This window comes from Deltaproteobacteria bacterium, from assembly GCA_016180855.1.
Lineage (GTDB): Bacteria > UBA10199 > UBA10199 > JACPAL01 > JACPAL01 > JACPAL01.
The window spans coordinates 1-55,343 of the sequence record JACPAL010000006.1 but is presented as its reverse complement, the minus strand read 5'-3'; the positions used below and the strand labels follow the sequence as shown (position 1 = coordinate 55,343).

The window sequence follows — 55,343 nt, the reverse complement described above, 5'->3', positions numbered from 1 at the left end:
CTCACCCGTCATCGGATCAAAACTGATCGCCGGATCGAGCTCGGCATCGGTGCGTGAGAGGACGACCGGATTACCATCAGGATCAGGAGCGGTCGTTACGCCAAACGAGAGTGTCTCACCAACAAGCAGATCGTAGGAGCGGACCGAGGGAGAGATAAAGGTCGGTGCTCTGTTGGTGGTCGCAACACACTGACCTGTCGACTCGTCGCAATCCTCGTTGTCCTCACAGTCTGCCTGCGAGGCGCACGTCCCTCCTCCGTCACAGAGTCCTGTGGCGGGATCACAACTCTGACCACCGGTACAATCGGTGTCGTCATCGCAGACCCCTCCTCCCGTGCAGGAGCCTCCCACACAGATCTCTCCCACCGCCACATTACAATCGGCGTTCGTCGTGCATGGATCCGTCGTCCGGTCGGTACAGACCCCCGAGAGGCAGATCTGGGTGTCACTGCAATCATCATTGCTCATACAGGCCCCGTCAGGTCTTATGCAGAGTCCGTCGTTTGTGTCGCAAAGCTCACCGGCAGGGCAGGGGAGCTCGGGGCAACGCTCTGTAGAACCGCGTACTATAAAGGTGGCGATTGGGGCGATGCTCGGGTCATCAAAAAAGGTGGTCTGATAGGGCGGGGAGACGGTTGTGATATCCAGAATAATTTCAAGGCCCAGATCGGTTTGTGGGAGCGTCGATGCGAGGAGTGTGCTGTAGACCCCGGAGCTCCGATGGGGGACAATAAAACTAATTGATCCCCCACCGCTGATCGGAAGTGGAGAAGGGGCAAGACCGACTGGGTCATCGGTGACGGTGAAGTCACCCGTCAGTGCGGTGCCATCACGCCGCCCGATCAGAAGGGTGACGGTGACCCCTGTCAGGACAGGATTATTATCTCGGTCAACAACCGTCAGGCGGATCCGCGTCTCCTGCCCGACTCGCTCTATCGTTACATCTCGAACAAAATGGGAGAGTCCTGCCAGTACAAGATCGCCATAGACGGCGTCTTGACCACTCACGCTTCCGTCGCGGTTGAGATCACCATGGTCATTCCAGATCTCATCTGATGGATTGTCGATAATCGATCGATCGAGGAGTCCATTTCGGACCCAGACGACATCGGCTGCGGTATAAACACCATCTCCATTGGCATCCCCTGGAGGACCACCATGTGGATCGATGAATCCGTTTCCCGCCTCCATGAGGCATGGGGTGGTAGCGTTCCCAAAGTCGGGGGTTCCGTCACCGTTGGTATCCGGGCAATGGGCCGGAGCAGGAATTGGACTGGCGGGAAGACCGGTATCATTTGAGACACTCCGGATTCGTCCTGCAATCGGGCCGAAACCGGATTTTCCGGAACGGGCCTTAAATCGAATAACGGCTAATTCCAGATTAGATCCATTGATAGCGCTTGGTTGTGCCCAGCTTCCACCAAGCGTTATAACGCCATTAACATTATCAATACTGGGGGGTGACATCGCCGGGGCGTCATCGCCTCGCGATGCGCTCAGGGCCTCAAAAAGGGTTGGCGGGAAGCGAACCTCAAAACTGTAACCGCCGATCAGCCGTCCGCCGCTGTTGTAGCGGACCGGGAGATCAAACTCTTCGTTAGGTCTTCGATCAGGGAACGGAACTACCGTCTCCCCACCGAGATCACCGTCAAAGGCTCGTGGTGTGAGGTTGATGGCGAGGTCGATCCCCTGCGAGGCTGGTGTGCCTTCGAAGAGATCAGATGGGTCGAAGGTTGTTTCAATATCAATCGTCGGATTAACGCGTGGCCTTAATCGGTACAGCCCGTTTGCGTCAGCAGTCACTTCAGCCGTCGTTGCATTCAGGGTACCGAAAAGGGAGGTGAACCCAGGTTCGCCAGTACGCGGATGGGAGATGTTCTGTGTCTCAAGCGTGACAAGTCCCGGATTGGTGATCGGATTTAGTGAGGCAGGACCCGAGAGTGGGGACTGTGTGCCGTCACTAAAGGTGGCGATTGTCGCAAGGCGCGTTACTGCCGCGCCTCGATTTCCGGAGAGATCGGCCCGTTCATTCCAGGTGCCGTCGCCAGGATCAGCGGCCGCCGAGATGACGCGACTCAGGTTGCTGCTCTCCTCTCCGCTGATCTGAAGGCGGTTGATGTCGACGCGAGTTGTGCTGATTTGCATCTCTTCTACCGTGTCTGCATTGAGACCAAAGCGGGCCCGGATCGGAATATTGAAGTCTCCGGAGCTCCTTACACGCAGACGACCAAGCGGTCTGGAGCCATCGATCGATTCAACCACACCTGGATTCTCCAGAACGGTTATCTCCACCTCATTCCCAATCCGGCTCGTGATATCGGTGGAGAGGCCGTCGGTAAAAATTGCCCGTACCTGGAGTTGGGCCTCCTGGTGGACTGAACTGTTTTCGATCAGCTGCAGGTTTCTTTCGAGGACCCTGCTGCCAACCGGATAGACCGCATAGCTCTCAACATCGGGGTTATCGAGGCCAACGACCTCAACATTCAACGTTGCCGTGAGTCCCGGATAGCGTGAAGAGGTAGCGGTGATACGGGAGGTGCCTGCGACGGTTGTTCCGCTGACCGTATTTTCCATCGGATTCCATGTGATCGTCGGTGGGTCGGTTGGTGAATCGGCGGCAACCACTGTAATGGTGGTTCCCGGATCGTCTGTAAGATCCTCACGATTGGCACCTCCATCATAGGAGATCTCAAAACTTAATTGGCAGGTCGGGTCGATCTGTTCAGGATGGAATTGTGTGATCAAATCTGTTTCGGTAGCCGATGCGAGCTTGATCGACTCACTCTCCGAATCACAGGTAAGGGTCAACCCATCCGGTGTCCCGACTTCTGAAAGGATCAGGCCCCTGCCGGTCAGGACTGTTTCACCCGTTGCTTGATTGATAAGAGAGGCGGCGAGGATTTCTGATCCGTTTTGTACCGCCCTGAACCGGCCGGTTGTCGGTCCGGTCACCGGATCGGCCCATGAAACGGCACCACTCCCTGTTTCAAGCGCATACCGTGTTTCAACATCATTTTCGTCTCTATTATAGGTGCTGAAGTTGAAGACGTTTCCGTCGGGGAAATCCACGAACGCATCGGGGCTGCACTGCTGACCAAACCGGTCGAGGACCCGTGTGACAAAAGCGGTCCCTCTCGTTGTTCCGGTGAAAGGACTGACGGAGATAGGGTTCAGCACGGGGAGATCGATGCTGCAGGGGACAACGACATGAACATCCGCCGTCGGGACGTTGACGAGTGAGACCGTCTCATCCGAGACGGTGACCGCTGTACTCCCTAAAACAGTTCCCGTGGAGCTTCGTGCCTCGATCGTACTCGATCCGGCCTCTCTCCCAAGGACGAACATCCGGTCTCGTGTGGCAGGATGGCCGACGACCTCCACGGCGCCACCGGACTCATTCCAGGTCACATCGTTGGAGATATCGATCTCAAAGCTCAAACCTCCTGCTCCCTCACTCATCGTAGTACGGGCGAACAGTTCGGCCTCCTGGTACGTTGCCTCCAGTTCGGCGATCCGACGGAGTGGATTGGTCGGTCCAACGACAGTGACTGTGCCCGGCACAAAATTTCTGACATCGAACGAAGACGATTGGCCGTTCACGGTAGCGGTGAGTATCGCCCGTCCGCCGCTTCCGCCGGAACGGATCGTCCGGTCTGGCGTTGCATCGGCGATCGATGCGTCACTGCTCGAGAAGGCAAGTCCTGTTGAGGCGAGGGCTGGTAGCCCCTGGAGCGGAACGGCATAGACCATCGCCTCCGTAGTGGCGGAGGCGCCGCCGATCGATTCGAGTGAGAAGAGGGTCGGTGACTCGGCGTAGGCGTAGACCGCCTGGGTGTCGTTTGCGACAATGTCGATTGTGCCGCCCCCTTCCGAATTTCCGCCGGCGCTACGGACATTGACGGTGGAAGGGCCGGGGATGTCACGGCTTGCGGTATCGACAATATCCTCCTTGGTGATTGTGACCCCACCACCACTTACGGCGGCTGTTGCCCTGAATCGAATGTTGGCAACGTGCAGCGCTGTTCCGGAAGGACCGATGCCGGCGGTGGCGAGTGCCGGTGATTGCACGGTCAAGGTTCGTGTCGCCCCTGCACCGCTCACGAAGCTCGACTGGTTTGAAGGAAAATTATTGAAGAGGGAACCGTCGGGGCCCGGTGACAATTGGACAAACTCAAGCGAATCGTTCGGATAGGTGATCCGGAACTGGTAGTAGGCGAGCGGGCGGCCGTTGGTGTTGATCTTGAGGGGAATAAGAAAATCACGTCCCTCAATCATCCTTCCTGCGGGAAGCTCCAGTCCCGCCTGTCCCGATTCGAGTGTCAGGGGGGCCGCAGCGGTGCCCGGCGTGACATTGATTGTCTGGCCAATGGTGATCGTTGGTGTTGTCTCCGCACTGATGAGGATTGGAGTAGAAGAGCCGATTGCATCCGAGAGATCGATTGTTGCCTGATAGAGTCCCTCTCTGCCGGAGACCCGTGTGCCGGCGATCCGATTGCCGTTGTCGGAGCGGATAAAGGAGACTGACAGGTTATTGACGGGTCGTCCCAACTGATCGGAGGCGAAGAGGTAGGCGGTGACCTGTCTCAAGTTAAACCCATCATTATTATAGTCGACGGTCCAGTCTCGCGGGACGATCAACTGCCCATCGCGTGGAGCAACGCCGGTGATTTCAAAAAAACGGTCTGCGGAGGTATCGTTTGTTTGCCACTGGGAATCGACCCGCGCAGAGGCGCCGACTGAAGGGGAGGGGATAACGAGGTTGATGAGATTAGACTGATAGCTGAAGTCGTTTAGGCTAAAATCGACCATGTCGGACGGAATTCCCGGAGATGTGGCACCGAAAAGGACGGTGGCCCCTTCAACGAGGGTATCCGCATCACAAAGGTTTCCTGTCCCATCCCCATCATTGTCTGCCTGATCCGGGTTGAAGAGGTTAGGGCAGTTATCGTTTTGGTCAAAAATGCCATCCCCATCCGCGTCATTATCGGTAATGGGACACATCGTCGGATCACAGGGATCGCCGAGCCCATCCTGATCACAATCGGCCTGGTCTTCGCTTGCAACCATGGGGCAGTTGTCGCAGGCATCTCCCCTCGAATCCCGGTCTTCATTCATCTGGTCGGTGTTTCGAACAGTGACACAATTATCGCGATCGTCCGCGATGGAGTCCCGATCCTGATCAATGAGTAGCCCTACTTCACAAAGATCAGTCGCTGGATTCAAAAAAGCTCCCTTGGAACAGGTCGCCTCTTCGCAGACAAGATCAACATCGCAACACTGGTTTCTTTCGGGGAGATAACGTGTTCCACTGGGGCATCCCGGTTGGAGGGGGAATTCGCATTGATCACTCTCCGGGTTGAGCGAGGTCCCTTCGGGGCAAGTGGGTGGCTCACAACGGTTGCGGACATCACAACACTCGTTTTTATCGGCATTATAAGTAAAACCTTCCTTGCAGGGAGGTGTGATCGGCTCTTCACAGACATCTCCCACACCATCCCCATCGTCATCTGCCTGATCGGAATTTGGAACGTTGGGGCAGTTATCATCCTGGTCAAGAACTCCATCCCGGTCCCGGTCGAGGGGGGCGAGGCAGATTCCCTGTTCGATCAGGGCGTTAGGATCAGTTGCAATGGCAGGGTTGATAACGACTATACTCTTGACGAATGTCGAGTCAGGATTGAGGGAGGTCCCTTCCGGGCAGACAACCTCTGCCGGTGTCGGAGGTTCCGGTTCCTGCTTTTTTTTCTTGAAGAACGGACAACCGCATCCGCCGCCGCCTCCTCCGATCGAACCGACCGGTTTTTGCTCCTGGGCGACAACGGTCAGAAAGGTACCAAAGAGGAACAAGAGGCAAAGCTGAAGAAGCGCCCTTTTCATTGGTATTCGTCTCAACCCGGCTGGTGGTGCAAATTTTGTGCCGACATAGGCAGTCTTTCAGTCAAACAAGATACTGATATTGAAAGTGAAAAAAATAACAACCCCCCAAATTTATTCTCAAAATGATAGAAGTTATCAAATTGAGAATCAGATTGATCGGACCTTGCCCCTTGCCGGGAGAATGATCTTTTCGCAGGCGTGCAGGATCATCTCCGGTTCGGGAAGGCGTCCCTTCCCTTCAGTGCCACAGGCGAGGGGACCTTCTGACGGATCAAGTATCTGGTAACCGATCTTTTTCAGCTTGGTGACATTCTCCTGCGTGACAGGATGATTCCACATGTTTACGTTCATGGAGGGGACGAGGAGAACGGGGGCCTTGGTCGCACACAAGACCGTTGTAACAATGTCATCACAGATTCCATGGGCTGCCTTGGCAAGGAGATCAGCCGTTGCGGGTGCAATGAGAAGCAGATCCGCCAGATTTGCCAGCGCGATATGCCCGATCTCCTGTTCCTCGGTGAGGCTGAACAGTTCCGTATGAACCGGACGGCCGGAGAGTGCCTGAAATGTGAGCGGTGTAACAAACTGCTGGGCCGCCCGTGTCATCATGACATGGACCTCCGCCTCCTGTTCGACAAGACGGCGGACGAGATCACAAACCTTGTAGGCGGCGATGCCACCCGTGACCCCGAGAACAATTCTCTTGCCGTTCAGTCCCATAGCGGCGAAGATCTACCCCGTTTTTCGAGCAGGGGTCAAACGGATTAAATCTTTAGGGGGATATGTCTCTTCAGCCTCAAGAAAAGGTCGCTCTTCTTAAGCTGGCACGAGCTGCGCTTCAATCCTTTCTCTCCACGGGAAGTTTTTTCCCTCGTGAGATTCCGGGATCGGTCTTTCGTGAGAAGAGGGGGGCGTTTGTCACTTTGGAGACGGAGCAGGGTCATCTCCGGGGATGTATCGGTCATCTCGAGGCTGATCGACCGCTTGATCAAGTGGTTCAGGAGATGGCGCTCCAGGCGGCCATTTCCGATCCCCGATTTCCTGCCGTGACATCCGATGAACTGCCGCATCTTAAAATTGAGATCTCCGTGCTCTCCCCTTTTCGTCAGATTTCGGACTTGTCAGAGATTGTGGTAGGGGAGCATGGTCTACTTGTTGTGGAAGGTTCGCGGCGCGGCCTTCTGCTCCCGCAGGTCGCTGTTCGTGAGGGGTGGAATGCCGAGACGTTTTTGTCTCATACCTGCCGGAAGGCCGGTCTTCCGGAGTCGGCCTCACAATCACCCGACTTGAAGATTTACGTTTTTTCGGCGGAGATTTTTAGTGAAGAGGGAGAAGGGATTTTAAGCCGGTGATCGAGAGGTTACAAAAACATCTCCTGTTTATCGGTGTGACGGCCCTCTATGTTCCGGGGTACATGGGGGTCAACTGGATCTCGTCGAGGCGCTCGGACCTTCATCAAATGGTTCTTCCGTTTGAGAGGGAGATCCCTTTTATTCCGGAATTTATCTGGGCCTATCTCCTCATTTATGTCTTTGTGACACTTCCGTATCTCCTCGTCGATGACCTGGTTTTTTTCAGGAAGGTGGTGAAGGCGTTTTTGATCTGCATCGTCGTCCACTTCGCTTTTTTTCTGATCTACCCGGTCGAGTATGTTCTGCGTCCTGCGGTTGATTACGAGTGGGGTGGTATCTATAAGTTGATTACCTTTTATTACTGGGTCGATCTTCCCTACAACTGTTTCCCCTCGATGCATATTTCGAACGCCTTCATGGTTGCCTACATGCTTCGCGAATACCGCCCCGTCCTGGGAAAGATCCTGTTCCCGGGTGCTGTTCTTGTGGCAATCTCCGTTGTGCTCGTGAAACAACATTATATTGCCGATGTGGTGAGTGGCTATGTTGTCGGTTGGGGGATTTACTGGTTGGTTTTTAAGGCGGCCCGTTTCACAAATGAAAGGGGTCGGTTACGGTCTTAAGTTGCGGAATTCCTCCGTTTGGGATAAGGGAGGCTCATGAATCCCGCTGCGTGGGGAAGAGATCTTCGTGGTTTTTTTAAAGAGGGGATCTGGGCGGTCGATTTAAAGGCTCTCCCCTCGTTCAAGCAGTTTTTCTATCGTCCCTTAAAGATAGGGGCGATCGTCTACTACGGGTATCAGAGAAACAACCTCCCGATCCGTGCGACGGCACTCGCCTACACGATCCTGCTTTCGCTCGTTCCATTTCTGGCGGTCTCTTTTTCCCTCTTCAAGGCGTTTGGCGGTCTTGAAAATGCGATGGAGCCGGTCCAGAATCTCATCCTCTCCAACTTAAGTACCGGTGCTGGAACCACCGTCGTGGAGCACTTAAACCAGTTCATTGAAAATTACCGGAGCGGAACGGTTGGTGTGATCGGGTTTTTCTTGCTGATTCTCTCCCTGGTCTCTCTTCTCTCCTCTATTGAGAAGGCGTTTAACGATATCTGGGGGATCTCCAAGTCGAGGACCTTTATCCGACGGTTTACTACCTACTGGACGCTCATCACGATCGGTCCCATTTTACTCGGACTTTCTCTGACCATGACAGGGGCGTTGCAGAGTAATCAGTTGATAACCCAGGTCCTCTCTTTGAGCGGCTACCAGCAATTTTTCATCTCGAAAATCCCGTGGCTTGTGACGTGGGGGCTTTTTACCGTTCTCTATCTCGTGATGCCGAATACGCAGGTTCGGTTTGGCTCGGCCCTGGTGGGCGGGATTGTCGGGGGATCGTTTTGGGAGGTTGCCAAGTGGGGATATGCCCTGTACGCCTCCAAGGTGGTCACCTACAGCGCGGTCTATGGGTCATTGGGGATCATTCCGATATTCCTTGTCTGGATTTATTACACCTGGCTCGTTGTGTTGATCGGAGCCCAGATTACCTATGCCAATCAGAATATTTATACCTTTAAGCCGGCTCATAACTGAAAGAGCTGAAAATGGGGGTGAAAAAGGGGTTGCAAGGGGAGGGCGTTTGATCTAGCCTGCCCCCACATTTTCGGAAAGTACCGGAAGTGGGCCTGACGCCCACTTTTTTATTTTCAGGGATGGCTCATGAGACCGGATTTAAAGAAGGCACAGGCAATCATTGAGCCAATTGTTCGTGGGCTTGGCTGTGATCTCGTTGAGCTCCGGTTTTTGAGTGAAGCGGGACGGGCTGTTTTGAGGGTTTCCGTTGATCGCGAAGGGGGAATCAGCCTGGGCGAATGCCAGCAGATTTCACGCGAGATTGAGACGCCGCTTGAGGTTGAGGAGGTCCTGCCGGGTCATTATTATCTGGAGGTCTCAAGTCCCGGATTGGATCGTCCCCTCGTGAAGGAGGAGGATTATCTGAAGTTTGCCGGCCGGAAGGCAGCTCTTAGGACGGGACCTTCCATTGAGGGTCGGAGAAACTTCAAGGGAATTCTCCAGGGGATTGAGCAGGGAGTGATACGGATGCAGATTGACGGACAGGAATATCGGATCCCTTTCAATACCGTTGAGAGGGGACATCTTGTTTTTGAAGGCAAGTAAGAAGGAGGAGGAGAGCGATGTTGCAGGATCTAAACAGAGTTATTGAACATGTGAGTAAGGAAAAGTCTATTCCGAAGGAGCAGGTTATTCAGGCACTGGAGGCGGCCATGCTCATGGCGGCCCGAAAAAAATACGGGCACGAACGGGAGATTGAGGCCCGCTATAATGAGGAGATAGGCGAGGTGGAGCTGTTCCAGTTCAGGACGGTTGCCGATCCTGTTGAAACGGAGTTGACCCAGGTTTCGCTTGAAGAGGCTAAAAAACTCGATCCGGATGCCCAGATGGGGGATTCTATCGGGGAAAAACTCGACAACCGCTTTTTGGGGCGTATCGCGGCACAGACGGCAAAACAGGTGATCGTCCAGAAGGTCCGGGATGCGGAGCGGGATATTATTTTCAACGAATATAAAGACCGGGTGGGTGAGATTATCACAGGGATGGTTCGTCGCGTGGAGAAGAACACGCTTATTGTTGATGTGGGACGGGCCGAGGCAATCGTTCCCCCGCGGGAACAGGTCCGAACGGAAATTTTCAAGCCGGGAGACCGTATTCAGGCCTATTTTCTTTCTATTGAAAAGACACACTACGGTCCCCAGTTGATTCTATCGAGGCGCGATCGCCGGTTCATGGTCAAGCTCTTTGAGATGGAGGTTCCGGAGATCACAGCGAAGATTGTGGAGATCAAGAATGCCGCCCGTGAAGCGGGGGCGCGTTCAAAGATCGCCGTTTATTCGCGTGACTCGGACGTCGATCCGGTAGGGGCTTGTGTTGGAATGAAGGGGTCGCGCGTCCAGAGTGTTGTGCAGGAATTGCGCGGAGAGAAAATCGATATTGTTGCCTGGGATAACGATCCGGCCCGGTTTGTCTGTAACGCGATTGCTCCGGCAGAGGTCTCACGCGTCATTATCAATGAGAAGGACCACAGTATGGAGATCGTCGTACCGGACGACCAGTTGTCCCTTGCCATTGGCAAGAAAGGGCAGAATGTTCGTCTTGCGGCGGAGCTGACCGGCTGGAGTATCGATATTTACAGTGAATCAAAACTGGAAGAGATGGCCAAGAAGGCGAAGAAAAACCTGGTCGACACCTTGCAGGTTGAAGAATCGACCGCCACCATTTTATACAGTCAGGCCTACCGTTCTCCTGAAGAGATTGCAGAGGCCTCCTTGGAAGAGCTTCGTAAGGTGCCCGGCTTGGCAGGTCAGATTGAAGGGATTCATAAGGCGGCTCAGAAGTATGTTCGTGAAAATCGGGAGGGGAGCGATCTTCGGGGAGAGGAAAAATCTCTTAATTCCGTCAAGGGGATCGGAGCGAAGACGATGGAGCTCCTGAAGGCGGCCGGGTTCACTCACCCCTCCCAGATTGTTCAATGTACACCGGAGGTGCTTTCGGAAAAGACAGGCATTCCTCAGGCCAAGGCAGTGCAGCTGATTGAAAATTCGAGGGCTTGTCTTGAGGGGGCGGACAATTCATCTGAAATTAAGGAGAACCAGGCCGAGGCGACCTCCTAGTCCTTCGATTCATAAATTCGGTGACGAATTTATTTACTCAGGACTAGTGCTGAGCGAGTAATTTTGTTGATTTTTTTGGCTTTGTACATACGTCATAGTAATTACGAGTCGAAGTACTAAGGGAACTATGGAAGTTAAAACGAGCATTGAAGAAAAAAGGGTCAAATCAACGATTATCCGTCGGAGGACTGTTCAGCCCCCAGCGGCCCCCATCCCTTCTCCTCAAGCTTTGGCCCCGGAGTCTCTTGCCCCCGAAGAAACACCTCTGCCGGTAGAAACCGTTTCTTCGGATCCACAGGTCTTAAGTGAAACATCGACAGCCGGCCTGGAGAAACCTGTTTTGCCTGTGGAGAAAGAGGCGGATGATTTTGCGACACCTGCCAGAAAGGCTACACGCAAGAAGACTCGTGATGAGCTGGACATGGAAATGATCGAAAGGGTGGGAGGGCTTAAGAAGGCTGCCGTCATACTGACAGAGGCGCCTGAAAAACTGGAAAGGGTCTACCGGCCCGACAAGGGATCCAAAAAACGGAGACTTGTTGCCAAGCGGGATTTTAAAAAGACGGAAATCACGGTCGCCAAGGCGAGTAAAAAGGTGATCCGGATCGAAAATACGATTGTCGTAGGGGAACTGGCCCACCGGATGAGCGTTAAGGGGGCTGAGGTGGTCAGAAAATTGATGGGACTCGGGATGGTTACCTCGATGAATCAGACGATTGATTTTGACACCGCTGTTCTGGTTGCACACGACTTTGGATACGAAGTGGAGAATGTTGCCTTTGAAGAGGCAGCTGTCCTGACGGAAACGGCCGTGAAAAATTTAAAATTAAGGGCCCCCGTTGTAACGATTATGGGGCATGTCGATCATGGGAAGACGAGTCTTCTCGATGCAATCCGTCGAACCAACGTTGCTGGGGGAGAGGCCGGGGGAATCACGCAGCATATCGGGGCCTACGAGGTTGAGCTTCCCAAGGGGAAGATTACCTTTCTGGATACCCCCGGTCATGAGGCGTTTACGGCCATTCGTGCGCGAGGAGCCAAGGCGACCGATCTCGTCATCCTCGTTGTAGCGGCCGATGATGGTGTGATGCCGCAGACGGTTGAGGCGATCCATCATGCCAAGGCGGCCAAGGTTCCGATTTTGGTTGCGATCAACAAGATTGACAAGCCCGGAGCCGATCCGGCGAGGGTGGAACGTCAATTGATGGAGCATGGTCTTGTCTCGGAAAAATTGGGAGGGGACACCATCTTCATTCCGGTTTCTGCCAAGGAGAAGCGTGGTCTCGAAGAGCTTTTGGAAATGATCCTCCTGCAGTCTGAGGTTTTGGAGCTCAAGGCCGATTCCGAAATGAAGGCGAAAGGGGTTGTTATTGAATCGAAATTGGATAAAGGGCGAGGCCCCGTCGCGACTTTGCTCGTTCAGCAGGGGACCCTGAGGGCCGGTGATGCCGTCGTTGCAGGCGTTGCTTGGGGCCGGGTCCGTGCGATGGCGGATCATCGCGGTCAGCCGATGCGGGAGGCACTTCCCTCGATGCCGGTAGAAATTTTGGGGCTTTCACAAGTTCCACAGGCGGGGGATTCTTTTGATGCAGTCTCTTCCGAGGAAGACGCCCGGCTTGTTGCTGAACATCGGTTGGAACGGGAAAGAAAAGTAAAGGCAGTTGTTCGGCCTAACCTGGAGACTTTTTTTGCTGAGGCCCAAAAGGGACCGTCCATTCCCGAACTGAAGGTGATTGTGAAGGCGGATGTTCATGGTTCCGCGGAGGCCCTTCGGGATTCGCTTGCAAAGCTTTCGGGTGAAAAGGTGAAGGTCTCCGTGGTTCATTGGGGTGTTGGGGCGTTAACGGAGAGCGATGTTATGTTGGGCGTTACTTCTCATGCGATCCTCCTGGGATTTAACGTCCGGCCGGATGCGCGTGGTCGCGAAGTGGCTGAAAAGGAGCATGTTGAGATTCGCACCTACTCCATCATCTACGAGGCATTGGACGATATTCGGAAGGCGATGGAGGGCCTGCTCAAACCGATCCGCAAGGAGGAATATCTTGGTCGAGTTGAGGTGAGGCAGCTCTTTAAGATTGGCAAGGTTGGAGTGATCGCCGGCTCGGCCGTGGTCGATGGAAAGGTCATCCGCTCGGCCCCCGTTCGTGTCTTGAGGGACGGAAAGGTGATTTATGAAGGACGTCTCTCATCGCTCAAGCGTTTCAAGGATGATGCACGCGAGGTGACGGTGGGCCTGGAATGCGGCATCGGAATTGAGAATTTTAACGATATCAAGGTGGGGGATATTGTTGAGTCGTATCAGGTTCAGGAGATTGCCGCTAAGCTGTAGGCCCCTCTAAAAACTACCATTTAAGGTGTGCCATGTCGTCTCATCGCATTGAACGATTGAAGGAAGAGGTCAGGCAAATCGTGACGGAGATCCTCCTTTATGAGATGAGGGATCCGCGTTTCCAGCATATCATTGTGACCAAGGTGCATCTGACAAAGGACCTGAGTCTGGCACGTATTTATTACGAGAAGGGGGCGACATCGGAGTTGAAGGAGGCTCTTCAGGAGGCTTTTGAAAAGGCGAAAGGGTTTGTAAGGCGGCGTCTCGCCTCTCAGCTCAAACTTCGAATCATGCCGCAGGTGGAGTTTTATTTTGATGAAACAAATCAAGAAATCCAGAGGGTTGAAGAGCTCTTCTCCAAACTCTAGGGAATTGTCGAAAATTCTGGAGACCATTCGTCGGGGGCGCTCTTTTCTGGTGACAACCCATGCTAATCCGGACGGGGATGCCCTTGGTTCGGCCATTGCGCTTGCGATCGGCTTGAAGAAACTTGGAAAGAGGGTGAAGGTCTATAATGAAGATCCGGTCCCTGGAAATCTCCGTTTTTTGCCCCGGGCAGGATCGGTCAGTCAGAAGTTGGATCCTTCAGAATATTATGATGCGAGTTTTATCGTTGATTGTGCCGAACCGGATCGGGTCGGGGAGGCTTTTGTCAAACATCCCCATCGGGGCCAGGTTATCGTAATAGACCATCACCGCAAAAGTCAGCGGGCTGGTGATCTGAATCTGATTCAACCCAAAGCCGCTTCCTCGGGAACGGTGGTCCTTCAGGTGTTGCAAAAACTAAAGGTTTCATTGAACCGTGAGATTGCCTTGGCTGTTTACACGACACTCGTGACCGACACCGGTAACTTTCGCTACTCCAATACGGATGCTTCTGTCCTGCAATTGGCCGCACGGCTTGTTGCACAAGGAGTTTTACCCTCCTCCGTTGCGACGGCGGTTTATGAAAGTTATCCTGTGACAAGGCTCAAGCTCTTGGGTCAGGTCCTTCCGACGCTGGCTATTTCAGCAGATGGCCGCTATGCCTCTCTCACGTTGATGCTGAAGATGCTTGAAGAAACCGGTGCCACGGTCGATCTCTCCGACGAATTCATCAATTATGCCCGCTCTGTGGATACTGTTAAAGTGGCGATCTTCTTTCGTGAGAAAGAGGGGGGGGGCTGGAAGGTCAGTTTTCGATCCAAAGAGCGTTATGATGTGGCTCGTCTCGCGGCCCGGTTTGGCGGAGGGGGGCATGCAAGGGCAGCCGGTTGTAAACTGGAAGGTTCCTTCGAAGAGGTACAGAGGAAGATCTATTCTGCCGTCGAAGAGGTTTTGGCGTCCTAAACGACGCCTTGAAAGACACGCCAATTTTCTGTTACACTAAGGCAGTCTTTGTGTCTAAACGACTTCATTGTTTAGTGCTCTTGGTTTTTTTTCTACTCAGCTTCAATTTTTATGCCGAGGCCGGTGGCCAAAAGAGACTAAAAACCAAGGCTTCTTCAAAAATTCCATTATATGTTCGATCTTCCGACCAGTCCCCAAGAGTAGACATCGGAAAAATTAAAGAAGAGGTTTTGATAAGAATTAACCATTATCTCCAAAGTTTTGACAGGCTCCAATCTGAAATGGCCAATATGGGGGATTCCAAGGCCCAACAAGAGTTTCAGGGCGCTCGGCAAAAGTGTCTGGGCTTTAAAGTAAAAATTGGAAAAGCCAATGCTGAACAATTGAACGATCTTTTGGTGGAACAAGATGAGTTAGAGGATTGTAGTAATACCTTGGTGTATTACCGATCCAAACTCAAGCTCGTTCAGGAATTTGAATCCCTATCGAAGAGTCTCGCCAAGGCTAAGGACGCTCTCTCTCACGTCCGCTCCGAGAATCTGCCTCCTTCACAAACCATCGCAAAGCTTGATCGCTGCCATAATAAAATTTTAGCCAGACAAGAGGCATTTGCAAAACTGACGCGCCAAAAAATGTTCGATCAAGGCATTTTCGGTATTCAGCAGTTTTTAAAAGTGAACAAAACTGATTTTAAGGAGCTTCTCCTCGCTCTTTCTAAAACCAAAACATCTGATCCAAAAATGAGAAACACATTTCAGGAAATTGTCTTTAACATACGCACCTTAATAAGGTCGTGGGGTGTTTTGGGGGCTTCCTTCTCTCCGCCGGGGAGAGACGAGGTGATGGCCCCACCTCGTGCCTCCGATGTGCGTGTGGCTGTCTTATTCACCCACTGGACGGATGAATCCTCGGATCCAGATATCAGTAGTCGAACGACAATTGATGCGGTTCTGGAAAACACAAGAGATCTCTTCCGGGAATTTTCTTATGGCAGATTTCTTCCAGAGTTTGAGGTTTTTGAGGCCACGGCCGAGATTTCTCGACCAGAAACGCGTGCTGATGTTACATCGGCGGCTATTGAGCTGTTCGATCCCCAGGTGAATTACAATGATTATGAATGGATCGTGATCTATCCCTCTTATCAAGAATGGCAAGGTTACCGGGACGTCCTAACTTTGGAAACTGATGATGGGACCCTGGAACGATCTATCATAACCCATGGCCATTCTGCTTTTAATGAAAGACTCCTGTTACACGAGGGAGGTCATGCGCAGCGCTTTAAACACGCCAGTAGCATGGAATGTGGTAGTCATACTTTTGGTTCTGGTTGTTATCAACGTACCACGTATGGCAATTACTTTGTTTCTATGGGGGCCAGGGGTGGGCATTACCAGTGTGCCGAAAAAGAAAGAAGGGGTTGGTTAACCCCTGTCAATTTCACGGAAGGGGAGAATGACTATACCCTCACTGCCCTTGAGGTCGTCACAGATCAACCTCAATGCCTGAAACTAGACGTCAATCAAAGTTATACCGAGGGGAATTTTGATCCGAATGAGGGGGATAGTTTTCTAGATGATCACGGCAATGACAATATTGACACAAATCAAATCTGCCAAGATCTCTACATCGAATACAGAAGGCCTGTCGGTTATGATGCCACCCGCATTGTTAATCTGGGATACAACAGTGATATTGTTAGCAACATTGGTTCGGATGGAGCCTTGATTCTTCATTGTGTGTATCCCGAATGCACTTCTGCTGGAATGCCTTGTAGTTGGCTTTTGGATTGCACACCCGATTCACAAAGTGGAAATCAAGACTTTGCGGATGCCCCCTTGGTCCCTAATGCAACTTGTACTACCGGTTTAGGTTATACGGTCAGATTTGAAGTTTTATCCGATCATCAGGCCTTAGTTCATATTGAAGCGGATTAACAGATAATGAAATGGCCTCTTTACAAGCTCAGGCGGGGCGTGATAGCGTAGCGGCAATTATGATCGTTGAAAAACAGGGTGTTATACTAAAGTTCAAGACGCACGACACCGACACGGGTTCGCCTGAGGTCCAGATTGCCCTTTTGAGTGAAAGGATCAACCATCTATCGGAACACTTTAAGGGGCATCAGAAGGATCATCAGTCGCGACGGGGTCTGTTGGTCCTGGTCGGCCGACGAAAGAGGCTGCTCAGCTATCTCCGAGACAGGAATGTTGAGAGGTACAAAAAAGTTACAAAGGAACTAGGCTTGAGGGCTTGAGGGAGGAGCAGGTACAGAGACTGATAATTTATCAATGATTCCTTGAGTGTAGAAGGGATCTGTTTCTAAGTTATCAGCTTTTCTTTTGTCTCCCCCATAAAATAGTCAAAAGAGCCTTTATAATTCAAGAACAGGTTTACTGACAAAGCAAGAAAGGAAGAAAATATGACACTATGTCGTGAAGTCAATCTAGGAGGAAAACGGATTATTATTGAAACCGGAAAACTCGCCCGTCAGGCGGGCGGGGCTGTTACGGTTCGTTGCGATGACACCATCGTTCTTGTGACGGCTGTTATGTCGAAAAAACCGAGGGAGGGCGTCGATTTTCTCCCTTTAAGCTGCGATTACATTGAGAAGACATTCGCGGCCGGCAAGATTCCTGGCGGTTTCTTCAAGCGTGAAGGCCGTCCCAGCGAGCATGAGGTTCTGACAAGCCGCTTTATTGATCGTCCCATTCGGCCTCTTTTCCCGGAAAATTTCCATTATGAGATTCAGGTGATTGCAACCGTTTTATCGGCCGGTCCGGAGACTGAGCCGGATACCTTGGCGATGATTGGTGCCTCAGCGGCGCTGATGCTCTCCGATGCCCCCTTCATGGGGCCGATCGGCGGTGTTCGGGTTGCTCGTGTTAATGGGGAGCTTAAGTGTAATCCGAGTCTCTCTGAGACGGACATCAGCGACATTGAATTGATTGTGGCCGCGACGCGGGATGCTGTTGTGATGGTTGAGGGAGAAGCGAACGAAGTCCCGGAAAAAGATATTTTGGCAGCGATCCAGTTCGCCCATCGGGCGATCCTCCCCCTGCTTGACGTTCAGGAGGAGTTTCAGAAGGCGTGTGGAAAACCAAAAATTGTTTTGTCTAATACCCCTTCCGATAGTTCCCGGATGGCGGAGGAGATTTGCCAGAAATTCGGGCGTGATCTGGAACAGGCACTCCGGATTCCTGAAAAGCAGAAAAGGTCCCATTCAGTTGGTCAAGTGAAGGAGTCGGTCCTGGCCGCTTTTGTTGCCGCGGAAGACGAGGCATCCAAGAAGGCGTTGGTCGAGTCCGGTTTTGAAGAGCTCCATTATAATGCGATGAGAAAAATGGTTCTGGAGGAGCGTCATCGTGTCGATGGACGCGGCTATGAAGATGTTCGTTCGATCAGCTGTGAGGTTGGCATTCTCCCGCGGGCCCATGGGTCAGCCCTTTTTACACGCGGAGAGACCCAGGCGCTTGTTACCACGACGCTTGGTACAGGTGAGGATGAGCAGATTATTGATGCCCTCCTTGAAGAGAAGACGAAGCGGTTTATGCTTCATTATAATTTTCCACCCTTCTCGGTTGGTGAGGTCAAAAGACTTGGTTCCCCCGGGCGAAGGGAGATCGGCCACGGAAATCTGGCGGAAAGATCGTTGAAGCGGATGATTCCATCCGAAGAATCGTTTCCTTACACGGTCCGGATTGTCTCCGAGATTTTGGAGTCCAACGGCTCTTCCTCCATGGCCACTGTTTGTGGTGCTACGTTGTCGCTCATGGATGCCGGTGTACGGATCCAGGACCCGGTGGCTGGTATTGCGATGGGGCTTGTGAAGGAAGGAAATCGTGTGGCGATCCTCTCCGACATTTTGGGTGATGAGGACCATCTGGGCGACATGGATTTTAAGGTGGCCGGTACGAGCAAGGGAGTGACTGCCCTTCAGATGGATATCAAGATCGCCGGTATTTCAGAGGAGATTTTAAGTCAGGCACTTGATCAGGCCCGCCGGGGTCGCCTCCATATTTTGGGCAAGATGATACAGGCGATTGCCCTGCCAAAGCCCGAGTTATCGCCCTATGCCCCGCGTATGACGATGATCAAGATCCCCAAGGATATGATTGGGGCGCTCATCGGAACGGGCGGAAAGAACATTCGTGGGATTATTGAAGAGACCGGGGCCAAGGTCGACGTCGAGGATGACGGCTCCGTAAAAATCTTTGCCATTAATGAAGAGGCGATGAGGAAGGCGGTTGAAAAGGTGGAGGCCTCTACGGCGGTTCCCGAATTAGGCAAGATTTACACGGGGAAGGTGGCCAAGATCACTGACTTTGGGGCGTTTGTCACGATCCTTCCCAATACGGACGGCCTTCTGCATATCTCGCAGATCGACTATCAGCGTGTGAACCGTGTGGAGGATGTCCTCAAGGAGGGAGATGAGGTGCAGGTCAAAGTCATCCGGATTGAACCGAGCGGAAAGGTTGCCTTGAGCCGACGGGACACGATGCCTGCCCCAGAAGGCTGGACACCGCCTCCTGAAGGGGAAGGACAGCGTCGTGATCGTGGACCGCGCGATCGTGATCGTGGTGGGTTCAGAGACCGTGACCGGCGCGCCTCGGGTGGTCGGGACCGACGTCCCTCCAGATTTTAAGGAACTGCTTCTCTGTCGCCAGTCGAGTTTCGCTATTGTCGATCACGTAGGTGGCCCTCTCTCTTTTTTGACCCTCACCTGTTTGGGAGAGAATACGGTTCCAGGCATCCGCCTCCGAAAGTTTGTCTCGTTTCATCAAACGTTTCAGCTGAACAGACGGTTTTGTCACCACAAGGATGGTGCTCTTCATGCCACAGTCAAGCCCTGATTCAAAAAGGAGAGCGGCATCAATGACAATGATCGGGAACCCTTTTTTTCTGAACTGATCGACCTTGGCTCGTATTCCCTTGAAAATTTCAGGATGGGTGATCTCCTCCAATATTTTTCTCCGTGATTCGTTGGAGAAGACGATTTGTCCCAGGCCCTGGCGGTCAATGTTTTTGTCCGGTTTTAGGATTCCCGGTCCAAATGTTTGGACGATTTTCTGCCAGGCCGGTGTTTCGGGTTGAACCACCTCACGTGCAACCTGATCTGCATCAACAACCGGAACTTTTCTCTTTTTGAAAAAGGAGGCAATCAGTGATTTTCCCGATGCCATTCCTCCCGTGAGACCGATCAGCTCGGTTTTATTCATTTCGCCCGAGAGTTTTTTATGAAGGAGGGCGATGGAGGGATTCTTCTTTTCCTGTTCTCTCATCGCCTTCCAGACAGATCGGACAAACTCCTTCTCGCCAAACGGCGGGTGCGATTTCTTGTTATTTTTTACCCTGTTCTTTTTGGATGATTTCTTTGGCAAGTTGGATCAGCTCCTCTTGGTTGTTTCTTTCCGGATTGTCAATGACAACTTCCAGGAGATCTTTCAAGATCTGTCCGACGAGTGGCCCTTCAGGGACCCCAAGCTTCATGATATCAAAACCGCTTACGGCAAGGTCTTTGGGCGAAAGGGGAGGCTGGTTGGCGAGCTCCTCGGCGATCTTTTTTCGGAGCCGGAGAACCCCATGAATCCCTTCGGGGTACTTCCCGCCCCGGTTATCTGCGAGTCGCAGATCGACCAGTTTCAGGATAAGATCCGGTCCCACCTTGTTGATAAACCGCCGGATCGCGCGGTCCGAAAAAAACGACTTGGTTTGAAACATATGATGCTCAATCAGGTTGGCGACCCGTTCGACATCCACCCCTATCGTTGAAAGTTTCAGCACCTGGAATCGTTTACGGGCCATTTTGTTTGAAAGGGTTTGATGGCCATAGAAGGTGATCCGGTTTTTTTCCGGAACAAAACGACGCGTTCGTGCCTTCCCGACGTCGTGATAGAGGGCGGATAGCATCAGTTCCAGATCTCCTGCAGACGGAATCGCCTTGTCTTCTCGGGAGGCATCCAGCACCCGCATTGTGTGCATAAAGACGTCATCGTTACGAATCTTGTTCCCCTGCTTGACCCCAACATTTTGCTCCAGTTCAGGGAAAACATGACCCAGCAGCCCGGTTTGTTGCATCAGGACAAAACCCCGTGAAGGTTGTCTCGCCAGAAACAGCTTACGGATCTCCTCTGCGATCCTCTCCACAGAGACCGTTTGGATGAGAGAGGCGTTTTTTTTAATTGATGCGAGCGTTTTTTCCTCGACGATTAGTTCGAAGCGGGCGGCAAACTGGATACCACGAAGGAGTCTCAACGGGTCCTCTTCAAACGCCCGGTCCGAGACGGCTCGCAGAATTTTCCCTTTCAAATCCTCCTCGCCTCCAAACGGATCGATTAAGGTTTGTTTTTTCAAATGAAGCGCCATGGCGTTAATTGTAAAATCGCGTCGTGCTAAATCAAATTCAACGGGCAGGTCGGGATTAAAGTCGACCTCAAAATCGCGGTGACCAACTCCCGTGGAGACCTCTTTTCGGGGAAGGGCGAGGTCAAAACAGAGATCAGGGGATTCTTTCGGATGAAACTTGATAACCCCAAAACTTTTGCCGACAGTAAACACCTCCCCCAGTGGTTTTAAAATATCCAGGATTTGTGTGTAGGAGAGCTTTGTGACCAGGAGATCATTATCTTTATGAGAGCGGTGGAGGAGGTGGTCCCGCACGGTACCGCCGACCTCGTAAACCTCACCCCCCTGATCAAACAGTGTCTGGATAAATCTGTATTTTGGTTTGTTCACGGAAGTGCTCGATCCATTGGGAGAGAATCTGCGAGGAAGAGAGGGTTTTTTCTTCCCTGTTGGACTGACGTAAGACGCCTTCCCATGGGTCGTAACAGAGGGAGGAGAGTCTGCTTAAATAATTGAGGGCGAGTTCCTTTTTCACCACCTTTTCAAAGTCCTCCCCGAACCGTTTATTAAAGTAGGGGCGGTAGTTGTTGTGGTAAAATTCGTAATCAAAGACCCCATTTTTGACGAACATTGAATTTTCCTGGATTGCTTCGGCGACCTTCTTGTCGGGAACACGAATACCTAAGGAGAGGGCGTAGAGGTGGGCGACCTCTTGTGCAACAAGCTGCTGAAGGAGGTTTTGCTTCAAGAAGGTCTCAAAATTTTCCGGCAGTTCTTCCCGGGAGGACTGCCTTAGCTGGGAGAGGTTGTTTTCCAGAAAAACATCAAATGTTTGTCTGGGGATCACGGTATCTCCTACCACGGCAATGGACTGTTTTGACCTTTGGCGCTGGTATTCGATCTGTGTATAGCCAAAGTAGAGGGCGAAGGAGAGTACAATCACGGCCAACATCGCCTTGATAAGCCAGGAACTGGCACGACGCCTTAACAGATCGAGCATAACCTTTCCTTTTTAGATGATTTCGATAGCTTGGAAGATGTTGAAAAAGCAATAAATTTGTTGATAATGCTAGCCTCCAGTGGTACTCGCCAGCGGACTTGGTGGAGTGAATATGTTTTTTCTTGATTACTTCGTTGGTCTTTTTTCCAATGATCTAGCCATTGATCTGGGGACGGCCAATACCCTTGTCTATGCCAAGGGGAAGGGAATTGTTGCGTTTGAGCCCTCGGTTGTCGCGGTTCAAAGGGATGGGCGTGGCATCAAAAAGATCCTCGCCGTCGGCAAGGAGGCCAAGGAGATGTTGGGTCGTACGCCGGGGAGCATCGAGGCGATCCGTCCGATGAAGGAAGGGGTCATTGCCGATTTTGAGGTGACCGAGGCGATGCTTCGCTACTTCATTCGCAAGGCGCATAACCGGAAAACTCTTATCCGGCCCCGGATCATTATCTGTGTTCCCTCCGGCATTACCGAGGTTGAGAAAAGGGCTGTTCGTGAATCGGCGGAGTCGGCCGGTGCTCGTGAGGTTTATCTGATTGAGGAGCCGATGGCGGCCTCGATCGGCGCCGGATTGCCGATTACAGAGCCTTCCGGAAATATGATTGTCGACATTGGAGGAGGGACAACGGAAGTTGCCGTTATTTCGCTGGCCGGAATTGTTTTTAGCAAGTCGCTCCGGATCGCCGGAGATCGTCTGGATGATAGTATCATTCAATACATCAAAAGAAAGTATAACCTCCTCATTGGTGAGAGGACGGCGGAGCAGATCAAGGTTAATATTGGCACGGCCTATCCTGAGCGCGAAGTTCGCACCATGGAAGTCAAGGGGAGAGACCTCGTGGCCGGAGTTCCCAGGACGATTGAGATCAATTCCGAAGAGGTTCGTGAGGCAATTCAGGAGCCTGTCAATGCGATCGTTGCTGCCGTTAAGGATGCGTTGGAACAGACGCCTCCGGAGCTCTCTGCTGATATTGTAGACCGCGGCATCTTCTTGGCGGGAGGGGGTGGGCTCCTTCGGAATTTGGATGTGCTGATTCGCGAAGAGACCGGTTTGCCAGTCATGGTGGCTGAAGATCCGATGACCTGTGTCGTGCGAGGCACCGGAATGGCACTCGATCAGCTTGAAACACTGCGTGGCATCACAATATCTTGAAAAGCAACCGACGTTACTTACATAAAATCGTTTTCATTCTTATCCTCGTGGCGCTTTCGTTTTCTCTCTATCAGAATCGCCACCAGCCTGACGCGGCCCCCTTCTTTGTCCGTTGGATTTATGGAGGCTCCAAAATGATCGTGACCCCGGTGATTGGCAGCGTTCTGTGGGTAAGGAGTGGGTTCTCTTCTGTTTTTTATCGGTACATTCATCTCATGGAAGTTGAGAGGGAAAATGAAAGCCTGCAAAAAGAGAACGAACTTTTAAGAGAATCTCAGACTCTTTGCGAGGCCTGGCAGCGTGAGAATGAACGTCTCACGGATCTCCTGGAAATAAAAAGGGATGAGATCTCAGAAGCGATCACCGCGCGCATTGTTTCTTATCCGATTATGGGGGAGTTTGATATCCTCTTTATCAATCGGGGTCGAGAGGAGGGGGTTCGTCGAGGGTTTCCTGTGATCACCTCCCGAGGGCTCGTCGGGAGGGTGATCGAGGCGGGGCCCCACCGGTCCAAGGTGCTTCTTGTCACAGATCCCACAAGTTCGGTTGATGCCCGCGTTGTACGGACAGGAGCGCGGGGTTTGGTCGTTGGACATGGAAAGGAGATTGGTTTTTCCCGACCTCTGTTTATAGGCGCCCTCGAGTTTTGGGATCGATCGAGTGAAGTGATTGTGGGAGATGAGCTCGTAACCTCCGGACTGGATGAGGTGTTCCCGGCCGATATTCCGATTGGGACTGTTCGATACGTGAAAGGGGAGGAGGGGGAGCTCTTTCTCAACGGAGAGATTGTCCCCTCGGTCGAGATGAACAAAGTGCAAGAGGTTCTTGTGATCCGGCCATCATGAAAAAAGCGCTTTTTTTTATTGCGGTTTTCCTCGTCGGAGTGACCCTCCAAGGGGGGTTTTGGTGCTGGCCCTCGTCTCAGGTCAAAGCGGATCTTCCTCTCCTGTTGGTCATCCATCTCGCAATGACAGGCTCTTTCTGGTTAGGAGGGTTGGCGGTGCTCGTTGCGGGACTTGCTATGGAGGCGTTGGCCTCTCCTCTCCCAGGTGTTGTGAGCCTGACTTATCTGTTTCTTTTTGTCCTTGCCCATCTAGCCCGGGAAGCACTCTATCTTGAGGGGATCTTGATGCGGCTCTTTCTGGTTTTCATTTTTTCTATTTTTCAGAAAGGAACGGAATCCTTTCTCTTGGGGAGGGGAGATCTCTTTTCCTCCTTGGGGCTGTGGACGTTGTTCTCTCTGCTTCAAACAAGTATTGCACTGGTTCTTTTCCCCTTGCTGGCCCGGCTTGAAGCAAAGTGGCAGGAGAAGGGTTAGCACCATGCTTGATTTCCCGCAGGAAGGGGTGAAGGAACTCTCCAGACGTTTTGTTTTTTGTTATGTTGCCTTGGGGGTTGCTCTCCTCTTCATCCTTCTCCGCCTTTTTGTCTTGCAGATCGTTCGTGGGGATTTTTTCTGGATCCTCTCTTCCGAACATACCGTCAAGGAGATCAGAATTCCGGCGGCGCGTGGTCTGATCTTGGACCGAAAAAAGAGGGTCCTTGTTGAAAACCGGCCCTCTTTTGATCTGGCCGTGATCCCCCAGTATGTTCGGGACAGGAAATTGTTGAAAGAAAGCCTCATGAAACTAACAGGAATTTCCGGGGATCTCTTTGATTTTCGCTGGCGTTGGGTCAAGGAGCTACCTCCTTTTTATCCCCTTCGGATCTGGACGGATCTCCCCTATGACCTCGCGGCGAAACTGAAGGTGATGCGAGTTACCGCCAACGGTCTTCCCGATTCCTATGACTTAAGAGGCGTTGAGATTATTCCACGTCCGCTCCGTCGCCACCCCTCCGGTTTTCTGGCGGCGCTGACCTTCGGATATTTAAGCGAGGTCTCGCCGGAAACCTTTAAGAAACTGCAGAGTGAATTCCCGAACCGCTATTGGCTCGGAGATTTGGTAGGGTCCAGCGGTCTGGAGGGATTTTGGGAGTCGAGTTTGAAGGGGGAAGATGGGGTTTGGCAGAAGCTCGTTAACGCGATCGGACAGGAAATTTCCGGTGAGGAAGTGCAGGGGCTTCTCAAGGATATCCCTCCACGTCAGGGGGCCGACCTCGTTCTTAGTATTGACAAGGAGCTTCAGGAAACAGCGGAATTTGCCTTTCAGCAGAAGAGTGGTGCCCTGGTTCTACTTGATATCCGCAATGGAGAGGTGTTGGCCCTGGTGAGCCGCCCCTCTTTTGACCCCGCCGAACTCACCACGACGATTTCTTCAGATCGCTGGAAATTGCTCGTGGCAGACCCGGCCAAAATTTTCCTTCATCGGGCCCTGCAACCTTATCCGCCTGGTTCGACCTACAAAATTGTGACCGCCATCGCTGCTTTGGAAGAAAAGGTCATTCGTCCCGATGAGAAATTGTATTGTGGGGGAGGGATGAGGTTTGGAGGCCGTTTTTTCCGTTGCTGGCGGGAAGGGGGACATGGATCGGTTTCTCTTCATGAGGCATTGGTTCAGTCCTGCGACACCTTCTTTTATGAATTGGGGTTAAGGCTGGGTGCTGACCGTCTGGCGAAGTATGCCCATTACCTTGGGTTGGGCGAAAAGACCGGAATTGATCTGTGGAGTGAGAAAGAGGGCCTCATCCCGACAGAAGAGTGGAAGAAGAAGGCGTTTGGAGAGCCTTGGTATGCTGGTGAAAATCTTTCGATTGCGGTGGGACAGGGATCTGTTTTGGTGACGCCCCTCCAGAGCGCCCGGATGATGGCAATCGTGGCAAATGGTGGAAGATCGTTGAGACCCCATTTAGCCCAGTCGGTTCAGAGGGATGAGGGGGAGATTCAGGCTCCTTTTTTTGAAGGAGAACAAGATGTATCGGTCAGAATCCCCGTGTCGGAGGAGAACCTTTCGCTTGTTCGGGCGGCCCTGGCGGATGTTGTAGCCACTCCGCAGGGGACCGCTTATGGGAGCCGCTCCTCTCTTGTGGCGATGGGCGGCAAGACCGGAACGGCACAGGTGATCAGTGAAGAGGCGAAAAAAAGGGTAGGGGGGACAGGCAGATTTGAGGATCATGCCTGGTTCGTTGCCTTTGCGCCGGTTTCAAATCCACAGATTGCCGTGGCGGTTCTCGTGGAACATGGCGGGTTTGGTGCCCAGGCCGCAGCGCCGATTGCCAAAGTGGTTGTAGAGAAATTCATGCAGAGTGCTTCGGAAGGAGCCGTTAGGGAATGATCGACAAGAAATTTCAGTCACGGTTTCACTGGCCGCTTTTTTGGACGCTTATTGGCCTTTGCGCTATTTCCCTCGTCAATCTCCATAGTGCCACCTATAATTTGACGAAGGGAGGGATTTCATCATTCGTCTGGTCTCAGGGGCTCTGGATCGGCCTTGGACTGCTTCTTGGGGCCCTCCTTCTTTTTATCGATTATCGTCTCTGGATCCGTTTTTCCTATCCCGTTTATTTTGTCACGTTGGTCCTTTTGCTCCTGGTCGTTTTTTTCGGAAAAACAGTTGGCGGAAATCGAAACTGGCTCGTGATTGGCGGACTCAACCTGCAACCAGCGGAACTTGCGAAGATCTCCCTTGTCATTGCCTTTGCCCGTTTTTTTTCAGACAATCCCCCGGGACGATCTTCCTATCAATTAATTGAACTGGTTCGTCCGGGGATCATGGCCCTTCTCCCGATCGTTCTTATCGTTTTGGGGAAGGATATGGGATCGGCCCTTTTCTTTATATTCCTGTCGGCCTCCCTCTTCGCCTTTGCGGGCATTCAGAGGAAGGTTGTGTTAATTCTCTCTGTTTTGCTTTTGATCAGCGGGATTGTTTCGTATAAATTTGTTCTTTCGCCGCATCAGAAATCCAGGATTGAGGCATTTTTGCACCCGAGTGAAGACACCAGGGGAGAAGGGTATCATCTCCTCCAATCAAAGATTACGGTCGGATCGGGGCGCGTTTTTGGCAAGGGCTACCTGCAGGGGATGCATAGCAAACTTCTCTACCTTCCGGAGCGGCATACCGATTTTATCTTTCCGGTGCTGGCCGAGGAGTGGGGATGGGTGGGATCGTTTTTCACGCTCTTTCTCTACGCCACGCTGATCTCATTCGGTCTGCAGATCGCCTCCAAGGCGAGAGAGAGGTTTGGGATATTTTTAGGACTAGGAATCTCGGCAATCCTCTTTTGGCAGGTTGTGATCAATCTGGGAGGCGTGCTGGGACTGATACCTCTTACCGGGGTCACACTGCCGATTCTTTCCTACGGAGGCTCGTCCGTTGTAACGATTCTCATTGGGATCAGCTTTCTGATGAATATTTCGATGCGACGGTTTATGTTTTAGCGGCTTTCTGCCGCAAGCATCGGGTTTATGAGTCAGCCACTGCCGTAACGGGATAAAACTGGATGTTGAGCTGAACCACCTCTTCCGGGACCTCACATTGGGAAACCATCTTGAGGATCTCCCGACGAAAACCGCGGATCTTCTCTTTGAGTTCAGGCAATTGTCCCTTAGAAACACCGAGTGTCATCGCGCTGGTATCCCGGTGATGAAGCGAAAGTAGGTCCATGACCTCCTTCGAAAGATCCAGCAATGATTTGTGATAGTTGTGAACGACTAAAGAGGTCAGTTCAGGTCCTGTCGATATCATAGGGCTCGTCTGTTTCCAGCCCTGAGACCCTGTTTTTTCAATCATGCCCAACTGATGCAAAAGCTCTATCGATTTAGCGGCCTGATGGGGAGTAATTTTGGGAAAAATCCGCTTTGCAATCCATTCCGGTGTACCATCAAAATCTTTTGAGATAACCAATTCACGCACAACCGGATGGTACCAGGCGGAGTAATAGTCATAGTGTTGTTTCTCGATCGGTTTGAGCTCATTTAATTTTCTCGATTGAAGGAGCAACCCGTAGTAGTAGTTTTTATCCTCATGAGTCTCCGACTGGTTGAAAAAAACAAGATTTCTGAAGAATTCCTGCTCCTGTTTGTTGAGCTTAAGTCCCGCCATGAATTTTTTGAGGGATTCTTCCGTCAAATTTCTCTTCGCCTGGATAACCAGCATCATAAAGTTGCTTGATTTAAATCCGGCCTGTTTCGCAAACGCTCGAAACGAAAATCCCCTCCTCTTTTTTGATTCCTGATACCAATCCCTAAGATACTGACGGTAATCCCGATACTGGAACAGATTGATTTTTGATTCCTGTCTCATTGTACTGAGCAACCCCCCTCGGCGTTCTGAATGCCCTGAAAATACCTCATCCCCAATTTGTCATCGTGGCTTAAGCCAACGTGGCAGATCTGATTTACCGTTATGTCCAGGAGCTCAGAGGCGGTAACGCCCGAAAGACTAGCATTCGTGGAGCTCCAGTCGATGGTTCCTGAAAGGCTTGTGGCAGGAATTGTAAAACTAACCGTCTTGTTTGCATTATCTTCAGAGCCAACCCGGAATCCAAAATAGCCACCCCCACTTGCGACAAGAAAATCAAGGTCTGTTTGTGTCGCCTCGACCCAGCCGTTCGATTGTTTTTTCATCCATTGGTAACCGATGCCGGAAAGGGTGCAGCTTTCCGTGCAGGAAGCAGACTTTTTAATCAGTTTTAAAAAGGGAAAGATACGGCCTGTTGGCGCCGTAATCTCTGTTAAGGAAGGGGTTTGGACATCTGTAAAGGTCAGTGTTTCACCACCGATTTTGTATTGAATCTCCCCGTCAGGAAGTTCGGAGGAACTGGTCAGATTAGGACCAAATCCTTTGTGGTTGCCAAAGTTGTTTGTTGTCACTGCGCTGGTGGGTGTGTTGGCCGGAATACTTCCTCCCTCGGAGGTTGTTACATCGGAACCGACAAAGGTTGCCGAACCGGTGTCGAGACTTGAAAAAATGGAGGGGTAGGCAACATAGACCCCCGTGCCGGTATAGGTTGCTGTTGTGACAGAACTATCCAGGAATTGATCAACGAGATCAGTGACCGAAACCGTCTGGTTGTTTTTTTTCATATCGTAGCGGATATGAAAATCGAGCATGAAGTTTTTATTGGAATTCCCACAATCGATCTCCCCATCCCCATCGATATCGGGGTTGCTATAACGACGTGTTAGATCATCCTGTTCCCCGAACTGCTCGGCCCGATCTGCGTCCAGCCCTAAACCGGATAAAAGGTCCGAGTGGTCCTTGCTGGAGGTGGCGGTCCCGTTCGTTGGATCGATACCGATGTTCTCCAGGTCAAGATCGTTTGATGTACTTGTTGGTACAAGGGTATCTAACGTTCTGGAATAGAAGCGCCCTAGAAACATGCTCCGGCCCCGTGCATTCCTGTTGAAGAAGTAAAAGAACCATGGCTTGCCCTTCGTCAGACTAATCTCAAAATGCCCTGACGATTCGACCGAATTGGTTCGACAACCGGTCCCCCCTGTGGCTGGATTGACAGCCATCACATCGGTAATGGTGCCTGAGGTGGCAACCTCTTTATCCACGAGTAATTCCGGAGTATCCAGGTTTAGTACCGAGAGTTTGGAAAACTGGCCTGATACCGTGATGGTATTGCCGGAACCACCGGTCGTTCCCCCTCCGGAGGAGTCCACGTCAGAGTCATCATTGTCGTCATTGGATCCTTCACTCGAACCAGTCTCAGTGCCACCTGTTGTACCGCGTGTGGTGCTTCCTGAACTGCCTGAGCTTCCCGAACTGGTAGAGCTGTCATTGCCCCCTCCTGGTCCGGAGCTGAGACAGGCGATCATCGGAAAAAGGATTATTAGAAGGAGTGCTATTTTATTTCTGATAGTGAGTCTCATGGGTCCCCCTTATGTGAAGCCGATTATAAGAATATATCAAAATGACTTCAACGATTAAATGTATTTTATGTATTCATTTGAACACAATGATTAAAATAAGTATTTGTATTTAATATATTTTTATAAATTTTATTATAATAATATATATATATGTACACAAACAAAGTGGACAACTCATCCCCTCTCTGATCGATAAAGGAGCCAAGATGGATTTTTTTGCAATCGAGGGTCTTCTGTCCGGGTTTGCCGTTCTTGGGTCATTGGGGTTAGCGAGCGGACTGAAAAAAGTGGTGAATGGGATTTCAAACCGCTTTGAAACGGTTTTGGCCGAAGAGCCGGATCGGTACATCTCTACCCAAGGAGAGATATTTCATTTGCGCCGGGGAGGAGGGACGCTTGAATTCATCAAAGATCCCTTTGTCCCGACGGACAGAAGGTTTAATGAATTTATGGCATCCTCCGATGGCAGGAGATTTATTGAGCATCAGAAACATTTTCTTGCCCGATATCATCTGGGTGACTCCGTGAGAATCCTCTATGGAGGAGGGGCAGAACAGATCATTCGTCTGAAGACCGGCCATATTGTCATCATTCCCCATGGCAGCCCGCATGCCTTTTCACAGCTTCATGAGTTAGGCCATTGTCTCCCCAGGGGATATTTCAAGATTTCAGACGATGTCCGAAATTTCTTTCACCGCCAAGGGAAAATAAGGTTGATGGGGGCCATGGGTGTTTTTTCGTTAGCCAACGTCTACTACTGTCGAATCGATGCGGCCACTGATGCCTCCTCTCCCTGGTTACTCGGATCCCTCCTCACGCTTGTTTATAGCCCTATCTTGTACGAAGAGATCCGGGCCAGTTCTTTTGCCTTACTCCATCTGGCAAGACTGGGGACAGGCAAAGAACTCCTTTTGGCTTCTCTCACCGCCCTTGTTTCGCTGACCTCTTATTTAACTCCGGGTCTCACGGTTGTCGCGGCCGGCTATTTTGGAGAGGCGCTCTCGGCTAACAGTAGAGGTGCCTAGACTTTCCCCTTTGAGAATAATGGCAAAACTGACTATAGGGAGATCTCATGAATCGGACAAAAATTATTTGTACCGTCGGGCCGAGCGTTGATTCCGATAAAAAAATTGCCGAGCTGGTGAGAAGCGGGATGTCGGTCGCCCGGATCAATTGTTCGCATGGTGACCTCCAGAGCCGCCTTCGACACCTCAAGAGAATTCGTAAGATCGAAAAGAGATTAAAGCAATCGATCGGGATCATGCTCGACCTGCAGGGACCCAAGCTTCGTGTCGGTGACCTCCCGAATCCCTATATCCTGAACGCCAAGGAGACATGGCAGTTGGCTTATGACAAGGGGCCCGATGAAAAGCAGAATATCATCCCGATCCCATTTCAAGGGCTCCCGAAGGCGGTTGTCGTGGGGCAAAAAATCTATATGGATGATGGATTGATCCAAACCGAGGTGATTCGCAAAGAGGGGCAGAGCGTTTGGGTCCGGGTCGTTTATGGTGGTGTTTTGGAGTCGCGCAAGGGGATTAATATTCCGCACTACCGGGGAAAACTCCCCATCTTAAGAAAAAAAGACCGGATCGATTTGGCGTGGGGTTTACGCCATAAAGTTGATTTTATCGCCCTTTCGTTTGTTCGGAAGCCTCAGGACATCCGTGATTTGAAGAAGGTTATTGCGCAAAGCAAGACTCGGTCACTGCCGCTGGTCATTGCCAAGATCGAAAAACCGGAGGCCGTTGAGCAGATGGAGGGGATTATTGAAGAGAGCGATGGGATCCTGATTGCGCGTGGCGACTTGGGGATCGAGCTTCCCTCCGAACGTGTTCCGGTGGTTCAGAAACAGCTGATTGAATCGTGTCGTGTCAGAAAAAAGCCGGTCATTGTTGCGACTCAGATGCTTGATTCGATGCGCTCAAGTCCGGTGCCGACTCGTGCCGAGGCGAGCGATGTCGCCAGCGCTATCTACGCCGGGGTTGATGCCGCCCTGCTAACCGGTGAAACTTCCAGTGGGAAATATCCGGTTGAGGCCTGTGCGATGATGCAGAAGATCATTCTCGAGGTTGAACAACATATGATCCAAAAGACCTTTCGCAAGACTCCCGCCGATTTTGGCGTCACGACACTTGAAGAGGCCTTTATGTTCAATGCGATGCAGACTGCCGATGATATCGGTGCGCGGGCGATTGTGCTTTCAACACGGCAGGGGACCCTCACTAAAGTGATCTCGAAGATGCATCCCAAACAGCCGATCTTCTCGCTGGCCGCGACCCCAACCGCCTATCGTCAGCTGAATCTTTACTGGGGGGTTTTTCCAATCAATATGACCCACGGGAAGGCCGATCGCCGGATTGTCGCGGGACTTTCGATCTTGAAGAAAAAGGGAACGGTCCAAAAAGGGGACCGGCTGATCTTCCTCTACCGGGAACATCTTCGGGGGCATCGGAATATCACTTTGAATCTCAAAATTGTGACAGTGGAATGAAGTTTCCCGCGGCAAGATGGAAGGGTTTGCTGGCGACTGAATGCCTCCTCCATTGCCAAAAATATGTCCCTCAAAGTTTCCGAGGGGAGTTCGAAAAATAATCAAACCATTTACCCGCTGACTTCATGGACCGGTAAACGGAATTTCCAGCGAAAGGAGGGATCGCAGATCCCCTTCCGTTTTTTGGATAGAGCCTGTGAGTGTGAGGATCTCATCGCGGGGGTACCGCGAGTACCACTGTAATCGGCCAAAGAGACCATAGCCCAAATTTGTGGAATAAGGCTCAAAGGTGGTAAAAGGTCCGACAGAATAACGGGTTCGCTCCCCTTCGACAGTCACCGAGGTATCAAGGGTAAGGGTCAGAGCGCCCGGATTCATCACAACCGGTTCGATCGTGATCGGGTCAAATGAGGGGAGGGGACGCAAAAATTCATATCCGTTCAACATACCGATCCGGGCCCCCAGTGTCTCCCCCTGGAGATTGACGTAGTTGCCGCTCTGGAGACGTATCCCGAACTTGTTTCCCAAGGATTCGACAAATGTCAGCCCCACATATTGATCCCAACTGATCTGCGGTGTGAAATCTCCCAGGTGAAGCTGAATCGGGGCGGCCCGACCGGCATACCGCATCGTCCCAATGAAGTCTTGATCATAAAAATAAAACCCAAAATTGAGGGCGTGTTGGCTGAGGAAAAAGGTACGCCAGGTCTCCTTCGGTTTCGGAACATACCTCTCCCCGATACTTCCAAAACCGGCATCAACACCTCCCCCCAGCTGACCGTCGAGTTCGGTAATAGTCCCTCTCAGATGGGGTATGAAACGACCATGAGCGACCTCTCGAGCAACACCCGATACCGCTGTTTGTGTGATCTCAAGCCCCTCAAGGGCGACATGATTCGCCAGCTCCCAAAAGGTATGAGGCTTCGGTTCCTTGGAGATCTCTTCCTCTGACGGTTTTTCCAGCTGGTAGGCCCTCTCCAAAATCTGGGAGAGATCCTCTCCCTGTTGCCATCCGACATGGAGCGGCGTCGCCTGCGCCAACAACCTCTCGACATACCGATCCAGATCCCTTCCAGCCGGCGAATCTTTCGGCACAACGGTCAGATCTTCCTCATCACGGAGGGAAGGGCTGTCCAGATTATGATTGCCGAAGGCGTAGTAACGGGAGTTCCCATAGAGCTTCGTGTGAAAGCGCTCCGGCAGGATGTAGATCTTCACGCCGGCCCGTAACAACCCTTCCAGTCGTGGATCCCGGATCCAGTCGTAGATATTCGCGATACTGCCGACAACCCATCGAACCTCCTTCCCATTGCGGGCAGCGAGTTTCATCCCCTCGATCATCTCTTCGGTCGGGATAAACGAGTTTACGAAGGTTACCTCTTTTGATTTCGGATCCTCCAGTAGACGAAACAAAACATTCAGGCAGTTCTGATCCTGGTAACTATGATGAGGAATAAACCGGACCGGTGTCGATTCGACCGATCCGGAGGAGGAACGATACAGATTGGGCGAAAGAAGACGTTTCCGCTCTTCAGCACTGACCGGCCTTCCACCGCTTGATTCAAAATCATCGAGAAATCTTTCGTGGATTGTTCGAACGATCGGCCCCTCTACCGTAAAACTCAGGTCATGAAGTCCCCCTTTCTCGATTCCCCCTAGCCACTCAACAAGGTTGACACCTTCGGAGGGAGGGATCCGCTCGTCAAACGATCCACTGGAAAAATGACGCCCTCCTCCATAGGCAACAGCCCGTCCTCCGTTATCGGCAATCGTAAATTTCGTATGGTGTCGTGTGACGATCCCCCAGAACGGCTCATCATGGTCGATATGATGATCGACCGGAATCGTTACATAGTCGACTCCCATTCCTTTTAATGAGTCAACAAACTGTTGGGGCGCCCAGGTAAAGCTGGGGTTTGAGGCAAAAGCGACATCACCGAGCAACCCATCCATCATCATTCGAATCTGAGGTCCCTGTTTTTGGGGGTCCGGACGGGCCTTCTCGAGCAAATGCCTTCGGAGCTCCCTGCCATGCGCATCATCCTGGATATTTGAGGCGTTCCGGATCGAGAGGAACGTCTTGGCATGATCGATCATCGCTAGTAAGGCTTCAAAGGCCTCTTCTCCCTTAAAATAGAATTGAAAGTTATTTCCCGTCTCCCAACGGGAGTCTGTCAAACCGTCCCAGAGAAACGTTTCTAGATCAAAATCGGGATGGTCCACCTGCCGACGGAATTTTTCAAAAGATTCAACCAGAGACCTCCCCTCCAGATCCAGATTCGCCTCCCAAGAGAGTCGTTTGATACCATGATGAAGATAGGCCTCTTCGTTTCTGACAGGCCGACTGTAAACGGCAACGATCGGGACTCCCGCCTCAAATTTGAGCCGTTTCAGTTTCTCGAGCTGTGCCTCTCCAAATCCCTGGTGGTCCCGATGAAAACCGCTATACCGAGTATCATTATACAAGACCGGCAGATTCAGCGATTCAAGATCCTTCACGACCTTTTCATAGGTTGAGGCGGTGTTGATCGTATTCACAAGAAGGATCGGTTGATAGCCCTGTTTACGTATTGACTGGACAATCCCCTTCACCTCCTTGAACCCTCCCCGTCGCCAGAGATCATCGAGGTCGATCGCCACAACGGCCTGTTCCGGACGAAGACGGTACAGTTTTCCGGTCATGGTGGCATGACCATGTCTGTTAGAGCGAAGTCGATGTGTGATGTTGATGACGGAGTCGCCTGAATCTGATTGATAATAGAGTGTGGCATACCCTTCGGCATCGGTCGTCGCTGTCCCGATCTTTACCGATGAGCCGTCCCTTTTTCGGATAAAAAAATCGACCTCAAGGCCATCCAGTTTTGTCGTTGAAAATTGGTGATGATAGGTTTCATCGAGACTCACCTTGACCCTCAGAGGGACGGGGTGATTCCAGGTGGCAACCTGATGAAACGGTGTGAACCGCAGCGGTTTGAATTTCTGTGCCTGGTTGCGTTTTGTTACTTTTCCGTCGGAACGTCCCACCAACCGAAATTCGGATTGGCCGGGAACTTCTTGATTCCTTTCACGGGGAACAGTGGGGACGGTTTTGTCGGGCCAATGCCGTGCGTTATCAGAGGAGGCCACAGGCAATGAAATCGATCGTCCCATGCCCCCTAATCGAACAAGATCTGAAATGGTTGTCATGGGAACCAGCACAACGTCCGAACCGGCTTTCAAAGGGATTTTTGTAACAACTTCGCTGGAGGGGAGTGCGAGAAGGGGTGACAGAAGGAGAGATCATGGTTACCTCTATTGTTCCGTCGGTGTTTCGTTGGGGTGGGGCGGCAGCGGTGCTTGCACTCGCGTGCCAGACTCGTACCAGGGAACCGGAGGAATCTGAGGAGGACAGGCTCAAGCTTGGGACCTGTCTCGATAACTTCGCCAAGGCCGAACTAAACCATGAGCCGGGCCAACCCCCCTACTATGCGACCAGTTACTGCTTTAGCGAGCTTAATACGGCCCAATTCCTGAGGTTCCTCTCCCGGGCAGACCTAGATCCGGACCCGAGAAACGCCGCGATGAAGAAAAACGCGGCGATCGAGAAATATGCCCAGCTCCACAACACCCCCTTGTTCGACTGGCAAACAGAAATGGTCCCTCTGCTCGAAGGGCTCGCGGAATGGGCGATTGATAAGAAGACAATTTCGCCTTTTCCCGGGGAAGATATTGATCACCACCTGAATCGTCCAAAGGTTGTCCTTGTTCTCGATCAAACCCGGCTCTACCGTGAGGAGACCTATGAGCGGGTGATGGACGCCTACCTGGAACCGAGACTTGATACCCTCTTGTCCAGCGAAGTTTCCTTTTACGCACGGCAGTATCCGTATCTGTCAAGTGGAAATCGCTTGATCCGACGGTACGCGGAGGCGATGCAACAGGCTGGAAGGTTTGATTGGCCGATGGTGGTGGCACTGAACCGGGCGTTGCTCGAGTATGATAGTCCCGGATATGACGGGGATACCGACAGGATGAATATTTTTCTGATCCGCTCTTACCTGGAGCCACGCATGGATACCATGACTCCGGCCAAATTTCTGTGGCATGCGGCACTGGTGCGGTGGACGGCGCACTACAACCTGCTACTCCTGGATTATGCAGAGAACCTGAAGAAATCAGACCGGTATGATTGGGAGACGGTTAAGTTACTCACGACAAACCTCCGCGAGGTCGACGCCTTAAGTTACCCGTGGGATTCAAAATCCTTAAATGATCAATTCATCGTGGATCATGCCAAAGTCCATTCTGGAACCCTGTCAACGGATCAATTTCTGGGGCAGGCCCGAGGCATCAAAGATCCGATCTCATTTAATTGGTGCGTCGTTTCCTTTGCCCTGTCGGAGAGGGGACGGCTTAACGAGGATGACCGATCCAGACTTCTTGCCGCACTCCGTGAACCGCCCTCCTACATGGGCCTTCAATTCAGCCGTTCGACTGTAGCCACCCAGATCGAGACGATCTTCACAGAAAAATAAGTACCGGTTGGAGTCCTGGGGCCACTAACGCGCGCAACGAAACCCATCGACGCCGTAGCGGTAAGACGGATAGTCGTAGTCGCGATTGGCCGCCCGCGCGTCCCTCGCATCGTCGTCGAAGGAACCGCCGCGAACTTCTGACTTCTGATCCTCCGGTTTAGTCACCGGATTACTCGGATCTTTTGCACAATCACGCACTCTGCTATAAAACTCAGGATCATATTGATCCGAAGTCAATTCCCAAAGATTCCCTTCGATATCACCAACGCCATATCTGTTACGGCGCCTTTCTGCCTCTGGACCACAGACAGGAGCGGGACTGTTGTTGCTATTTTTATCAGTGACGGCATTGGGAGTCGCTCCACCCGTGTCAGAGACGTACTCCAATTGTGCCGCGGTTGCCAAAGTGGCGCCGATTGCTACACAATAATCCATTGCCTCTTGCCACTTCAGGCCCTGCACCGGGTATGTGTCTCCTCCACGATTGATTCTGTTAGCCGAAAAATCGACAGTCGGAATCTCTATCTTGGGTTGGCGCTTGAGGGGGGTATCAGAGTTACATTGTAACTGGCCAGCAATTTGTTGGGCACGCTTCTGCAAAGCACTTTCGGACTCACCCATCTTGACCTCCAAAAAAAATGTGTCAGGAGTGGTCCCTTTACAACCCGACAAAACGGCTCCAAGCACTTTTCCCGCTGTTTCATTCAAATCTCTAACTTCCCCAATGGAAACCTCGTGTTGCTGAATTTCAAAATCGGAAATGATGACACTTCTTAGATGTTGTTCATCTGATAAAGGAGTAGCTCCGGGCGAGCCCAGTTGAAAAGGGCCTCCTTCGATCTTCACAAATGGGTTTGTGCATGTGCATTCATTCGCCGGTTTTGTCTCTGCCATAAATTCCTCCAATTCTTTTTTGTAAAAAAATCTCCCGCTTCAAATCGGTGGGATCAACCATTTCCCCTTCACAATTCGGCAACTGCGGAATTGTGGTAAAGCTATCGCCAAAATTCCGTCAGTTGACATTCTCATAAAATTATTCTCAACCGGAAAGGTCGGTTCGTTACCAAGAAAACCTTACTGAGGGCAATTATGTGTTCTCTAGAGAGAACAGTGCGTAAGAAGTGACCTGCCCCGTTTTGTAATTTGCGTCCCTTCCTAGAGGGTTTTCGAACTGCGTGCAAGGAATTTACGCCGCTTTCAATCGCTTGACCCCATCCGCTATTAAAAGGCGCATAAGGACCTGATAAGGGACACCTCTCTTGTCAGCGAGTGATTTAAGTTCATCGAGCAATTCTTCTTCAAGCGCAACACTGGTTGGCTTACGCTGGCTGCCTTTCAAGCGGCTCATGCCTGCAATGATTTCCTTGGGGTCAAAATCAATGCGGTTATAGCTTTTGGATTGTTTTGCGTATTTCTTCATAACGTCTCCTTTCGTTACGATTGGCGATTCGCGAACTAATCGGGCGTACCCGTCCATCTCGTAAGGTAAAAACGATGGAAAGCATTCGACCCTCCTGAGAGGGACCAACAACGCACAGTCTTTCCTCATCAACGGCCGGTGAAACCTGCCTGCCAATGGGAACCGCCATTTTGAGGGTTAAGACAGACTCAACCTCCTCGGTCGTTACCCCATGCTTGACAACACTCTTGGTGGAGTTGCCCTGATCCCACTGAAATTCAAAGTTCTCGGCTTGAAGATACCAATAAGCCAACCAGAGGGTGAATTTAAACTTTGCCATTTATAGCAATACAGTACACTATACTATTAAGAATGGCAAGGGCTACTCAGTGTGAGGGGTGAAGAGGATCTTCGAAACAGGGTCGTTTTTTCGGTGCCATCTGGGTGCCAACGACTATCGTTTGACCGGTCTAAGGCGGAAAATCTGGCACTATATGGTCATGGCCATGCCTCGAAAAATCAAATACTTAAGAAATATCAACGACCTATCACTGTGTCCCCAACTAGAGGGTTTTCGAACCGCCTGTCGGGAAATGGCGATGGCGGCATGAGGCCTTTTATTTGAGTTGAATAGAAAGCTTCTTACCCGTCGCAGCAGCAAATTTCGCCAGGGCATCAATACTCACATTGGCGTTACTCATCAGCCTTTGTACCTGAGAGACACTACTTTTCATTCGCTTGGCAAGCTGGCGGATCGTTAATCGTTGCTGTTTGACGATCCTCCGGACCATCTGGCCGATCACAATTTCGGCGCGGGCCTTTTCAAACTCCCGCCGAAATTCAGGGTCTTTTAATTCTTCCCTGAGGTGGTCGTTAAAACTCGATCCTCGGTGTGGATTGGTTTTGCTCATCGTATTACCCTCCCATATTTACGTAATTCTCTAATCTCCTTTTGGCGAGTTCAATCTCACCCTTCGGAGTCTCTTGCGATTTCTTCATAAAGGCGCTTAGCAGGACAACCTCTCCTTCATGGAACGCATACAAAATCCGATGGCGTCCTGACCGAACCTCGAAAAGATTCTTGTGTCCCACCAGTTTTTTCCCATGAGGCATTTCAAGTTTACCTGTCATTCCCAGTACGGAGAGACACCCCTCGATTTTAGCCCGCTCTTTCGCGGGCAACTCTTGAATGTAATCACGTGCCGGTTCGTCCCCTCGTGCGGTTCGGAAATACCGAATCTCAAGCATCGCTACAGAAGTGTGCCCTTATAATGGTACGAAGTCAATTTAATATTATCTGTATGGGGTCAAGGCTTGACCCCATAGGTATATTTGAAAAGAAAGCAACTCATTTTTAGCTGTGACGAGAATGGCTACAATCAATAGGAGACGTTTGTCATGGCAAATACCTGCGACAGCAAACTTGAGCGTGCTTGGGACTATTTAAGAGATCATTTCGGTCTTTATGGCCTACCTAATGATAAGTACATGATGCTCCCATGGTGCCCTGATAAGATCGCAGTCAAAAAGGATGGGATTTCAATCCAACGAGCGGAACCACGTAAGAGTGGTGGGATTGATATTCTTGATGTCTACATCAAGTGTCAAAAAGACTCCTGTGATATTATCGCCAGAGGCGTTCCAATAAAAAGCATTACGGTAAAATCACTGCGAGAAGCTCAATTGTGGTTAAGCCAACAAGGTGAGTAGGGGGTCAAGGCTTGACATATGACATGCGGCGGCCCCGTTTTGCAACTTGCGTCCCCAACGGGATTCATCCTTCCCCCGGCGCTTTGCGCCTCCTCCAGGATCCGGCCGCCCTTGCTGCCGTTCGGCCCGGAGTAAGCCGGGCCTCACTTTTCTGCCGTTGGCAGCGCTTCGGGTCGGCTTCTCATCCCGCATCGAGATCGAAAAAAATTGGCTCAAACCACGAGGGTCCGAGCCAATCCCGACTTTGACACTTCCCGATGACCGACCGAGGTCAAGTGCCTGAAAAATCTCAGGGTCAGTTTTGGTTTTGCGAAAAGTGTAGTGAACAATCTTCAAGCGGGCGCTTATTTCCCTGTGATTTTCTGGTTTTCTTGTGGTAGACCTTCGGTCTATGTTCATCAAGACGACCATCAATTCATCAGGACAGTCGTACTATCATCTGGTTGAGTCTTATCGTGACAATGGAGTGGTCCGTCATCGCACGCTTCTCTCGTTAGGCAAGGCCGGAGAGGATCGCATGGACGATGTGATCGCGGCCATCGCCAAGCACAAGGAGATTTTCACCGTCCTGGAGCTGGCCAAAACAATCTCCATCGATGAGACTTTCATTTTGGGACCCTTGCTCGTTCTGGACCGCTTGTTTGAAAAGAGCGGCATTCGTTCGGTTCTCGCCGATGTTTCCAGCAAACATCCCAAGCTCGGTTTTGATCTGCACAAATTGGTTTTCACGATGATCGCCTCGCGCTTTGTGAAACCGGGGTCGAAGTTGAAGGTCTTCGAGCACTGGCAGAAGAGGTTTTATCCGGAAATGATCGAGCAGGAGATGGGCCTCCATCAACTCTATCGTGCTCTGGATGTCCTGGCGGAGCACAAGGAAGAGATCGAAAAGAATCTGTACTGGCATGACCGCAATCTTTTGAACGCCCAGGTGGATGTTGTTCTCTATGATCTGACGACGCTTCGTTTTGAAAGCACCCGCGTGGACATCGGGACGCTCAGACGATTTGGGTACAGCAAGGAGCGGAGGAGCGACTGCACTCAAGTCGTCCTGGGACTTTTGGTGGCCCCCGACGGAACTCCCTTGGGCTTTGAGGTGTATCCGGGGAATACGTTCGAGGGGAAGACGGTCGCCGACATTGTGAAAAAGATGCGCGAGAAGTTTAATGTACGGCGATTTATCTTCGTAGGAGATCGGGGCCTCTTCTCAAAAAAGAACCTGAAGTCTCTGCGCGGTGAGGACAAGGAAAATCAGGGTGAGTTCATTGTCGGGATGAAGCTCGGCGTATTCCGTGACCGGCATGCGGAGTTCTATGACTTTGCCCGCTACACGAAGATCAATGATAATCTGGCTGTTTATGAAACGACCCATGAGGGAGACCGGTGTATCATCACCTGGTCTAAAGCCCGCGCGGAACGGGACCGGAAGGCACGGGAGGACGTCTTGGCCAAGATCCAAAAGAAGCTTGAGAAGAAAAAGATCACGGCCAAGGTCTTTGTGACCAACACGACGTATCAGCGTTATGTCGTGGGCTTGAATGACGGCAAGGGCTTCCGGCTGAATGAGAAGGCTATCGCCGAGGATGCTCTGCGTGACGGTTACTTCGGCGTCCTGACGAACGTCACCGACATGAAGGCCGAAGAGATCGTGTCCAACTACAAAACGCTGTGGATCATCGAGGACGCCTTCGGCGAGATCAAGGGAACGCTCAAAGCGCGACCCGTCTTTCATTGGACGGATCAGAGGATCATCGGCCATTTGACACTCTGCTTTCTCGCTTATCTTTGTGAAGCCTTGATGACAAAGTGTTTGAGAGAAAAGAATCTCATGTTGGAGAGTCCGGCCGTCAAGGAGGACATCGTCAAACCAAGAGCGCTGACGGTCGTCGAAGCGATGCGCGAACTTCGGGAAGTGCGCGCCATACCGGTCAACGTGAAATCACAAACGATGTGGGTTCGGACCGACATCGCCGGGAATGCCCAAAAACTCTTTGCGGCGATCGGACTCAAGGCCCCTCCCAGACTGCTCCGCCTTACGGAAAATCAGAAATGTAGTGGCACAAGCCCGAAGCTCGCTTCTAACCTATCGGTATAAAATAACTTTTTATTTTGAAGTGTCAAAGTCGGGAGCCAATTTTTTGCGTCCCCAACGGGATTCGAACCCGTGTTACAGGCTTGAAAAGCCTATGTCCTAGGCCTCTAGACGATGGGGACAGTGAAAACAGTTACTAGTGTTTAGTGAATAGTGCTTGCCACACTTTTAACTCCTTATACGAACTCATCGGCTGTCCTTTTCAACTAGACATCCAACACGAGACACTATGCACTAAACACTATCCACTGCAGTATATGGGTCGGCCGGGGCTCGAACCCGGGACACCTGCCTTAAAAGGGCAGTGCTCTACCGACTGAGCTACCGACCCATTATAATGGGGGAGGCTTCCAGCGCTCCCCCAACCCCCCTTGGTTCATTCGCGCGGAATGAATCCGACGCTCATTCACATCAACTAGTCCGATCGGGTTAAGTCTCGCTCACTCTTCTCCATGCTATATATGGGGGAGGCTTCCAGCGCTCCCCCAACCCCCCTTGGTTCATTCGCGCGGAGTAAATCCGACGCTCATTCACATCAACTAATCCGATCGGGTTAAGCCCCACCCCAAGGGAAAACTTTTGACTGGTTAGCATAATCAGATGCAACGTCAAGAATTGGCGATCGGGCGCTCAGAGCCCAGGAATGGCATGAAAAGAGGGATCCTCTTCAAGCCGTTGAAAGGTGTCGTGCAGGATCAGGCCTCCAAAATCCCAGACGGTTAGAACTGTGGACCAAAATCCTACCCTCGGAAGGGTGATCGTCTCTCTTAAGCCGGTCGGCAACATACTGAAGATATCCCCTCGGCCATACTCCAACATGTAGGAGTCATCCGTCGTTGTATAATCTTTGGATCTTCCATTTTTAAGCGTCGCTCTCTGGCCCGGCGTATAATGTTCCAAGCTGCCATCGGATTGTCGGCAGACCATGCCACCTTGGATCATGATGTCGTGGACATCCGCCTTATAGACCCCCGATCCTCCGTTTGTTCCATTCACTGTTCGGAAGAACAGGAGATATTCATTTGCGCTTCCGTGTAGCAGGGCCATCTCACCGATCGCCCCCTCGACCCGGTTCCAGATCCATCGACGATTACCCGTGTAGACGTGATTTGGATAAGCAGCGGCTAATCTTCGGGTAATATTGTCCAAGAGATGGTCGTTATTACTAGAGCTCTTTTCCCGAAGCGCCTCGGAGACGATCTGCTCAAGTGTTTCAGGGGCAAACAGGTAGGGAGCGTTGGGTGTTGATGAAGAAACAGGTTCGACCATACTACCGTTAGGATCGGCAATCCCCGGATTTTGTTGCCAAAAAGCACCGGAACGAGCTAGCTATTCAAAGGATTAATGAAACGTCTCCTCTCTTTCATTTTTCTAGTCATTCTCCCCCCCCTTTTTGCGGAGGACCAGCTTACCGTTCAAAAGGCGTTTGAGGCGGCGCTTCGCAGGTCCGAGAGTTACGCGATTCGTGAAGAGGAGATCAAGGCGGCGGAGGGGAGGTATTATCAGGCGTTGGGGACTGTCCTTCCTCACCTTACCGCGAGTGGTTCTGAAATCGTTCAGGACACCTCGGGTCTTGACCTCGGAGGGGATGCCTTCAGCTCTTCTTTTGTGCGGAAGAGTCGGCCTGAGGTTGCGATCACGCTGACGCAGCCGCTCTTTCAGGGGTTTCGTGAATTCAAGGCGCTCAGTGCCTCAAGGGCCGACCGGAAAAAAACGGAACTGGAGGTGAAGAGGGCGAGACAACTCCTCTTTGCGGAGGTGGCGCAGCTCTTTCTGCTGACCCGTGAACTGGAGGAGGAGTCGTCGATCCTTATCTCTCAAAAGGGGGTGTTGGAAAGGCGGATCGTGGAATTGGGAGGGCGGATCCGGCTCGGAAAATCAAGAAACAGCGAGCTGTTGTCGGCCAAATCGCAAGACTCTCTGCTTGAGGCGGAGATTGCGAGGGTTCAGGGGCAGAGGTCTGTTGCGGGCGAGACGCTCAATTTCCTGACCGGCCTCTCTGGTGAACAAAAATTGGCGTTACCCGAAGATCCGATCTCTCCCCTTGAATCTCTGGAAAATTATCTGGTGCGTGGAGGCAACAGGCCGGATCGTACCGCCTCGCAATTTGCCGTTCAGCTTTCAGAGGCTAAACTTGTTTCCGAGCGGGCCCATTACTTTCCGAGTCTCAATCTGGAGGCGAATTATTACCCTTATCGTGTTGGATTTCAGGACGCGATTGATTGGGATCTTCTCTTCACCCTTCAGTTTCCGCTCTTCGAGGGAGGGAACAGTTGGGGATTGGTGAAGGAGGCGAAGGCGCGTCTCAAGCAGGCGGAGTTAGCCGAGTCGGAGTCGGGGCGTCGCGTGGAATTGGAGATCCGTGAGGCGTATCACAATCTTGAAACCTCCAGAAATGAGGTCTTGGCGTTGGAAAAAGCGGAGCAAAACGCCTCAAAAAATTACGAGGCCCAGAATCGGGAGTACCGGTCAGGTTTGGTGAACAATCTTGAGGTGCTGCAGTCTCTTCGGGAGTGGCATGAGATCCGCCGACAGGCGAACCGGGGGAGGCATCGGGCCCTCCTGAATGCCTACCGGCTCAAACTCGCGATGGGGGAGCTGCCGATCGAACTCTCCAAGGAGCATCCGTGACGCTCTCTGACCTCTCGATCCGTAAGCCGGTCTTTGCCTGGATGTTGATGGCAGCCCTCCTGATTTTTGGCGGGATCAGTTTCCTCCGGATGGGGATTTCACAAACGCCCGATGTCGATTTTCCGATCGCCAATATCGTTGTCGGATGGGAGGGGGCGGCGCCGGAGGTGATGGAGTCAGAGGTGGTCGACGTCATCGAAGAATCGCTCATGACGATTGGAGGGATCAAGACGGTACAGTCCTCCTCCCGGTTCGGCACCGCCTCGGTTACTGTGGAGTTCGAACTGAGCAAAGATATTGATGTGGCCGTTCAGGAGATTCAGACAAAAATCGTCCAGGCGAGCCGACTTCTTCCGAACGAGATTGATCCGCCGATTATCACCAAGGTAAATCCGGAAGATCACCCGATTATCTGGGTCGGTCTTTCCGGGGATCGTTCTCCACGACAGCTCATGGAGTACGTTCGTGATCACCTGAAGGATCAATTTAGCGTGATTCCGGGGGTTGGCGAGGTTTTTCTGGGCGGCTTTGTCGATCCCAATATCCGCGTCTGGCTTGATACAAAAAAGATGGAGGCGCTCGAGATCACGCCGGAGGATGTCTTGTACGCGATTGAAAACCAGCACACCGAATTGCCGGCAGGACGTCTGATCAATCGGGAGAGGGAGAGTGGCGTTCGTGTTGTGGGGGAGGCGAGTAGTATTGAGGAGATGGGCCAGATCACCATCCCGGCCCGGGTCCGTGAAGGATTTCTTTGGAAGACGATCCGGCTTAAGGATGTCGCCACGATTGAGGATGGATTGGCCGATATTCGCCGCGTGGCCCGTGTGATGGGAAAACCGTCGATCGGACTTGGAATCCACAAGCAGCGCGGATCAAACGCGGTTGAGGTGGCCGAAAGGGTCAAGAAGCGTCTGCAGGAATTGAGAGGGACCCTCCCGGCGGATCTTCGGCTGACCCTAAACTTTGATGGGACCGAACAGATCAAGGATAACATCCATGAACTGGAGATCACGATCCTTCTCTCGGTTCTCTTTACAGGCCTTGTCTGCTGGTTTTTCCTGGGATCCTGGAGCTCCACAGTAAATGTTGTCTTGGCAATTCCAACGGCCCTCGGAGGGGCCTTCCTCGTCATGTACTTCATGGGGTTCACCTTGAACATGATTACTCTTTTAGGACTCTCTATGGTGGTCGGGATCGTCGTTGACGATGCGATCGTCGTTCTTGAAAATATCGCCCGTCATTTTGAGAAGAGGAAGCCCAGGGTATTGGCTGCGATTGTCGGGTCTCGCGAGATCTTCTTCGCCGTCATGATTATCTCAGCGGCGGTGATTGCGATCTTCCTCCCGGTTGCCTTCATGAGAGGACTCATTGGAAGATTCTTTTTCCAGTTTGGAATTACCGTTTCGGCCGCGGTTGCCTTTTCCCTGCTCGAGGCGATTACGCTGACCCCCTCCCGTTGCAGCCAGTTTCTGCGTGTGGGGCATGAGACAAAAATCGGGAGGTTTGCCGATAACGGAATGAACCGCCTCCGTGAGGGATACCGCAGAAGTTTGGCCGTTGCCCTCCGTCATCGCTGGAGGGTACTGGGTGGGGCACTCCTTTTCTTTATCGCCTCTCTCATGATCGTTCCACTGCTACGCAAGGAGATGGTCCCCCACCAGGATATCAGCCGTTTTCTTGTCCGTCTCCAGACCGCCCCAGGCTCTTCGCTCGAGTTTACCGATTCGGTCATGAAACAGGCCGAGGCGTTCCTGACGACGCGGCCTGAACTCAACGTCTACTTTGCCGCCGTTGGCGGTTTTGGGGGAGGAGAGGTCAATTCGGGGATCCTCTTTGTGACACTCAAGAGGCCGAAAGAGCGGCCGATCGATCCGGAGAAAAAGGCCCCCTTGACGCTGCGTGATTTTCTGGCGCTCTGTCGCCAGCGGTTCAACGCGATCCCCGGTGTGACCCGGGCGACGATTCAGGAGCTCGCGGGGGCGGCGGGGGCCGGAGTGCGCGATTTTCCAATCGATGTCTCGATTCGTGGACCGGACTGGAAAAAACTGGGGGAGCTGGCGCATCTCACGATGGAGAAACTCAAGACGGCTGGTCTGGCGGTCGACCTCGACACCGATTTTCTCGCGGATATTCCGGAAATTCATGTCGTCCCCGATCGGGAGCTCTCCGCTGCGCGCGGGGTGACGACCTCAACGATTGCCCGGACGGTGCAAGCGGCGTTGGGGGGATTGAGGGCGGCACGATTTACGCAAGAGGGGCGCCGGTATGATGTTCGAATCAGCCTCACCGACGAAAATCGGAAAAGACCGGACGATATTTCAAGCCTGTGGGTGAGAAATCAGCGAGGGGAGCTCGTTCGCCTTTCAGAAGTGACACGGATTAGGGAGGCTCCGCAGCCGCTCGTGATTTCGAGGGAGGATCGGCAACGGGCCGTCCATATTTTTGGAAACGTAGCGGAGGGAAAATCACAGTCAGAGGCGCTGAAGCTTACCGAAAAAACAGCGAAAGAATCTTTTCCGGAGGGGTATTCCCTCCATTTTTCAGGAAGCTCTGAGCGTTTTCGGGAGACCTTCGGCGAGCTGGGTCTTGCTTTCTGGCTGGGGGTTGTTATTGCCTATATGATTCTCGCCTCACAGTTTAATTCCTTTTTGCATCCGATGACGATCCTTCTCGCCCTCCCGTTTTCGGTCTCCGGGGCGTTTTTGGGGCTTCTCATCATGGGTCACTCGCTGAATCTTTTGAGCATGATCGGAATCCTTCTGCTCATGGGGATTGTCAAAAAGAATTCAATCCTGCTCGTCGACTTTACAAATCAGCTGAGGGAGAAAGGAGAGGGGGTGCACGAAGCACTCCTGGCCGCCTGTCCCCTGCGCCTTCGGCCGATCCTCATGACAAGTCTGGCGATCGTTGCGGGTGCGATCCCGGCGGTGATCAAGCTCGGGCCGGGTGCCGAGCAACGGGCCCCGATGGCGACGGTCATCATCTGGGGGACGATGATCTCAACCGTTTTTACACTTTATGTTGTCCCCTGTGCCTACAGTCTGCTCTCGCGATTTGAGTTGAGAAAGCATGCAAGAGAGCATAAGGAGGCCCTTGAACTATTGGCAGGTGGTAAACGATGAGGGCTGATCATCAAAAACAGATTCTTCCGGTTGTTGGAATCAGTGCCATTCTGTTCGGCTCCTTTGTGCTGAAGCGGCCGCTTAGCCCGAAATGGCCGGCCAACGGCCCGAGTCTCCTGGAGGGGATGGTTTTCTCCAAGGAGACCTGGAGAACGATTTCCGATTGGGGAATCAAGGGGGTTGTTTTTGGGGGTTTCGGATACTACTTCATCAGGCTCGTCAAAGATCGTGAAAAAGCGAAGAATCAGGCGATCGGGGGTTTTAGCGCGTTTCTTCTGACAGAGGGGGTGACCTCCATCACGAAGCGGCTTGTGGCACGCGAGCGACCCAATCGCATGGACAACATGAGTTTCTTCTCGGGTCATGCGAGTTACGCCTTCTCTATTGCGGTTTATCTCTCGATGAACCTTTTCGATAATTACGGGGAGGATCGTCCGGTCGTCACCAAGGCGGTAGCAGCGCTGGTGATCGGGGCGGCAGCTGTTACCTCAGTTGCCAGGAGTGGGGCAGGGCGGCACTATTTCCTGGATGTCGTGGTCGGGATGATCGTCGGGACGGGGATCGGATTTTTGAACCACCGCGTGTTTAAAACAGATCAACCGAGCTCCTGCAGAAGAGAGATCTGCTCTTTAATCCCCAGTAGAAACAGCTCCCAATAACGTCGCTCTTCATAGTAGGGAAATGCCTTTTGAAAGGCCGGCTCCTTATAACGCTGGCCGATCCAGGCGGCATGCCGGATCATTCTCAAGGTTCGGAGTGGTTCCGATAAAATCAGTGTGTTGTGATCAAACTTGCGGAACATTTCATATCCTTCAAAAAAATTTTCCTTCTGTTCCCTTTTCTCCTCCTCGGTTCCGTTGAAGAGCATCCAAAGATCCTGTGTCGGGGGGGCGATGACCATGTCGTCAAAATCTACCAAATGGGGTCCCTCACGATTCCACAAGATATTCCCCGGGTGACAATCGCCATGCAACACCATCGTCTTCAGATTCTGACCGAAATGGGGGCGAATCAGTTCGATTGCCTTTAAAAGATGGGCCTCAACATTTTGTTTTAGGTCTGTCGGCAAAAAGGTCTGGGAGAGGATGAATTCAAGACTTAACGTGCCGTAGGTATGGGGATTTAAGGAGAGGCGGTGGAGAGACCTGAACTGTTCGCCGATATTATGGAGTCGAGCCAGCGTCCGGCCAAGCCAGCGCCTGTCCTCATTGGTGATCTCGTCATGCTCCCGCCCTCGAAACTTGGGATAAAAGGCGTAAAAAAAATCGCCGATCCGAGAGAGTGTTGAAATTTCCGGAAGATGGATTTGAAGCGGAAGGGGTAAAACGACGGGCACTTCCGCCTCGGCAAGCGCTTGTAAAAAGAGATGCTCCTCGCAAATCCCTTCCTGTGTCCAGCGCCCAGGGCGATAGTATTTGGCAATAAGGGGTGGAGCCTCCTCCAACCCGATCTCATAAACCCGGTTTTCGTAGCTGTTCAACGGGATCAGCGAACCGGTTGGCTGCCATCCCTGGTCACTGACCGTTTTAAAAATCGCCTCCGGAAGGAGGGTATCAAAATGAAATGCGGTCTTGCCTTGCATGAAACGCCTCTTATCCCAAAGAGAGAAGTTCACCAAGGATAAATCTTGTTCTTGTTTTTCAAGAAGTTATCTGCGTGCCTGGCACACGTGTGCGTGCGGTACACGTGTTCCCATGTGAAAATTTAAATTGACAGTCACATTAAGGGGCCTAAATCGACTGTCACATTTTTGTGGGAAAGGGGTTGGCTAGATTCATGGATAGACTGGAGTTTAATGGAACTGCTTCTCAGAACGGATTTGTGGGTAACGCCCCAATGTGTAAACGGGAGGAACCACCGGCGGCAAACAGTCAGGATTTTCTGACAAGGGTTCAGGGGACTCCGACTGGTCTGGAGCAGTTTTGGAAGGTTGCTTCAACGCAGACGTCACCGTTTTTTGAACGCTCCTTTCAGTTTCAGTGCAGCCAGATACCATCCATTCGTTGTTCGGGCATTTTTCCGGTACGAGACAAAAGTGAGGCACGTATCGCCCTTCTTCCGAATGGAGAAGACTCCTTCTCTGCGAGGATGGAGGCGCTCAAGTCTGCAAAAAAATCGATCCGGATCCAGGCATTGCTCTTCACCGGTGATGAGTCAGGTCTCGCCATTGCGGAGATTCTCAAGCGAAAAAAGCGGGATGGACTCGATGTCCGGGTCATTGTCGATGCCGCCTCCACTGCTATCGACTGGCAGACACAGTGGATGCTCTACGACCTTAAACAGAACGGTATTGAGGTTGAAGGATACGAGGCACTCTGGCTCCAGTGGATCAACGAGTTTTCAATTAAGGATCCGATGAATGTGAATCGGCGATTTCATGAAAAGCTGTGGATTATTGACGGCGAAGAGAAGGACGGCATCGCGATTGTCGGGGGCTTGAATATTGCGAATGAGTATTTTCGTGTCGGGAGCCGACCCAAGGATCGCTGGAGGGATCAGGATCTGGCGGTTAAGGGGGCCATTGTTAAGGACCTTGTGGCCACTTTTGACAGGAACTATCAGTATTTCAAGGGGGTCAAGACGGGTCATCCCGACATCTTCAATACGGACAAATACTGGAAGGAGTGGCGAGGTCAGATTGTTGGACGATTTGGGCTCCTCCCCGTGGCTTTCAAGACGGACGACAAAATTACTGCGAAGGTGAAACAACTGGCGAACCGGTCCGTTTTGAACGGTCTGAAATTTATGGGGGCGACGGCACGATTTGTCCAGAACCGTCCACGGTATGAGGAGAGTTTTATCCTGCAGGCCTATCTTTCTCTGATCGAATCGGCTCATGAGAGGATCGAGATCGCCAACGCCTATTTTATTCCGAAGCGAGTTATCCGGGAGGCGCTTATCCGCGCTCGGGCACGGGGTGTGAAGGTGACGATCCTTACGAACAGCAAGGAGACAAATGACCTTCCCCAGATGACCGTTGTTGGAAGGTATTTTTACAAGGGGCTTATTGCGGCAGGCATTGATATTCACGAATGGCAGGGGCACAAGCAGGGTGAGGGGACGCTGCATGCAAAATATGCGATCTTTGATAACAGGACGGCGATTGTCGGTTCCTACAACCTTGATCCGAGAAGCGAGCTCCACAACAGTGAATCAATCATTACATTTGAAGAGCGGGAGCTGGCCTCCGGTCTTTCCGGTCTCTTTGCCAAGGATCTTCAGAAGAGCAGGAAGATAGGGAAGGGAGAGGCGGATAAATTTTCATTGCCAAAAAATCCGTGGGAAAAGATGGAGCTTTCTGTCAGTCTCTGGTTTCAGGACTGGGTATGAAGCTCCCCGCGGCAAGACGGCAGGGTTTTCTGGCGGAGGCGGATAAAGAGGATTAAAAACGATGCCGGAGAACGGCGAACCACAAAAAATCATTTTTTCGATGAATCGGGTCAACCGGGTTTATCCCCCGAACAAGACGGTGCTTAAGGATATCTCCCTCTCTTTTTTCTACGGGGCGAAGATCGGTGTGTTGGGGCTCAATGGGGCCGGGAAGAGCTCACTCCTTAAGATCATTGCGGGCCTGGACAAAGACTACGACGGGGAGCTCCATTTTTCTAAAGGATATACGGTTGGCCTGCAGGAGCAGGAACCCCGGTTGGATCCGAACAAGACGGTAAAAGAGGTGGTTCAGGAGGGAACGCAGGAAGTGGTCGATCTGTTGCGTGAGTTTGACGAGATCAACAACAGCTTCGCCAATCCGATGTCGGAAGAGGCAATGAATAAGCTGATTGAGCGTCAGGCCTCGGTTCAGGAGAAACTCGACAAGGCCGATGCCTGGAATCTGGACAATCGTCTGGAGCTTGCGATGGATGCCCTTCGTTGTCCACCCGAAGATCAGAAGATCGGGTCGTTATCGGGAGGGGAGAAGAGGCGCGTCGCCCTCTGCCGGCTCCTCCTCCGCGAGCCGGATATCCTCTTGCTGGATGAACCGACGAACCACCTCGATGCCGAGTCGGTCTATTGGCTCGAGCGTCACCTCCATCAATACAAGGGAACGGTCATCGCGGTTACACATGACCGGTATTTTCTTGATCATGTAGCAGGGTGGATCCTGGAGCTCGACCGGGGGTATGGGATCCCCTGGAAGGGGAATTACTCCTCCTGGCTGGGCCAGAAAGAGGAACGGCTGGCCCATGAGGAGAAGGCGGATCAGAGGAAGATGAAAACCTTGCAACGCGAACTGGAATGGATCGGTCAGTCTCCCTCGGCACGTCGGTCGAAAAGTAAGGCCCGCATCTCAAACTACGAAAAGCTCCTGCAGGAAGAGGCTGAGAGACGGGATGAGACACAGGAGATCACCATCCCACCCGGACCAAGACTCGGCCAGCTTGTGATTGAAAGCAAAAATATCTCCAAGGCGTTTGGGGAGAGACTGCTTTTTGAGAACTTAAGTTTTTCACTGCCCCAGGGGGGAATCGTTGGTGTGATCGGTCCGAACGGTGCCGGAAAGACGACGCTCTTTCGGATGATCATGGGGCTCGAAAGGCCTGACAGCGGGAGCTTCAAGATCGGTGAGACCGTCAAGTTGGGGTATGTTGATCAGGAGAGGCTTAAGAGTGACGACACGCGGACCGTCTGGCAGGCGGTCTCAGGGGGGCAGGATCTGATCCTTTTGGGGAAGAGGGAGGTGAACTCCCGCGCCTATCTCTCCCGATTTAATTTTTCCGGAACGGATCAGGAGAAGAGGGTGAATACGTTGTCCGGTGGGGAGAGGAACCGGGTTCACCTTGCGATGACACTCAAGGAGGCGGGGAATGTCCTGCTGTTGGATGAACCGACGAACGACCTTGATGTCCACACCTTGCGGGCCCTCGAGGTCGGATTGGAAAATTTTGTCGGTTGTGCCGTGGTGATCAGCCACGACCGGTGGTTTTTGGACCGGATTGCAACCCACATCCTCGCGTTTGAGGGGGAGAGTCGTGTCGTCTGGTTTGAGGGGAACTTCTCCGATTACGAAGAGGATAAAAAACGTCGTTTAGGTGCCGAGGCCCTTGCTGTCCATCGGATCAAATACAAGAAATTCAAGCGATAAACTGTTTTTCCCCAGAAAAGGTGTACGCCCCAGGAGTACATTTTTTTAAGGGAACGGTCTCTTAAAGAGCATCTTTTAAGAGACAATGTCGATCATGTGACAGAAGCCGGCGAAGTTAATTTAAGGAGGAAAATATGGGTTATGTTGATTTGATACAGAGAGGGGAGTTGGATCAGGCCTGCCACGCGCTTGTTGATCAGATGAATCAGGTCATTGCAGAACCTGACACGACAAATAGGGAAAAGAGGAGCGGGCTAAAGGGTCATATGGATACCTATCGTTCGGCAGTCGAGAAAAAATATCCGGGTAGGATCTTACGCTCAAAGGAGGATATGGAAGGTGAGGCGAGGACCAACCTGATACGGTTTGCTACTAAGGTTCCTGCGGGGGAAGGATTTGGGATCGGTCTTGCAATCTTTTCTGCCCTTTTTGCCACGCTAGGTTTTGGGACTCTTGGGGAGAATATAAGTAGAGGACCAACCGCGGTAGGTGCCTCGATCGCAATGGGCATACTTGGTGGAGGTGGAGTTTATTTTGGTTTTCACTTATCTAAAAAAAGTCAATCCAACACCAAAATATCATACCTACCTGTGAGCTACGACCTGTGCAGCCAGCCGGTGAAGCCTTACCCCTAAGTCCCTTTGACTCAAGCGATCAGGGTTGCAAAATCGCCTGATTCGTGGCCGGCCGGCACGACGGCCCCTTTTCGCCTGAGAAATTTTGCAGGGATTAGCTTTCGTGCCTTTGCGTTGCCGGCCTCCATAGAGATTATTTCACCGGCCGGATTAAGAAGGTTCATCGGAAGGTCGTTGTTCCAAATCCTTTGCTTCTTTTTTGTCTCTCCCAGGTAGAGTTCCAGATCACCGGCCGGATCGGACCGATTCTTGCCGCTACAGGTGAAGATCTGAACACCGCGATAGGGTGGAAGAACCGTTCCTTCGGGGAGCGTTAACCGAACAGCCCCCTCCTGTTGAAGGGCCCAGTGGGAAACATCGATCGGTTCGTCGGAGTTGTTGTAAAGACGGATGTTCTCTTTTACGTCCTCAAAGCCGCTGATATGCTGGAGGGGATTGAAGGCAATCAAATGAAGCCCTTCGGCCCTCTGGTGCCTGAATCCGTCGGAGACTCGTTCGGCGGCTGTCCCATTGGAGTAAAAAACAGTGGCAATCCGCTCTTCCGTCCCACGTGTTACGAGAAGAACGGGATGATCTCGATCGAGTTCGAAACGCGGGGTCCCCTCCGGCTTGTCATGCATGAGGCCGACGACAAATTCGGCATTGGAGTTGTTGTTGTATTCCGTGCTGTCGAGCAGCAGTCGCACCCCCTGACCCGGGAGGAGGGTGAAGTCGGGGATCGGTTCCTCACGGGGACCGTTTCGGATCTTGTAGTCTCCCAGATTGAGTGCCTTATCCGTTGTATTAAAAATCCGTACCATCACCTGGTCTCCACCAAGCCCCTCATCGCGCATCGTTCTCACACTGGAGATATGCAGCCCCCCCTGATACTGGGGATACTGCCAGATGCCGATCCCCTCTCTCTGGGCCGCCTGCTGGAGACCAACAAACTCGGTACTCATACCGGTCGCATCAGGCATGATGATATAGACATGGGCATGTCCTGACTCGACCATCGCCCGATTCAGATCGATCCAGTTGCCCGCCTTGGTCTGAACGAGGACCGTCGCGATCGGTCGACGATGGGCATCCGTTCGGTACAAGACAACCCGTCCGTGGTTGTCATGCATATCAGACAAGTCTTTCAAAAACCAATACGCCTCGAGTGCCCCCATCTGTCCTCGACCATTTCGAACCTCGGGATGACCCGGCCCTTTCCATGCCTCGGGGCTGTTGACCAGGATAAAACGGAGCGGGACCGAGTCGGTCATGCCGTCGGCGATCGCATGCATCGTGTCGCCATCAATAATCGCATGTTTTTCTTCAGCCCCGTCACGAACCCTTTTAAACGTGAGTTCAACTCCCTCGAGCTCCCCGCCAGTTCTTCGATGTGTCTCGAGAAATCCTGAGAGTCTGTCGGCCGCCTCGAGGTTTAAACCGAGCAGCTCTTTTATGTTTGGCGGGCTGTCGCCGATGAGGCCGGCCTCGGGGGAGAGTATTCTGCTTGGGACGGGGCCGTTGAGAAGGCCCAAGCTGCAAGGTACTTGAGAGGCCGCCCTGTCGACCGCCTCCCCCATCCCGCGGCCGACACCCATGTAGAAGAAACCTTCGGTGAGCTCCCTCGTAAAGAGCTGTCCCACTGTCATGTTTGTCTCGGGCAACCAGCCGACGCCACCCATGCCACAGCTCAAGGCGACGGAGGCGACCGCCTGTATCGGCTCCATGGCGGCATCCTGGAGAATAGTGGTGCCCCATCCCCATCTCTGGATTGCGACCCGGCTCATCATCATCGCAGGGAGGGAGTAGAGGAGTGAGACCCTCCATTGATCAAGGAAACTCTGATCGGCAGGGATCCCTTGGGTCAGT

The 55,343-nt window shown here is 52.0% G+C and carries 43 protein-coding genes, 2 tRNA genes and 2 pseudogenes; 27 read left to right on the top strand and 20 right to left on the bottom strand.

All coding sequences use genetic code 11. The features are described 5' to 3' along the window. The 4 genes and pseudogenes from HYT77_03730 to coaBC all read right to left on the bottom strand — a co-directional run. On the bottom strand, positions 1–4,809 hold a 4,809-nt coding region (locus HYT77_03730), incomplete at its 3' end, for a hypothetical protein (protein ID MBI2067101.1). 45 nt (positions 4,810–4,854) lie between these two features. Then, positions 4,855–5,115, bottom strand: a pseudogene (locus tag HYT77_03725) (thrombospondin type 3 repeat-containing protein). A 354-nt stretch (positions 5,116–5,469) separates the two neighbouring features. Then, a pseudogene (locus HYT77_03720) lies at positions 5,470–5,877 on the bottom strand (thrombospondin type 3 repeat-containing protein). Between the two features lie 147 nt (positions 5,878–6,024). Beyond that, entirely contained in the window at positions 6,025–6,597 is a 573-nt protein-coding gene (gene coaBC, locus HYT77_03715; protein ID MBI2067100.1) for a bifunctional phosphopantothenoylcysteine decarboxylase/phosphopantothenate--cysteine ligase CoaBC, read from the bottom strand. Positions 6,598–6,659: 62 nt separating this feature from the next. Between coaBC and amrA the strand changes: the two genes are divergently transcribed. The 11 genes from amrA to pnp all read left to right on the top strand — a co-directional run bounded on the left by amrA (position 6,660) and on the right by pnp (position 19,211). Then, on the top strand, positions 6,660–7,229 hold the full coding sequence (amrA, locus tag HYT77_03710) for an AmmeMemoRadiSam system protein A (GenBank protein MBI2067099.1): 570 nt from the start codon (positions 6,660–6,662) through the stop codon (positions 7,227–7,229). Next, on the top strand, positions 7,226–7,852 hold the full coding sequence (locus tag HYT77_03705; GenBank protein MBI2067098.1) for a phosphatase PAP2 family protein: 627 nt from the start codon (positions 7,226–7,228) through the stop codon (positions 7,850–7,852). The genes amrA and HYT77_03705 overlap by 4 nt, the downstream gene beginning before the upstream one ends. A 36-nt stretch (positions 7,853–7,888) precedes the next feature. After that, the gene (locus HYT77_03700; GenBank protein ID MBI2067097.1) at positions 7,889–8,815 is read left to right on the top strand and encodes a YihY family inner membrane protein; all 927 of its coding nucleotides are present in this window, start codon (positions 7,889–7,891) and stop codon (positions 8,813–8,815) included. A 126-nt stretch (positions 8,816–8,941) separates the two neighbouring features. Beyond that, on the top strand, positions 8,942–9,400 hold the full coding sequence (locus tag HYT77_03695; protein ID MBI2067096.1) for a ribosome maturation factor RimP: 459 nt from the start codon (positions 8,942–8,944) through the stop codon (positions 9,398–9,400). Between the two features lie 17 nt (positions 9,401–9,417). Further along, positions 9,418–10,911, top strand: a complete 1,494-nt coding sequence (nusA, locus tag HYT77_03690) for a transcription termination/antitermination protein NusA (GenBank protein ID MBI2067095.1) — start codon at positions 9,418–9,420, stop codon at positions 10,909–10,911. 127 nt (positions 10,912–11,038) lie between these two features. After that, on the top strand, positions 11,039–13,240 hold the full coding sequence (gene infB, locus HYT77_03685; protein ID MBI2067094.1) for a translation initiation factor IF-2: 2,202 nt from the start codon (positions 11,039–11,041) through the stop codon (positions 13,238–13,240). Positions 13,241–13,272: 32 nt separating this feature from the next. After that, positions 13,273–13,608: a 30S ribosome-binding factor RbfA gene (gene rbfA, locus HYT77_03680; GenBank protein ID MBI2067093.1), complete on the top strand. Its 336-nt coding sequence runs from the start codon at positions 13,273–13,275 to the stop codon at positions 13,606–13,608. A gap of 4 nt (positions 13,609–13,612) precedes the next feature. Then, positions 13,613–14,569 carry a bifunctional oligoribonuclease/PAP phosphatase NrnA gene (locus HYT77_03675; protein ID MBI2067092.1) on the top strand — a complete coding sequence of 319 codons (957 nt, stop codon included), beginning with the start codon at positions 13,613–13,615 and terminating at the stop codon, positions 14,567–14,569. A 50-nt stretch (positions 14,570–14,619) separates the two neighbouring features. Beyond that, a complete protein-coding gene (locus HYT77_03670; protein ID MBI2067091.1) occupies positions 14,620–16,503 on the top strand; it encodes a hypothetical protein in 1,884 nt (627 codons plus the stop codon). Between the two features lie 59 nt (positions 16,504–16,562). After that, positions 16,563–16,823: a 30S ribosomal protein S15 gene (gene rpsO, locus HYT77_03665; protein ID MBI2067090.1), complete on the top strand. Its 261-nt coding sequence runs from the start codon at positions 16,563–16,565 to the stop codon at positions 16,821–16,823. Between the two features lie 165 nt (positions 16,824–16,988). Further along, a complete protein-coding gene (pnp, locus tag HYT77_03660) occupies positions 16,989–19,211 on the top strand; it encodes a polyribonucleotide nucleotidyltransferase (GenBank protein MBI2067089.1) in 2,223 nt (740 codons plus the stop codon). Here pnp and HYT77_03655 read toward each other — a convergent pair. From HYT77_03655 to HYT77_03645, 3 genes are read right to left on the bottom strand one after another with little or no spacing between them, the layout of a single operon-like run. After that, positions 19,153–19,947, bottom strand: a complete 795-nt coding sequence (locus HYT77_03655) for a dephospho-CoA kinase (protein MBI2067088.1) — start codon at positions 19,945–19,947, stop codon at positions 19,153–19,155. The two genes, pnp and HYT77_03655, sit on opposite strands and share 59 nt — an antisense overlap. Continuing rightward, positions 19,907–21,301 carry an HD domain-containing protein gene (locus HYT77_03650; protein MBI2067087.1) on the bottom strand — a complete coding sequence of 465 codons (1,395 nt, stop codon included), beginning with the start codon at positions 21,299–21,301 and terminating at the stop codon, positions 19,907–19,909. The genes HYT77_03655 and HYT77_03650 overlap by 41 nt, the downstream gene beginning before the upstream one ends. Next, positions 21,261–21,911 (bottom strand): SurA N-terminal domain-containing protein, encoded by a 651-nt coding sequence (locus tag HYT77_03645; GenBank protein MBI2067086.1) that lies wholly within the window; start codon positions 21,909–21,911, stop codon positions 21,261–21,263. Before HYT77_03645 ends, HYT77_03650 begins: the two co-directional genes overlap by 41 nt. A gap of 112 nt (positions 21,912–22,023) precedes the next feature. On the opposite strand from HYT77_03645, the gene HYT77_03640 reads away from it, so the two are divergent. Genes HYT77_03640 through rodA form a run of 5 tightly spaced genes read left to right on the top strand, consistent with a single transcriptional unit; the run spans position 22,024 to position 27,376 of the window. Then, positions 22,024–23,061, top strand: coding sequence for a rod shape-determining protein (locus tag HYT77_03640; protein ID MBI2067085.1), 1,038 nt, complete (start codon positions 22,024–22,026; stop codon positions 23,059–23,061). A gap of 47 nt (positions 23,062–23,108) precedes the next feature. Then, positions 23,109–23,906 carry a rod shape-determining protein MreC gene (gene mreC / locus HYT77_03635; protein MBI2067084.1) on the top strand — a complete coding sequence of 266 codons (798 nt, stop codon included), beginning with the start codon at positions 23,109–23,111 and terminating at the stop codon, positions 23,904–23,906. Further along, complete coding sequence (locus tag HYT77_03630) at positions 23,903–24,379, top strand: hypothetical protein (protein MBI2067083.1); 477 nt, start codon at positions 23,903–23,905, stop codon at positions 24,377–24,379. Before mreC ends, HYT77_03630 begins: the two co-directional genes overlap by 4 nt. Positions 24,380–24,383: 4 nt before the next feature. After that, positions 24,384–26,273, top strand: coding sequence for a penicillin-binding protein 2 (mrdA, locus tag HYT77_03625; protein ID MBI2067082.1), 1,890 nt, complete (start codon positions 24,384–24,386; stop codon positions 26,271–26,273). Further along, positions 26,270–27,376 (top strand): rod shape-determining protein RodA, encoded by a 1,107-nt coding sequence (gene rodA / locus HYT77_03620; GenBank protein ID MBI2067081.1) that lies wholly within the window; start codon positions 26,270–26,272, stop codon positions 27,374–27,376. The genes mrdA and rodA overlap by 4 nt, the downstream gene beginning before the upstream one ends. Before the next feature lie 25 nt (positions 27,377–27,401). Here the strand turns inward: rodA and HYT77_03615 are convergent, their stop codons facing one another. Both HYT77_03615 and HYT77_03610 read right to left on the bottom strand, forming a co-directional pair. Then, entirely contained in the window at positions 27,402–28,241 is an 840-nt protein-coding gene (locus tag HYT77_03615) for a TIGR02147 family protein (GenBank protein ID MBI2067080.1), read from the bottom strand. Then, positions 28,238–29,818 carry a hypothetical protein gene (locus tag HYT77_03610; GenBank protein ID MBI2067079.1) on the bottom strand — a complete coding sequence of 527 codons (1,581 nt, stop codon included), beginning with the start codon at positions 29,816–29,818 and terminating at the stop codon, positions 28,238–28,240. Before HYT77_03610 ends, HYT77_03615 begins: the two co-directional genes overlap by 4 nt. 206 nt (positions 29,819–30,024) lie before the next feature. On the opposite strand from HYT77_03610, the gene HYT77_03605 reads away from it, so the two are divergent. Together HYT77_03605 and pyk are read left to right on the top strand one after the other, a co-directional pair. Next, complete coding sequence (locus HYT77_03605) at positions 30,025–30,843, top strand: hypothetical protein (GenBank protein ID MBI2067078.1); 819 nt, start codon at positions 30,025–30,027, stop codon at positions 30,841–30,843. 47 nt (positions 30,844–30,890) lie between these two features. After that, positions 30,891–32,312, top strand: a complete 1,422-nt coding sequence (gene pyk, locus HYT77_03600; protein ID MBI2067077.1) for a pyruvate kinase — start codon at positions 30,891–30,893, stop codon at positions 32,310–32,312. Between the two features lie 123 nt (positions 32,313–32,435). Here pyk and HYT77_03595 read toward each other — a convergent pair whose 3' ends face one another. Beyond that, the gene (locus HYT77_03595; GenBank protein ID MBI2067076.1) at positions 32,436–35,498 is read right to left on the bottom strand and encodes a phosphatidylserine/phosphatidylglycerophosphate/cardiolipin synthase family protein; all 3,063 of its coding nucleotides are present in this window, start codon (positions 35,496–35,498) and stop codon (positions 32,436–32,438) included. A gap of 95 nt (positions 35,499–35,593) precedes the next feature. On the opposite strand from HYT77_03595, the gene HYT77_03590 reads away from it, so the two are divergent. Continuing rightward, a complete protein-coding gene (locus tag HYT77_03590) occupies positions 35,594–36,826 on the top strand; it encodes a hypothetical protein (protein ID MBI2067075.1) in 1,233 nt (410 codons plus the stop codon). 24 nt (positions 36,827–36,850) lie between these two features. On the opposite strand, the gene HYT77_03585 is transcribed toward HYT77_03590, so the two are convergent. The 5 genes from HYT77_03585 to HYT77_03565 form a co-directional block, all read right to left on the bottom strand. Further along, positions 36,851–37,720, bottom strand: a complete 870-nt coding sequence (locus HYT77_03585) for an SUMF1/EgtB/PvdO family nonheme iron enzyme (GenBank protein ID MBI2067074.1) — start codon at positions 37,718–37,720, stop codon at positions 36,851–36,853. A 292-nt stretch (positions 37,721–38,012) separates the two neighbouring features. After that, positions 38,013–38,246 (bottom strand): ribbon-helix-helix protein, CopG family, encoded by a 234-nt coding sequence (locus tag HYT77_03580; GenBank protein ID MBI2067073.1) that lies wholly within the window; start codon positions 38,244–38,246, stop codon positions 38,013–38,015. Continuing rightward, a complete protein-coding gene (locus HYT77_03575; protein ID MBI2067072.1) occupies positions 38,212–38,565 on the bottom strand; it encodes a BrnT family toxin in 354 nt (117 codons plus the stop codon). The genes HYT77_03580 and HYT77_03575 overlap by 35 nt, the downstream gene beginning before the upstream one ends. 277 nt (positions 38,566–38,842) lie before the next feature. Continuing rightward, on the bottom strand, positions 38,843–39,136 hold the full coding sequence (locus HYT77_03570) for a helix-turn-helix transcriptional regulator (protein MBI2067071.1): 294 nt from the start codon (positions 39,134–39,136) through the stop codon (positions 38,843–38,845). Positions 39,137–39,140: 4 nt separating this feature from the next. Beyond that, entirely contained in the window at positions 39,141–39,473 is a 333-nt protein-coding gene (locus HYT77_03565) for a type II toxin-antitoxin system RelE/ParE family toxin (GenBank protein ID MBI2067070.1), read from the bottom strand. A 150-nt stretch (positions 39,474–39,623) separates the two neighbouring features. Between HYT77_03565 and HYT77_03560 the strand changes: the two genes are divergently transcribed. Both HYT77_03560 and HYT77_03555 read left to right on the top strand, forming a co-directional pair. Further along, positions 39,624–39,935 carry a hypothetical protein gene (locus HYT77_03560; GenBank protein ID MBI2067069.1) on the top strand — a complete coding sequence of 104 codons (312 nt, stop codon included), beginning with the start codon at positions 39,624–39,626 and terminating at the stop codon, positions 39,933–39,935. A 391-nt stretch (positions 39,936–40,326) separates the two neighbouring features. Next, entirely contained in the window at positions 40,327–42,027 is a 1,701-nt protein-coding gene (locus tag HYT77_03555) for an IS1634 family transposase (GenBank protein MBI2067068.1), read from the top strand. A 46-nt stretch (positions 42,028–42,073) separates the two neighbouring features. On the opposite strand, the gene HYT77_03550 is transcribed toward HYT77_03555, so the two are convergent. The 3 genes from HYT77_03550 to HYT77_03540 all read right to left on the bottom strand — a co-directional run bounded on the left by HYT77_03550 (position 42,074) and on the right by HYT77_03540 (position 43,293). Next, positions 42,074–42,146, bottom strand: a tRNA-Glu gene (locus HYT77_03550). A gap of 136 nt (positions 42,147–42,282) precedes the next feature. Beyond that, positions 42,283–42,355: transfer RNA gene (locus HYT77_03545), tRNA-Lys, on the bottom strand. A 299-nt stretch (positions 42,356–42,654) separates the two neighbouring features. Next, entirely contained in the window at positions 42,655–43,293 is a 639-nt protein-coding gene (locus HYT77_03540) for a hypothetical protein (protein ID MBI2067067.1), read from the bottom strand. Positions 43,294–43,368: 75 nt separating this feature from the next. Between HYT77_03540 and HYT77_03535 the strand changes: the two genes are divergently transcribed. From HYT77_03535 to HYT77_03525, 3 genes are read left to right on the top strand one after another with little or no spacing between them, the layout of a single operon-like run. After that, entirely contained in the window at positions 43,369–44,655 is a 1,287-nt protein-coding gene (locus HYT77_03535; protein ID MBI2067066.1) for a TolC family protein, read from the top strand. Then, entirely contained in the window at positions 44,652–47,780 is a 3,129-nt protein-coding gene (locus HYT77_03530; protein MBI2067065.1) for an efflux RND transporter permease subunit, read from the top strand. Before HYT77_03535 ends, HYT77_03530 begins: the two co-directional genes overlap by 4 nt. Next, positions 47,777–48,439 (top strand): phosphatase PAP2 family protein, encoded by a 663-nt coding sequence (locus tag HYT77_03525; protein MBI2067064.1) that lies wholly within the window; start codon positions 47,777–47,779, stop codon positions 48,437–48,439. The genes HYT77_03530 and HYT77_03525 overlap by 4 nt, the downstream gene beginning before the upstream one ends. On the opposite strand, the gene HYT77_03520 is transcribed toward HYT77_03525, so the two are convergent. After that, complete coding sequence (locus HYT77_03520) at positions 48,376–49,362, bottom strand: serine/threonine protein kinase (protein MBI2067063.1); 987 nt, start codon at positions 49,360–49,362, stop codon at positions 48,376–48,378. The genes HYT77_03525 and HYT77_03520 overlap by 64 nt on opposite strands. Before the next feature lie 194 nt (positions 49,363–49,556). On the opposite strand from HYT77_03520, the gene HYT77_03515 reads away from it, so the two are divergent. The 3 genes from HYT77_03515 to HYT77_03505 all read left to right on the top strand — a co-directional run bounded on the left by HYT77_03515 (position 49,557) and on the right by HYT77_03505 (position 53,498). Continuing rightward, positions 49,557–51,110 (top strand): phosphatidylserine/phosphatidylglycerophosphate/cardiolipin synthase family protein, encoded by a 1,554-nt coding sequence (locus HYT77_03515; protein MBI2067062.1) that lies wholly within the window; start codon positions 49,557–49,559, stop codon positions 51,108–51,110. Positions 51,111–51,171: 61 nt separating this feature from the next. Continuing rightward, the gene (gene ettA / locus HYT77_03510; GenBank protein ID MBI2067061.1) at positions 51,172–52,863 is read left to right on the top strand and encodes an energy-dependent translational throttle protein EttA; all 1,692 of its coding nucleotides are present in this window, start codon (positions 51,172–51,174) and stop codon (positions 52,861–52,863) included. Positions 52,864–52,997: 134 nt separating this feature from the next. Next, positions 52,998–53,498 carry a hypothetical protein gene (locus tag HYT77_03505; GenBank protein ID MBI2067060.1) on the top strand — a complete coding sequence of 167 codons (501 nt, stop codon included), beginning with the start codon at positions 52,998–53,000 and terminating at the stop codon, positions 53,496–53,498. A gap of 11 nt (positions 53,499–53,509) precedes the next feature. On the opposite strand, the gene HYT77_03500 is transcribed toward HYT77_03505, so the two are convergent. Then, the coding region (locus HYT77_03500; GenBank protein MBI2067059.1) for a thermonuclease family protein at positions 53,510–55,343 on the bottom strand (1,834 nt) is incomplete at its 5' end.

Coding starts and splice junctions, on each gene's coding strand:
- coaBC (MBI2067100.1), bottom strand. CDS start 6,597: ATGGGACTGAACGGCAAGAGAATTGTTCTCGGGGTCACGGGTGGCATC.
- amrA (MBI2067099.1), top strand. CDS start 6,660: ATGTCTCTTCAGCCTCAAGAAAAGGTCGCTCTTCTTAAGCTGGCACGA.
- HYT77_03700 (MBI2067097.1), top strand. CDS start 7,889: ATGAATCCCGCTGCGTGGGGAAGAGATCTTCGTGGTTTTTTTAAAGAG.
- HYT77_03695 (MBI2067096.1), top strand. CDS start 8,942: ATGAGACCGGATTTAAAGAAGGCACAGGCAATCATTGAGCCAATTGTT.
- nusA (MBI2067095.1), top strand. CDS start 9,418: ATGTTGCAGGATCTAAACAGAGTTATTGAACATGTGAGTAAGGAAAAG.
- infB (MBI2067094.1), top strand. CDS start 11,039: ATGGAAGTTAAAACGAGCATTGAAGAAAAAAGGGTCAAATCAACGATT.
- rbfA (MBI2067093.1), top strand. CDS start 13,273: ATGTCGTCTCATCGCATTGAACGATTGAAGGAAGAGGTCAGGCAAATC.
- rpsO (MBI2067090.1), top strand. CDS start 16,563: ATGATCGTTGAAAAACAGGGTGTTATACTAAAGTTCAAGACGCACGAC.
- pnp (MBI2067089.1), top strand. CDS start 16,989: ATGACACTATGTCGTGAAGTCAATCTAGGAGGAAAACGGATTATTATT.
- HYT77_03645 (MBI2067086.1), bottom strand. CDS start 21,911: ATGCTCGATCTGTTAAGGCGTCGTGCCAGTTCCTGGCTTATCAAGGCG.
- HYT77_03640 (MBI2067085.1), top strand. CDS start 22,024: ATGTTTTTTCTTGATTACTTCGTTGGTCTTTTTTCCAATGATCTAGCC.
- HYT77_03630 (MBI2067083.1), top strand. CDS start 23,903: ATGAAAAAAGCGCTTTTTTTTATTGCGGTTTTCCTCGTCGGAGTGACC.
- mrdA (MBI2067082.1), top strand. CDS start 24,384: ATGCTTGATTTCCCGCAGGAAGGGGTGAAGGAACTCTCCAGACGTTTT.
- rodA (MBI2067081.1), top strand. CDS start 26,270: ATGATCGACAAGAAATTTCAGTCACGGTTTCACTGGCCGCTTTTTTGG.
- HYT77_03615 (MBI2067080.1), bottom strand. CDS start 28,241: ATGAGACAGGAATCAAAAATCAATCTGTTCCAGTATCGGGATTACCGT.
- HYT77_03610 (MBI2067079.1), bottom strand. CDS start 29,818: ATGAGACTCACTATCAGAAATAAAATAGCACTCCTTCTAATAATCCTT.
- HYT77_03605 (MBI2067078.1), top strand. CDS start 30,025: ATGGATTTTTTTGCAATCGAGGGTCTTCTGTCCGGGTTTGCCGTTCTT.
- pyk (MBI2067077.1), top strand. CDS start 30,891: ATGAATCGGACAAAAATTATTTGTACCGTCGGGCCGAGCGTTGATTCC.
- HYT77_03595 (MBI2067076.1), bottom strand. CDS start 35,498: ATGACAACCATTTCAGATCTTGTTCGATTAGGGGGCATGGGACGATCG.
- HYT77_03590 (MBI2067075.1), top strand. CDS start 35,594: ATGGTTACCTCTATTGTTCCGTCGGTGTTTCGTTGGGGTGGGGCGGCA.
- HYT77_03585 (MBI2067074.1), bottom strand. CDS start 37,720: ATGGCAGAGACAAAACCGGCGAATGAATGCACATGCACAAACCCATTT.
- HYT77_03580 (MBI2067073.1), bottom strand. CDS start 38,246: ATGAAGAAATACGCAAAACAATCCAAAAGCTATAACCGCATTGATTTT.
- HYT77_03575 (MBI2067072.1), bottom strand. CDS start 38,565: ATGGCAAAGTTTAAATTCACCCTCTGGTTGGCTTATTGGTATCTTCAA.
- HYT77_03570 (MBI2067071.1), bottom strand. CDS start 39,136: ATGAGCAAAACCAATCCACACCGAGGATCGAGTTTTAACGACCACCTC.
- HYT77_03565 (MBI2067070.1), bottom strand. CDS start 39,473: ATGCTTGAGATTCGGTATTTCCGAACCGCACGAGGGGACGAACCGGCA.
- HYT77_03560 (MBI2067069.1), top strand. CDS start 39,624: ATGGCAAATACCTGCGACAGCAAACTTGAGCGTGCTTGGGACTATTTA.
- HYT77_03555 (MBI2067068.1), top strand. CDS start 40,327: ATGTTCATCAAGACGACCATCAATTCATCAGGACAGTCGTACTATCAT.
- HYT77_03540 (MBI2067067.1), bottom strand. CDS start 43,293: ATGGTCGAACCTGTTTCTTCATCAACACCCAACGCTCCCTACCTGTTT.
- HYT77_03535 (MBI2067066.1), top strand. CDS start 43,369: ATGAAACGTCTCCTCTCTTTCATTTTTCTAGTCATTCTCCCCCCCCTT.
- HYT77_03525 (MBI2067064.1), top strand. CDS start 47,777: ATGAGGGCTGATCATCAAAAACAGATTCTTCCGGTTGTTGGAATCAGT.
- HYT77_03520 (MBI2067063.1), bottom strand. CDS start 49,362: ATGCAAGGCAAGACCGCATTTCATTTTGATACCCTCCTTCCGGAGGCG.
- HYT77_03515 (MBI2067062.1), top strand. CDS start 49,557: ATGGATAGACTGGAGTTTAATGGAACTGCTTCTCAGAACGGATTTGTG.
- ettA (MBI2067061.1), top strand. CDS start 51,172: ATGCCGGAGAACGGCGAACCACAAAAAATCATTTTTTCGATGAATCGG.
- HYT77_03505 (MBI2067060.1), top strand. CDS start 52,998: ATGGGTTATGTTGATTTGATACAGAGAGGGGAGTTGGATCAGGCCTGC.